We start from the raw sequence: 55,888 nt of genomic DNA, 5'->3' as shown, positions 1-55,888 counted from the left end.
CTGATGATCGAATCCGCGGCCAAGGCCAACGACCTGCCGCTCGAATTCTTTGCCCGCGTGATCTGGCAGGAGAGCCGCTTCCAGAGCGATGCGGTCGGGCCGGTGACCCGCAACGGCCAGCGTGCGCAGGGCATCGCGCAGTTCATGCCGGGTACGGCGAACGAGCGCGAGCTGCTCGATCCGTTCGATCCGGTTCAGGCGTTGCCAAAGTCGGCGCAATTCCTGGCCGAGCTGCGCGATCAGTTCGGCAATCTCGGGCTGGCGGCGGCGGCCTATAATGCGGGGCCGCGCAGGGTACAGGACTGGCTCGCGGGCAAGGGACAAATGCCCTGGGAGACCCACAACTATGTTTCGGCGATCACCGGGGCGACGATCGATGAGTGGGCGGCCGCCGGCAAGGGCGGCAAGACGCCGCCGAGCCCGCCGCCGACCTCGTGTCATCAGCTGATGGCGATGTTGAAGCGCGCGCCGAATCCGTTTGTGTCCGAGCTCGAGCACCACGTGGCGCTGTCGGCCGCCAAACCGTGGGGCGTCCAACTGGCCGCGGGCTTCGACCGCAACAAGGCGCTGGCGATGTATTCGCGGGCGATCAAGGGGCTCGGCCCCATCATCGGCGACCGCGATCCGAGCCTGCTGTCGTCGGTGATGCGCTCGCGCGGCAACCGCGCCTTTTACCAGGTGCGGATCGGCGCCGAGACACGGTCCGAGGCCGACGCGCTCTGCAGCCGGATCCGCGAGGCCGGGGGCGCCTGCTTCGTGCTGCGCAATCGCTCTGGATAGCGCTGCTGCGGCTCCACGGGCAGGGATGGCTGCGCCGGACGCAGACCCGCGCGCGCGTGCTGGCGGTTGACGTGAGCGGCCTAAGCCAGCCTTATCGCGGCTTCATTCTGCTGGGCCGCCCGCGTCGTGACACTTCCTCCGCTCGATTCGCCACAATGGGACGGCTCGCTCAAGGCGTTCGCTTTCGGCCTGCGCGCGACATCCGCGACGATCCTGTCGGTCGTGCTGTTCGTCACCTTCATCGGCATCGGCGCGCTCGCCCACGACACCCATTTCAGCATGCTGTGGGCGATCCTCAGCACCGTGCTGGTCTGGGCCGGACCGGCGCAGATCATCCTGGTCTCGACGCTGGGCTCGGGCCAGACCATCCTGCAATCGGCCATTGCCGTCACCATGAGCGCGATCCGGCTGTTTCCGATGGTGGTGGCGGTGCTGCCGCTGATCCGCGGGCCCAACACCAAGCGCCGGCATCTGGTGCTGATCGCGCATTTCACTGCGGTAACCTTGTGGGTCGAATGCTATCGCTTCCTGCCGCATGTGCCGCGCGAGCGACGCATCGCCTTTGTCCACGGGCTCGGCTCGGGATTGATGGCGGTCGCGCTGGTCGCGACCATCATCGGTTACCTCCTGGCCGCCAACCTGTCGCAGACCTTTGGCGCCGCCGTGCTGTTGCTGACCCCGCTGGCCTTCTTGTTCTCGACCCTGCGCAACGCCAAGGAACTCGCCGATGTGCTCGCGCTGGGCCTCGGCCTCGTGCTCTATCCGGTGGCCGCCCAGCTCAACAGCGGCGTGGATATCCTGATCAGCGGGGTCGTCGCCGGAACGATCGCCTTCGGCGCCCACAAATGGCGCGAGCGGCGGGAGGCGGCATGAGCGATTTCATCGGCGATTGGCATGCATTGTTTGTGCTGCTTGTTGCGGGCGTCATCCCGAACCAGATCTGGCGCCTGCTCGGGCTGTGGTTCGGCAGCGGACTCGACGAAGGCTCGGATCTGCTGATGTGGGTGAAGGCGGTGGCGACCGCGATCCTGGCCGGCGTCATTGCCCAGATCCTGGTGCAGCCGCCGGGCGCGCTGGCCAGCGTGACCTGGGGCCTGCGCTACGGGGCCGTCGTCGCCGGCCTTGCCGCCTTCCTGGCCTCGCGCCGTTCCATCTTCGCTGGCGTTGTCTGCGGCGAAATGGTCATGCTGGCCGGCAAATGGTGGCTCGGTTGACTTGCGCCACAGCAATTGCGGTGGGCCAAGGTTGGGATAATAGATGGCTCACAACCAAGGGATCCGAGATGAGCACTGATACCGATCTCCGTTCGGGTGAAGTCGCGGTGGATGCGCCGCTGCCCCGTGACGCGTCGTTGTATTTCATTGGCCGCATCCGCACGCCCTGGACCTCGCGGCTGGAGACGCCGCGGCAGGGCAGTCTGGAAGGACCGGTGTGCCGGCTCGAGATCTTCGAGCCCTGGGTGGCGGCGCTGCAGGGGATCGAGGGCTTCAGCCATCTGCAGGTGCTGTACTGGCTCAATCAGGCGCGCCGCGATCTGGTCCGCCAGAGTCCGCGCCACCATGACGGCGAGACCCGCGGTACCTTCGCATTGCGCTCGCCGGTGCGGCCCAATCCGATCGGCGTCTCCACGGTGCGTTTCGTCGCGCTGGAGGGCAGCACGGTGCTGGTGCGTGGTCTGGATTGTCTCGACCAGACGCCGCTGATCGATTTGAAGCCGGATCGCTGCGTGTTCACGCCCGAGGCGGCGTCTGACCACGATGACGGAAAATAAGAAAGACGCGATGTCCGATGTGAATGAGCGGCCGCAACAGACCGCAACGCCCCTGGATGCGATCACCGCCGATCTCGTCGCCGTGCTGGTGGCGGTGACCGACGGGTATCCCAAGATCATGACAATCGATCACGCGCAGGCATTGCCGAGCGGCCCGTTCCAGTTCGCGCACCGCTCGTTGCAGATGGGCCTGCGGGCCTGGGTCGAAGCGCAGACCGGTCATCCGCTCGGCTATGTCGAGCAGCTCTACACCTTCGCCGATCGTGGCCGCACCGGTGATCCCGACGCGCCGCACCGCATCTCGATCAGCTATCTCGGGCTGACCCGCGAGGAGGGCGGCCGCGAGGGCACGGATGCACAATGGTCGTCCTGGTACGACTACTTCCCCTGGGAGGATCATCGCGACGGTTCGCCGGACATGTTGGCGAAGATCATCATGCCGCGGCTGAAGGACTGGGCGAGAGCCGCCGAGGATCCGGCGCTGCAGAAAGCGCGGTGGCGTCGCGCCGCCATCTCGTTCGGTCTCGACGGCCGTGAGTGGAACGAGGAACTGGCTTTGCAGCGCTACGAGCTCCTGTACGAGGTGGCACTGCTCCCTGAAAGCGTGCGCGACAAGGGCGGCAGCGAGCCGACATTGCCCGGCCGCGCGATGGTGGCGGACCATCGGCGCATCCTCGCCACCGGAATCGCCCGGCTGCGGGCCAAGATCAAATATCGCCCCGTCGTGTTCGAACTGATGCCGGAGCAATTCACACTGCTGGAGCTCCAGCGGTCGGTCGAGGCGCTGGCCGGCCGGCTGGTGCATAAGCAGAACTTCCGCCGCCTCATCGAGCAGCAGGAGCTCGTCGAGGAAACTGGCACGATGGCCCCCGACACGATCGGCCGCCCGGCCAAGCTGTTTCGCTTCCGCAAGGGCGTGCTGGCCGAGCGCGCCGTGGTCGGAACCAAGCTTCCGCTATCCCGCTCTTGACAGGACTTATGCTCATGATAAGTATAAGCCATCTTATACTCACGGAGAGTATAAATGGCCGAGCTATCGTTTCCCGCGAACGGGTCAAATTCACCGCTGCCTGACCGTCTAAGGGGGGTCATCCCGCCGCCCGAATGGGCGGTCTTCGAGGAGGACATCGCGGCCATTCTGGCGCTCAAGCGCCAGCGCCATGCGGTGGTTCTCGCGCACAATTATCAGACGCCGGAGATCTTTCACGGCGTCGCTGATATCGTCGGCGACAGCCTTCTGCTCGCGCGCGAGGCCACCAAGGTCGATGCCGACGTGATCGTTCTGGCGGGCGTCCACTTCATGGCCGAGACCGCCAAGCTGCTCAATCCCGGCAAGACGGTGCTGATCCCGGATCTGCAGGCGGGCTGCTCGCTCGCGGATTCGATCACCGCCGCCGATGTCCGGCTGATGCGCGCCCGCCATCCCGGCGTGCCGGTGGTCGCCTATGTGAACACGTCGGTCGCGGTGAAAGCAGAGGCCGACGTCTGCTGCACATCGGGCAATGCACGCGCCGTCGTGGAGTCGCTCGGCGCCGAACACGTCATCATGCTGCCGGACGAATATCTGGCCCGCAATGTCGCCACCCAGACCAAGGTCCGGATCACGGCGTGGAAGGGCCACTGCGAAGTGCATGAGCGCTTCAGCGCCGACGACGTCCGGACCCTGCGTGACAATCATCCCGGCGTCACCGTGCTCGCCCATCCCGAATGTCCGCCCGAGGTGGTGGCAGAGGCCGATTTCGCCGGCTCCACGGCAGCGATGTCCGACTATGTCGGCGCCAAGCGGCCGTCGCGGGTGGTGCTGCTGACGGAGTGCTCGATGAGCGACAATGTCGCGGTGATGTATCCGGATATCGAGTTCGTGCGGCCGTGCAATCTGTGCCCGCACATGAAGCGGATCACGCTCAAGAACATCCGCCATGCGCTCGAAACCACCACGCACGAGGTCACGATCGATCCGGCGCTGGCCGATCGCGCGCGGCGCTCGGTTGAAAGGATGCTGGCGCTATGAGCAGCAATCTGTCTGAACTTGTCGGCCGTCCCGTGATCATCGGCGGCGGCGCGGCCGGGCTGATGACCGCCTTGCAGCTTGCGCCCGAACCCGTCGTGCTGCTGTCGAAGTCGCCGCTCGGCGCCGAGGCCTCCAGCATGTGGGCCCAGGGTGGGCTGGCTGCTGCCGTCGGTGCGGATGATGATCCGGCGCTGCATCTGGCGGACACCCTCGCGGCCGGCGCCGGCCTATGCGACGCCGTTGCCGCGCAGCGGATCGTGCGGGCCGCACCGGCCGCCGTTGAGCGCCTCGCCCGGCTCGGCGTCGCGTTCGACCGGGCGACGGACGGGCGCTGGCGCCTCGGTCTCGAGGCTGCGCACGGCCGCAATCGCATCGTGCACGCGACCGGCGACGGCACCGGGCGCGAGATCATGCGCGCGCTGATCGCCGCGGTCAGGCACTGCCCCTCGGTGACACTGCTGGAGCGCATCGAGGCGCGCCGCTTGATCGTCGAAGATCAGGCGATCCACGGCGTTGTCGCGGTGGGCGGTGACGAACCGCTGGTGCTCGCGACGCGGCGGGTCGTGATCGCCACCGGCGGCATCGGCGGGCTGTTTCTCGACAGCACCAATCCGGCGGGTTGCTTCGGCCAGGGCTTGGCGCTTGCGGCGCGGGCAGGGGCCGTGCTGTCCGATCTCGAATTCGTGCAGTTTCATCCGACCGCGTTCGAAGGTCCGTCGCGGCCGCTGCCGCTTCTCACCGAAGCAATTCGGGGGGATGGCGCCATCCTGATCGATGAGACCGGGGCGCGGTTCATGGCGGACGAACCGGGCGCCGAGCTTGCGCCGCGCGACGTCGTGGCCCGGGCCGTGTGGCGTCAGCGCGCACAGGGTCATCGAGTGTTCCTGGATGCCCGCGCCAAGCCGGGTAAGGATTTCGCCGCGCGGTATCCGGTGATCAGCGCGTTCTGCCGCATGGCCGGCATCGATCCGGCCGAAGATCCGATCCCGGTGCGGCCGGCCGTGCACTATCACATGGGCGGCATTGCCGTTGACGCGATGGGACGTAGCACCGTCGAGGGGCTTTGGGCCTGTGGCGAGGTCAGCCGCACCGGCCTGCACGGCGCCAACCGGCTCGCCAGCAATTCGCTGATGGAGGCTATCGTCTGCGCGCAATCGGTGGCCGAGGACGTGGCCGGCGCGGCGCAGGGCAGGGCCGTGCCGCGCGACATCGCCGCGACGCCGCCGGCGTCCGATCCGGCCGCCGTGCGGCCGCTGCTGTCGCACGGGCTCGGCGTGCTCAGGGATCGCAGCGCGATCGCGTCGGCCATTCGCGGCCTGCTGCCGCTGGCCGAAACGGCTGGCGCGTCGGCCGATCCGGCCCTGGTCGGCCTGATGATGTCGGTCGCAGCGCTTGCCCGGGAGGAGAGCCGAGGAGCGCATTTCCGCAGCGATTGTCCGGACACGCTGCCGGTCGCGCAGCCGTCGCGCTTCAGCTTGTCCCAGGCGATCGCCGCCGCACGCCATGTCGTCGAGACCGAGCTGCCATCTTTCAGGAGTGCTCTGCCATGACCCTCAATCCGCTGCCGACCTTGTTGTTCGAGCCGCTGGTGCGCATGGCCCTGGCCGAGGATCTCGGCCGTGCCGGGGACATCACCACGGATGCGATCGTTCCGGCCGAACGGCGCGCCTCGCTGCAGCTGAGGGCACGCCAGCCTGGCGTGATCGCCGGCCTTGACGTCGCGCGTTGCGCCTTCCAGACGCTCTCGCCCGAGGTCCGTATGGAGATCATCCGCGGCGATGGCGGCGCCGTCGAGCCCGGCGATGTGATCGCGACGATCAGCGGGCCTGCGCGCGCGCTGCTGACCGGCGAGCGCGTCGCGCTCAACTTCCTCTGCCATCTCAGCGGCGTTGCCAGCGCGACGGCCTCCCTGGTCGCGGCCGTGAAGGGCACGCGGGCGCAGATCGTCTGCACGCGCAAGACCACGCCGGGGCTGCGCGCGCTGGAGAAATATGCGGTGCGCGCCGGCGGCGGCGGCAATCACCGCTTCGGGCTCGATGATGCGGTGCTGATCAAGGACAATCACATCGCGATCGCCGGCGGCATCAAGCCTGCGATCACCAGCGCCAGAGCCCATGCCGGCCACCTCGTCAAGATCGAGGTGGAGGTCGATACCCTGGCGCAGCTCGAGGAGGCGCTGGCGCTCGGCGTCGACGCGGTGCTGCTCGACAATATGACGCCGCCAGAGCTGGCGCGCGCCGTCGCCATGACCGGCGGCAGCGCCATCACCGAGGCCTCAGGCCGCATCACCGTGGAGACGGCCGCCGCCATCGCCGCGGCCGGTGTCGACCTGATCTCCGTCGGCTGGATCACGCATTCGGCGGCCGCGCTCGATATCGGGCTCGACGAGAGGTGAAACGCGAGGTGATCAGCCCTTGAGCGCCGCGATCAGCTTCGCGGCGTTCTCTTCCAGCACCTTCGGGTCTTCCTTGCGGCTCGCCGGCGGGAGCAGGGAATCGCCATTGTGGCGCGGCATGATGTGGACATGCAGGTGAAACACCATCTGTCCGCCGGCATGTTCGTTGAACTGCTGCACGGTAATGCCGTCGGCGGCGAACGCCGTCTTGGCGGCGCGGGCGATGGTGCGCACGGCGCGGCCGACATGGAGATAATCCTCCTCGCTGATGTCGAGGATGTTGCGCACCGGAGCCTTCGGGATCACCAGCGTATGGCCGGGCACGCGCGGCATGATGTCGAGGAACGCCAGCACATGGTCGTTCTCATAGACCTTGGTGCAGGGGAATTCGCCGCGCAGGATCTTCGCGAACGGGTTGTTGGGATCGTAGGCGGTCATGGGCAGTCCCTCGGCAGTTCCTCGGATGTCGCGCCTTACTTTCACCGGCGCGTGCCGCGGGTCAAGACGGCTCGTCGGCCCCCTTGCGAAACGGCGCGGATTCGGCGAGTTCGCGGCCGACCTCCTCGACATAAGCGCGCTCGCGCTTGAGATAGTCGTCGACGGCGCGGCGCAGGCCGCGATCGGCAATGTAGTGCGCCGAGTACGTGGTCTGCGGAAGATAGCCGCGCGCGATCTTGTGCTCGCCCTGGGCGCCGGCCTCGACAACTCTCAGCTTGTGCGCAATGGCGAAATCGATCGCCTGATAGTAGCAGACTTCGAAATGCAGGAACGGGTGATGCTCGATGGCGCCCCAATTGCGGCCGAACAGCGTGTCTGAGCCGATGAAGTTGATGGCGCCGGCGATCCAGCGGCCCTCGCGCTTGGCCATCACCAGCAGCACGTCGTCGGCCATGCTCTCGCCGATCAGCGCGAAGAATTTGCGGGTCAGATAGGGGCGGCCCCATTTGCGCGAGCCGGTCTCCATGTAGAACTCGAAGAAGGCGTCCCAGGCGTCCTCGGTGATGTCCTTGCCGGTCAGCCAGTGGATCGTGATGCCGGCCGCGAGGGCGTCGCGCCGCTCCCGCTTCATCGCCTTGCGATGGCGCGAGTTCAAGGTCGCCAGGAAGTCGTCGAAGGTTGAAAAACCCTGGTTGTGCCAGTGGAACTGCTGGTCGGTGCGCTGCAGGAACCCCTGTGCCGCGAGCAGGTCCCATTCCGGCTTCTGGGCGAAGGTGACGTGGACCGAGGAGGCTTCGCTGATCCCACACAGCGCCTTGAGCCCCTGGGTGAGGGCGTTGCCGATCACATCGCGATCCTGATCGGCGCGGATCAGGAGCCGCGGTCCGGTGGCCGGCGTGAACGGAACCGAGACTTGCAGCTTGGGATAATAACGCCCGCCGGCGCGCTCATAGGCGTCGGCCCAGCCGCGGTCGAACACGTATTCGCCTTGCGAGTGGGACTTCAGATAGCAGGGTACGACGCCGAGGATCTCGTCGCCTCGTTTCGCGACCAGATGGCGCGGCGCCCAGCCGGTGCGCAAGGTGGCTGAGCCGGAGGCCTCCAGCGCCGAGAAAAACGCGTGCGAGACAAACGGATTATAGGCGCGGCCGCAGGGAGGAGATGAGCCGGGCGGCACGCGGCCATCGGGATTGGCGCAGGCATCCCAGGAGGCGGACAGGATCTCGTTGATCCCGGGGACGGCTTCGAGCGTAATCTCAGGTGAGGTCATAGAACCCTTGAAACAGCGCCGACGAGGGCATGATCTGAAAAAGCGGAAAACGGCTTCCCGAAAAGATCATGCTCGAACAAAGAGATAAGTTCATGATGCACTCCTGTTGAAACGCATCATGTTCCAGGGAACGCTCAGCCGAGACGCCCGGATTGCCATCCCTTCAAGATCGTGCATCGCAGCAGCGAGTTCAAGGCCGGCGTCAGCTCTCCGGCGTAAAGCCCTCGAAGATCATCTGATCCGCATAGCGGGCCGCGGTCGCGCGCTGCTCCGGCGTGCGCACCGTCCAGGTCAAAAGCGGGCAGCCGAACAGGTTCCGCGCGATCCAGGGTGGGGCGGCGGGCAGCTGTTGCACCCAATAGGCGACAAAGTGCGGCTGGGTGCTCAAGCCATGCTTGAGATGCAGCATGCTGTCGCGCTGCGCCTGGGTCAGCTTGGCCCAATAGCCGTCGTGATAGGTGCGCTGTGCGACGATGCCGCGCGTCAGGTTCGGCATGATCTCCCGCAATGCCAGCACCTGGTCGGGATCGAACGACATGCCCACGACCGGGCCGCCGTAAGAGGCGAGCACGTCGGCCATGCGCCGGACCAGCCGGCGGTCGCCCTGAAACGTGCTCTTGACCTCGACCACCAGCGGCACGCGGCCGGCGACGAGATCGCAGAGCTCGCCCAGCGTCATCATCCGCTCGTCGGTCTGCTTGAATGTGACGGCCTTGAGTTCTGACGCGGTCTTCTCGATCAGGAGCCCGGAGCCCTCGGTCAGGCGCCCGAGCTCATAATCATGATGCACCATCGCCTCGCCGTCGGCGGACAGCTGGATGTCGCATTCGATCGCGAACCGGCCGGCGACCGCTCCGCGCGCGGCGGCCGGCATGTTCTCGATGATGCCGCGGCTCGCATCGTGCAGACCGCGATGGGCGACGGGGCGGGCCGTCAGCCAGTCAGGTGCGCGCATTCGCCCCGTCCATGCCTTGCTTGTTCAATGCCTTGCTTATTCGATCTCGAACACGCCTTCGACTTCGACAGCCGCGTCCGACGGCAGTGACGATACGCCGACCGTGGTGCGGGCGTGCCGGCCCTTGTCGCCGAACACGGCGACCATCAGGTCCGAGGCGCCGTTGAGGACCTTCGGCCCGTCGACGAAGTCCGGTGCCGAATTGACGAAGCCGCCGAGACGAACCACGCGGACGACCTTGTCGAGGTCGCCGACCGCCGCCTTGACCTGCGCCAGCAGGTTGATGCCGCAGCCCTTGGCCGCCGCGTAGCCTTCCTCGATCGACAGATTGCCGCCAAGCTTGCCGGCCGCGATCAGCTTGCCGTCGGTGCCGAGGCAGACCTGCCCGGACACAAACAGCAGGTTGCCGGTGCGCACGAACGGGACGTAATTGGCCACCGGTGCCTTCGGCGCCGGCAAGGTGATGCCCTGAGCCGCCAGATTCTGTTCAACCGTACCCGCCATATCAAATCCCCGTTCTGTCGCCTGGATGCCGATCACGTACCGGACCGCGGCCCTGTTTGGCGCAGTTGCCAGGGACATGCAAGCCGCGCCCACAGGCGCGGAAGCGGCGCCCTGATCGCACGTTTCCGTGAGCCAGCCGCAGTTGCGACGTAATGCAGCGGTCTTTAATGTGACGCTTCAACGAGACATCCCGCGAGGATAACGCATGGCTCATTCGTTTCGACTGTCGCTGGGAGCGCTGGCTGTTGCAGCGATCACTTTCGGCCCGGCGCAGGCCGGGGCGGGAGTGCCGTTCCTGCCGCATCAGGCCCTCTACGAGCTGAGCCTCGTCAAGTCGCGGGGATCGAGCCCGGTCAACAGCGCCCGCGGCCGCATCCTCTACAATTTTACGGGCAATGCCTGTAACGGCTACACGTCGGACTTCCGCCAGGTCTCCGAGCTCGATCTCGGCGAAGGCAAGGTGACGCTGAGCGACCTGCGCTCCACCGCATGGGAGGATGGCGCCGGCAAGAGCTATCGCTTCAAGATCGACTCGCGCATGAACGACCAGCCGTCCAGCCCGGTCGACGGCATCGCCGAGCGCACTGGTGACCATATCACCGTTAAGCTCAAGCTGCCCGAAGCGAAGACCTTCACGCTCGACGGCGCCACCGTGTTCCCGACCGAGCAGATCAAGCGCATCATCGCCGCGGCCCGCGAAGGCAAGTCGCTGCTCGAATTGTCGGTCTATGACGGCTCCGATAATGGCGAGAAGGTCTACAACACGCTGACCGTGATCGGCGCGCCGGTGGCGGCCGACAAGGCGGCGGCCAAGCCGGATGCCTCCACGGCCAGCGACGAGCTGAAGACGATGACGCGCTGGCCGGTCACGGTCAGCTATTACGACCGCGACGCCAAGCGGACCGAGGGGGAGCAGACGCCGGTCTATGCGATGTCGTTCGAACTGTACGAGAACGGCGTCTCGCGATCGCTGGTGCTCGACTACAATGATTTCGTCATCGCCGGCGCGCTCGGCAAGTTCGACGTCAAGGACAGCAAGGACACCAAGCCTTGCAGCAACTGACGGGGCCTTAGTCCGCTGTTTCAGGGCCGCCATAGGCGATGCCGCGAATGATCGCGGCCTGGCCGAATTTCTTGCGCAGCGCGTCCATCGCGCGCTCGGCCGAGGCGGAGCGACGGTCCAGCATGTCGGTGTCCGAGGCCTCGGAGCCTGGACGCAGCGCGCTCACGCCGGCGCCCATCAGCCGGAACGCCGTGCCGTCGGTCTCGCGCGCCAGCATCTCCTTGCACACGGCAAAGATCTTGCCGGCGAGCTGCGTGGGGGCCGCGATCGACTGTGAGCGGGTGCGCTGGCGGAAGTCTGCGGTTTTCAGCTTTAGCGTGATGGTCGCGCCGGCGAGCTGGCTCGCCTTCAGGCGTGCCGACACCTTCTCCGACAGCCGCCACAGCAGTTTTTCGAGCGTTGCATAATCGCGAATGTCGGTCTCGAAGGTGGTTTCGCTCGAGATCGTCTTGGCACCGCGATCGGCCACCACCTTGCGATCGTCGATGCCGCGCGCCAGCCGCCACAGCCTGCGGCCCTCGCCGCCGAACTGCTTCATCAGCTCGATCTCGTCGGCCCGCTGCAGCTCGGCGATGCTGCGAAAACCGTGTTGCGCGAGGCGTTGCTGGGTCGCGGGCCCGACGCCGAAGATGAAGCCGACCGGCTTGTCAGCCAGCATCTGACAGGCCTGCTCCTGGTCCAGCGCGGCGAAGCCGCGGGGCTTGTCGAGGTCGGAGGCGATCTTGGCCAGGAACTTGTTGCAGGACAGTCCGACCGAGACCGTGATGCCGATCGTCTGCTCGACCTCGCGGGCGAACCGCGCCAGCACCTTGGCCGGGATCATGCCGTGGACCCGCTCGGTGCCGGCGAGGTCCAGGAAGGCTTCGTCGATCGACAGCGGCTCGACCAGCGGCGTCAGCGCCTGCATCGCCTGCCGGACCTCGCGACCGACGCGGACATATTTCGCCATGTCCGGGGGAATGACGGCCGCCGCGGGGCACAGCTCTAGCGCCTTGAACATCGGCATCGCCGAGCGCACGCCATAGGTGCGGGCGATGTAGCAGGCTGCCGACACCACCCCACGCTTGCCGCCACCGATGATCACCGGGCGGTCGGCGACGGCGGGATTGTCGCGCTTCTCGACCGTGGCGTAGAACGCGTCACAGTCGATATGCGCCAATGTCAGCGCCGGCAAAGCGTGGTGACGGACCAGGCGCGGCGAACCGCAGGCGGCGCAGCGGCGCGTGCCGAAGTCCAGGTCCGTCAGACAGTCGCGGCAGAAGCAGGTCGGACGGCTGCCCCCGCGCGACGCTCCCTCTGGCGCAGCCGCCGTCACGGCACGTCGCGCTCCCACGGCCGGTCGCCCAATACCTGCCTTGCTGCCATGATATTGGTCGGATGTAACTTGGAGCTGGCGGCAAAAGCCTTTACCGTCTCATCATCGCGCAGCACGAAATCGAGCACGCTGGCCAGGAAGTTCGGGTCGGCCGCCGAGGATCGCAGCGTCTCCGGCCCAATCCCGGTCTCGGCCAGGAACCGGCCGATCCGTTCGGGATCTCCGGCCAGGAAAGACAGCGCCTGAACTGCAACGATTTCAGCGACTTCGCGCGGATTTCGAACTGGCTTTTTCAACGGAGCATTTGCCTTTCCGTTAACTTGTCGTCTCTACTTTGGGCCCATCATGCCCGAGTCTTCGGAATGGGTTCAAGCAAGTGGAAACCATCTCGGGGAAAGATCGAATACCGACTTAACGGCTTAGAACGAATCTGGGGCTAGTTTGAATTAGATGAGTAGCGGTGGACAGGTGTCCGCCGGAGGGCATGCCGGTGTCAGTGATTCGGAGGGGCGGATGGGCAAGACCGTCCTGATCGTGGAGGACAACGAGCTCAACATGAAGCTCTTCCGCGATCTGTTGGAGGCCCACGGATACCAGACATCCGGGACCTCCAGCGGCGTGGAGGCGCTCGACATCGTGCGCCGGACCCGTCCCGATCTGATCCTGATGGACATCCAATTGCCCCAGGTCTCCGGCCTGGAGGTGACGCGCTGGATCAAGGATGATCCCGATCTGCGCGCCATCCCGGTGGTGGCGGTCACGGCTTTTGCCATGAAGGGCGACGAGGAGCGCATCCGCGAGGGTGGCTGCGAAGCCTATCTTTCCAAACCGATCTCGGTCGGAAAATTCATTGAAACGGTACGACGCTTTATCGGCTAGGGAGTTCCTGCAGTGTCCGCGCGCATTCTTGTGGTCGACGACGTCCCGGCCAACGTGAAGCTGTTGGAGGCGCGGCTGTCGGCCGAGTATTTCGACGTGCTGACCGCCTCCAATGGCGCCGAAGCGCTGCAGATCTGCCAGCGCGCCGAATGCGACATCATCCTGCTCGACGTCATGATGCCGGACATGGACGGCTTCGAGGTCTGCCGCCGGCTGAAGTCGAATCCGGCCACGCATTTCATTCCGGTGGTGATGGTGACGGCGCTCGACAGCCCGTCCGACCGCGTCCGCGGGTTGGAGGCGGGCGCCGATGATTTCCTGACCAAGCCGGTGTCCGATGTCGTGCTGATCGCGCGCGTGCGCTCGCTGACGCGGCTCAAGATGATGACCGACGAGCTGCGGATGCGGGCGCTGACCTCGCTCGAGATCGGCGTGCAGGCGCCGGAGCGCAACGCGGTGGCCGACACCGGCAAGGGCGGGCGCATTCTGCTGGTCGACGACCGGCCGTCATCCTATGAGCGGCTCGGGCCGATGCTGGCGGCCGAGCATTCCGTCGATGTCGAGCCCAATCCGTCCGAGGCCGTGTTCAACGCCGCCGAAGGCAATTACGACCTCGTCATCGTCTCGCTCGACCTCGACGATTTCGACGGGCTGAGGCTGTGCAGCCAGCTGCGCTCGCTGGAGCGCACCCGGCACGTGCCGATCCTGGCCATTGCCGAGGCCGAGAACAACACGCGCCTGCTGCGCGGTCTCGAGATCGGCGTCAACGACTATCTGCTGCGGCCGGTCGACAAGAACGAACTGATGGCACGCGCGCGCACCCAGATCCGCAAGCGCCGTTACACGGATCATCTGCGCGACAATGTGCAGAATTCGATCGAAATGGCGATCACCGATGCGCTGACCGGGCTGCACAACCGCCGCTACATGGAGACCCATCTGGCGACGCTGGCGGACCAGGCGGCGAGCCGCGGCAAGCCGCTGGCGCTGATGATGCTCGACATCGACTACTTCAAGGCCATCAACGACACCTACGGCCATGATGCCGGCGATGACGTGCTGCGCGAGTTCGCGATGCGCGTGCGCAAATCGATCCGCGGCATCGATCTCGCCTGCCGCTATGGCGGCGAGGAGTTCGTGATCGTGATGCCCGAGACCGACCTCCACGTCGCTGGCATGGTCGCCGAGCGGCTGCGCCGTTCGGTCGCCAACGAGCCATTCGCTGTGCACAAGGGCGAGAAGCGCATCGAGGTTACGACATCGATCGGCATCTCCACCCTGGAGCAGAAGGGCGAGCCGATCGCCGACGTGATGAAGCGCGCCGACACCGCGCTCTACCGCGCCAAGAACGACGGCCGCAACCGCGCGGTGGCCATCGCCCCGGTGCATCAGCCGCAATTCCTGCCGCAGGCCGCCGGCCGCGGCCGCTGAGGGGCAGGGCGGCGGCTACGGAGAATACGATTGTCGTCCAGCCCTGACCAAGTGCAGCTTCAAATCCCGGTCGGGCGTAGAGGGGATGCTAAGGGGCTTGGTGAGTGCGGCAGGGATGTCGATCTCGCAATGCTCTGGCCCGTCGCGATAGACGAGGGTGTTTCGCGAAATTCGTAATGTGATGTTCGAGCCCCGCAGCGGATCGTCGGACCACCGGTCCAGCGCCGCGATGCTCTCTGGCCCGGCAATCCCCTGGAGCACCTTGACCTCCTCAAGAAGCCACCGGGCTCGTCGCGTCCCGTAGAAAATGAACCAGTGAAGGTTCTGGGACCAAACGTCATCTTGGCCAGCCATTGACCGGATATGTGCGCGCGTGCGCTGAAGCTCGATCGTGCGGTTTCGCACATCGCGACGAACGTTCGGAAGCCATGGCGAAAACAGCAGAACGCCAGGCAGCGCGTAACGCATATTGCCGGTCTTGGTTCGCTGCCACGGCCACGGGCTGTCCCGGCCTGTGTCGGCTGACCGGACGAACAGCACGCCCTTTGTCTTGCGGATGAAGGGCCAGAAATTGCGCGCGGGCGATCTGCGAATGGCCTTGTGGAACTGTACGAGGGCAAGCGTGACCGGTGCCGCTTGAGCCAACGCCTCGATGGCCAGTTCAACGTACTCGCTGTGATCTCGGACGTAGTCCTCCACGAGGCGACGGTTCAAGCTGCGAGGATGCTCGCGATAGGTCCGCATCTGCGCATCATAGGGATCGGCTATTCGATCATGCATCGCTTTCACGTCCGAGGCATACCCATTGGATCACAACGCATATTGCACGATCGCGGACGGTGCGATCCGCCCTTGATCAAATGAAATGAGGTCCCCATTGTTTCGATGTCGGCTCAGAATGAACGAGAGTCCATCAGATCCCCGGTCGACACAGCTGACGCCGCGTTCGGTCGTCATACCGACGGTTGTTATTAGCTCAGACCAACTCGCCTTCAGGGTGCATACCTGCAACATATCGCTTGATGTAGGTTGTTCCTCGTGGTATCGACATGCCATGAGCAACTCGGTGCACATGATCAACCTCGACCACATGACCCGCTTGGGCTGGGCCGTGGGAGGATTGGTGCGCTAGGACGTCAACGACGCGCTCTGTCCACCAGGCCCCGCCGGCATCGGACGGGGCCTTTTTATTTGGCCACGCTCGCTGTCGGCACAACAGCAGGAGCAGCCAATGCCACCTTATCCGATCGACCCCACCGCCGAGAGCGTGCGTGATACTGCGCGGCTCGGCCTCAACATCCCGCCGTCGCAAACCGCGATGGGCATCGCGGTGACGTCGGCGTCCGGCGATGCCTCCACCGCCGCGCCGAACGAGGCCGCGTCGGAGAACAGCGGCGCCGGGCCACCGGGCACGCCGCTCCAGAGCCTGCTCCGCCTGCTCGCAGGAGGCTGGCGCGCGTTCCAAGACAGCCGCCGCCGCGAGCGGTTGCGCGCGAGCCTGTGCGGCCTGAGCGAACGGGAGCTGAAGGATATCGGGCTGACGCCCGGCGACATCGATCACATCGTCGCCTTCCGGGCGTTCGAGACGCGACGCAACGACGCGATGAATCCCTGGCCGTGCCGGAGCGTGATGTAGTTCGGACCGGCGCGCCACGATCGCAGGACGGACGATCTGAGGGGGACGGATGCTGCTCGCGCTCATCCGCCCCCGCAGCAGAGAATGTCTGCCATTTGCGCGCGATGGTCGGCACGAGGCCGTCGCGAGCGTCAGCGAGGCAATCCAGGGTCGCGTGCGGCTCTGGACGGCTTCGCTGCATGCGCAATGACGGCGAAGGAGCAGCGCGTCCCTTGTGCACGTGGCTGGGTCGAAGCCGGTTGTGCGCAGACGTCGGCAGCGTTCGAAACATCAGCCGATGTGCTCATCGGCGCGCGCACGAACTACATGCCTTGATTTCGCGCGATGTCCGTGCTAATTGCAAATCATGATCAACGTCGTGCGCCGCTCCAACCGTAAACATACGACCCGCTGCAGCCGGGCCGTGGGAGGAGTCGTGCGCTAGGTTTTCGACGACACGATCATTCCACCAGGCCCCGCCGGCATCGGACGGGGCCTTTTGTTTGGTCACGCTCCCTGTCGGCACCACACAGCAGGAGCGACCGATGCCACCTCAGACCCACCTCAAGATCGCGCACGACGCCACACGTCGTGGGCTCGATCGTCCCAGCGCTGCGGCGAAGGCCGGGCGCGGCGTTCTGCATGCGCCGCGTCCCGATGCGCCGATCGCTGCGCAGCGCGGGGCAGCGTCGGAGAAGGACGCGGCCGGGCCGCCGGGCGTGGCCGTGCCGGGCTTTTTCGGTTGGCTCGCGCGCCAATGGATCGCGTTTCGGGAGAGCCGCCGACGCCGGATGATGCGACTGCATCTGCGCGACCTGAGCGAGGCGCAGCTCATCGATATCGGGCTGAACCGCGGCGATATCGAGCACATCGCCGCGCACCGCGCTCTGGAGAAACTCAAGGACAGCACGGCGCGTCTGATGATATCGCGCGGCGTGATGTAGCTGCGCGCGCTGGCGCCGGCCGCGCGGGTCGTCGACAGGGTGGATCGGCTTGATCTGCCCTGGCGATGCCGCAACATGTCCCGAGGCACCGTGTATTTGGCTGGCGGGCCGTTGCGAGGCAATGATGGAGTGGAGATGGTGCGTTTCTCGACCATCAGCCGCGAGGAAGCGTAAGGAGGCTATGACGGATGACGCAACATATCGGCATTGTCGGCTGCTCGGCCGAGGGGGCGGCGCTGTGCTATCGCACGATCTGCAAGGAGGGCGCCGACATCCTCGGCCCGCACGCCCATCCCGAGGTGTCGATGCACACGCCGTCGCTGGCGGACTACGTGCTCTGCCTCGACCGCGGCGACCTCGCGGGCGTTGCCGAGCTGATGCTGGTCTCGGCGCGCAAGCTCGCGGCGGCCGGCGCGGATTTTCTCATCTGCCCGGACAATACGATTCATCAGGCGCTGCCGCTCGTGCTGCCGCGCTCACCTCTGCCATGGCTGCACATCGCGGACGAGGTCGCCCGGGAGGCCGCGAGGCGAGGTTACAAGCAGGTCGGCATCACCGGCACGAAATGGCTCGTCGACAGCAATGTCTATCCCGACAGCCTTGCTGCGCGCGGCTTGAGGTTTTCGCGACCGGACGAGGACGATCGCATCACCGCGAACCGCATCATCATGGATGAGCTCGTCTACGGCCGCTTCGCGCCGTCATCCATCGCCGCGTTTCAGGCGATCATCGCGCGGCTTCAAGCGAAAGGCTGCGACGCGGTTGCGCTCGGTTGCACCGAGATTCCGCTGATCATCGACGACACCAACTCGCCCTTGCCGACCTTGGACTCGACCCGGCTGCTCGCGCGCGCAGCGTTGGCACGGGCCGTCACGGGATCGCAATCATCGCATCCGTGATGGATTGTGGCGGTCAAATGCGCCTCGCGACCATGGGCTGATCGAGACATGCCCTGACGCGCTTCAGGTCCGACACGGCCTGGCCCCGCTCAGCCGCGAGCTCAGACAGGCGGGCATCGGCCGCTGAATCGATCTCGATGATACGGCGGAGCATCACCGGAACCGCTCGGCGCTGCAGACGTTTGTCCCGGCCCAAGGAGGAGCCCCGAGATGAAGAAGCTGATGTTTGCTGTTGCGCTGTCGCTGGTTGTTCTGCCGTCCTTTGCCCAGGCCCAGGGCCATATGGGAACGCCGCAGGAGCAAAAGGCCTGCGCGCCCGATGCCAAGCGCTTCTGCCGCAGTCAGCTCGGCGACGATTTCGCGGTCCAGAATTGCCTGACCCAGAACCGGCAGAAGCTGAGCAAGCGTTGCTCGGCCGTGTTCCAAAGCCATGGAATGTAGCGCGCCCCGCCGACTTCGGAGCAGAGCAGATCGCGTCGCGTGAGCCGCAGCGCCCGTCCTGCGCGCGGTGCGACGCTGATGACACGCGGTCTATGCCGCGCGGACCTTGCGCAGGAATTTCTCCAGCTCGTCCTTGAGATGATCGCTCTCGCGCGACAGCGAGTGCGCGGAGGCGAGCACCTGCGAGGACGCGGTCCCGGTGGCGTTGGCGCCCTTGCTGACGTCGCCGATATTGCTGGCGACGCGCGCGGTGCCGCCGGCAACCTCCTGGACGTTGCGCGAGATCTGCCCGGTCGCCGCACCTTGCTGCTCGACTGCGGCAGCGATGCCGGCGGCGATCTCCGAGATCTGCTGGATGGTGCCGCCGATCTGCTTGATCGAGGCGACGGAAGATTGCGTCGCGCTCTGGATGCCTTCGATCTGCTGGCCGATCTCCTCGGTGGCCTTGGCGGTCTGCGATGCCAGCGCCTTGACCTCGGAGGCGACCACGGCGAAGCCGCGGCCGGCGTCGCCGGCCCGCGCCGCCTCGATCGTCGCGTTGAGCGCCAGCAGGTTGGTCTGGGCTGCGATCGAGGTGATGAGCTTCAGCACGTCGCCGATGCGCTCGGCGGTGCGGGAGAGCTCGCTGATGCCGACATCGGTCTGCTCGATCTGGCGCACGGCTTCCTTGGCGATGGTGGTCGATGCCGTGACCTGGCGGCCGATCTCGTTGACGGAGGACGCCATCTGCTCGGCGGCGGAGGCGACCGACTGAACGTTGGACGAGACCTGGGTCGAGGCCGCCGCAGCGCTGGTCGACAGCTGCTGGTTCTGCTCGGCGGTCCTGGTCAGCGTGTTGGCCGAGACCTCCAGCGTTTGCGCATCGGCATGGACCCGGTTGATGATCTGGCCGACCGTGGCTTCGAATTCGTCGGCCATGCGGCGCATCGCCAGGTGTTGCTCCTTCTTGGCCGCGTCGAGATACACCGAGATCGCCAGATCCATGTCGAGCATGGCCGCGCGGGTGATGGCGGCCTGCATCGCGGCCCGCTTCTCGCGCGCCGCCAGGCCACCGAACCAGCCGTCCGACAATTCGGTCTCGATCGCCTTCTGAAGGCCGGTGACGATCAGCGAGTAGCCCGCGATGTACCAGCGCGGCTCGAGCCCCATCCGGTGGTGGGCCTCGCCGATGCGCGTCACCGATTTCACATAGGCGTCGTCGAACGCGGCGGTCGCCAGTGACATCCAGTGGTCGTGCTGGGCCTGCTTCGCATGGCGCACCGCGGCCGGGCTCGAGAACATGGTGGCCAGATGCGGAAACCTGCCGACATGGGCGTAGAACTGGTCGAGCAGGCCGGGCAGCACCTTGCCGATCAGCGGCCGCAGCTCGCGCAGCGCCTCTCGGGTCGCCTGGTCGATGCCGAGGAAGTCGAGACGGGATTGCAGGCTCTGGGAAGCGGTCATGCGAGATCTGCCGGGCGAGGGAGCGACGGGGAGGGGCTCAGCCCGCCAATCTGCATGGGTTTGGTTGATGGTTCCTTGCAACGGAACCGAAATCCCCGGCCCAATCACCAAAATAATACCGTTGCAGCCTTGGCCCGTTACAACCGGTGAGGGCGCGGCAGACAGTAAAAAGCAGACAATGGAAGGCAGGCAATAAAAAACGGGGCCGAAACGGCCCCGTTGAAGTCGCAGCTGACCGCGATCTTACTTGATCTTGGCTTCGCGGAATTCGACATGCTTGCGCGCGACCGGGTCATACTTCTTCTTGACCATCTTCTCGGTCATGGTGCGCGAGTTCTTCTTGGCAACGTAATAGAAGCCGGTGTCGGCCGACGACACGAGCTTGACCTTGATGGTGACCGCTTTGGCCATGTCTTGAACCTCTGGAAACGAATGGGGGTGGGCACCGGCCAAAGAGGGGGGCGCCGTTGGCGGGCAACCTACCCAGCCAGCCCCCAAAGTCAAGGTTGCCGGGCCAGAATCTGTCCCCTCAGGACGCGAAGAACCGGTTTTTTGGCCGTGGCAGGCCCAGATTGTCGCGCAAGGTCGGCCCCTCATACTCCCTGCGGAAGATCCCGCGACGCTGCAGCTCGGGAATCACCTTGTCGACGAAGTCGTCGAGCCCTGCGGGGAGGAACGGGAACATGATATTGAAGCCGTCGGAGCCGCGGCTTTCCAGCCACTCCTGCATCTGGTCGGCGATGGTCGTCGCGGTGCCGACGAAAGCCAGCCCGCCATAGCCGCCGACCCGCTGCGCCAGCTGCCGGACCGTGAGCTTGTCGCGGGCGGCGACGTCGACCAGGCGCTGGCGGCCGCTCTTGGAGGCGTTGGTCTCGGGAATCGGCGGCAGCGGGCCGTCGGGATCGAAACCGGAGGCGTCGGTGCCCAGGATGACCGAGAGCGAGGCGATGGCGCTCTCGTAATGCACCTTGCTGTCGAGCAGCGCGCGCTTCTCCTTGGCTTCCTCGACGCTGTCGCCGACCACGACGAAAGCGCCGGGCAGGATCTTCAGATGTTCGGGGTTGCGGCCGATCTTCTCCATTCGGCCCTTGATGTCGGCATAGAGTGTCTTGCCGTCGGTCAGGCTGCCGCCGCCGGTGAAGACGGCTTCCGCCGTCTCGGCCGCGAGCTGCTTGCCGTCCTCCGAGGCGCCGGCCTGGACGATGACGGGCCAGCCCTGGACGGGGCGGGCGATGTTCAGCGGTCCCCGTACTTTCAGATATTTGCCCTTGTGGTCGAGCACGTGCATCTTCTCGGGTTCGAAGAACAGCCCGCTCTCGACATCACGCACGAAGGCATCGTCGGCGAACGAATCCCACAGGCCGGTGACGACATCGTAGAACTCGCGGGCGCGCTTGTAGCGCTCGGCATGCTCCATGTGGTCGTCGAGACCGAAATTCAGCGCCGCGTCCGGGTTCGACGTCGTCACGATGTTCCAGCCGGCACGGCCGCCCGAGATGTGGTCGAGCGAGGCGAAGCGGCGGGCGACATGATAGGGCTCGTCGAAGGTGGTCGACCCCGTTGCGATCAGGCCGATGTTCTCGGTGACCGCCGACAATGCCGAGAGCAGCGTGAAGGGCTCGAACGAGGTCACGGTGTGGCTGCGCTTCAGCGCATTGATCGGCATGTTCAGCACGGCCAGATGATCGGCCATGAAGAAAGCGTCGAACTTGCCGGCCTCAAGCTTGCGGATCAGCTGCTTCAGATGTGCGAAATTGAAATTGGCGTCCGGCCAGGCGCCGGGATAGCGCCAGGCGCCGGTATGGATCGAGACCGGGCGCATGAAGGCGCCGAGCTTGAGTTGACGAGGGGCCATGGAGTGGGGTCCGCGATGATTGCGCTGAAGAAAATAGATGGGAACTGCGCGACCACACGCCAGTCACGATGCCCAGAACGATTTGCTGATTTGGGCCGGACTGAGAGAACAACCCCCGTCATTGCGAGCGGAAGCGAAGCAATCCAGGGCTGCACGANATTGCGAGCGGAAGCGAAGCAATCCAGGGCTGCACGAGGACTCTGGATTGCTTCGTCGCTGCGCTCCTCGCAATGACGCCAGCCAGCTCTCAGCCGCCCAGCACGTCCTTCTGCATCTTGCCGCCGTAGAAGTGGAAGAACGGTACCGGCGCGTCATGGCGCAATGGGCCGGTGGCGAGGCGGCGGTCGAGCTCGTTGAGCACGTTCTTGGTCATCGGATGCAGATCGGCGAGCGGCTTGGAGCCGAGTTCGACCCAGACCAGCTCGACAAGTTCCGCATCGGCGTGCACCACGCCCTCCACGCGGTGGGTGATGGCGGAGGCGTCGGCGGTGAAGAAGCGGGTGTCGAAGCGCTTGATGCGGCCGGGCGGGGTGATGGCGCGGGCGATCAGATAGAGGCCGGAGGGATCGGGCAGCAGGCCGGCCTCGGCGAACGGCGCCCAGGGACCTTTAAGCTGACCGTCGAGTTTCGGCGCGGAGCGGTCGATCTTGCGGCCGAGGCAGAGACCCGTTTCCTCGCAGGCCTCGCGGATCGCGGCGACGGCAAGCGATTTCGCGCGCGACGCCGTCGTCTGCGGCTTGCCCTTAAACAAATTGGCTTCGAGCTCGGCCGGCATGGGCGCGGCGACAGGGATGCGGTGATCGGTTTTGTCGACGCGGCCGCCGGGGAAGACGAACTTGCCGGGCATGAACACGACCTTGTCGTGGCGCTTGCCGACCAGCACCTTCGGCACTGCGCCGCTGCGATCGACCAGGATCAAGGTCGCCGCGTCGCGCGGCTTGGTGTAGGGATGATGATCCGCTTCCTTCTCGGCGGGCTTGCCCGCCGGTGCGTCCGTCGCCTGTGCCGTCTCGCTCATGTCCTCCCCGCGTGCTTCTTATTGGTTGATCATCTGGTCGTTCAGACCGGCGGAATGCCTTCCACCGGATTGTCGTCGAAGCCGTGCATGCGGAACGCCCATTGCAGCCCGACGACGGCGCCCTTGACCGGTTGCAGCAGCGCGAGCGAGGCGATCAAGGTCACCGGCAGATAGATCGCGAGCTGCAGCGCCACCGGCGGCGCGTAGTTGGTCTCGATCGACAGAGCCAGCGGCACGACGATGTGGCCGACGATGACGATCACGAGATAGGCGGGCAGGTCGTCGGCGCGATGGCCGGAAAAATCCTGGCCGCAGCGATCGCAGGCGTCGGCGACCTTCAGGAAGGCGCGGAACAGTCTGCCCTCGCCGCAGCGGGGGCAGCGGCCGCGCAGGCCGCGCTTCATCGCCGTCCAGACGTCACGCTTCTCGACGGCGCCGGCGTCACGCGTCCAAGTCTGTGGCAAGGCCTGTGGCAATGCGCGGGGCGTTGAACTCATGGCGTCCATGATCTGCCTTTCTTCGATGTGCCGGGCTTGCGTTTTGCGCCTGCCTTTTGGTTTTTCTTGCGGCTTTTTTCCTTGTGCCGCGGACGAGCGTCGGCTTGGGTCGCCTTGGCTTTCGTCTTGGTATTCCTCTTGGCGGTACTCTTGCGCCTGGGGCCTGCGCCACGCGGATGCCGCGACACCAGGACATCGGCCTGTGTCAGCAATTCGAAGCGCAGCGCGCCGGCCACCGGTTGAGCTTCTACCAGACGCACGTCGACGACGTCACCCAGCCGATGCATGGCACCGCTGCGCTGGCCGATCAGCGCATGCCGGGTTTCGTCATAGTCGAAATATTCCGTGCCGAGGGTGCGGATCGGAACCAGGCCGTCGGCGCCGGTGTCGTCGAGCTTGATGAAGAGACCGGCGCGGGTGACGCCGGAGATGCGGCCCTGGAAGGTGGCGCCGACGCGGTCCGCGAGGTGATGCGCGATCAGGCGGTCGGCGGTCTCGCGCTCTGCCTTCATCGCGCGCCGCTCGGTGACCGAGATCTGCGCCGCAACCTCGGCGAGATGATCCGGCGTCTCGCTGTCGGGCAGGGCGCCGTCGCCGAGATTCAGCGCGCGCAACAGGCCGCGATGTACGACGAGGTCGGCATAGCGGCGGATCGGCGAGGTGAAATGGGCGTAGCGGCGCAGATTGAGGCCGAAATGCCCGTAATTGTCCGTGGAGTATTCCGCTTGCGCCTGCGAGCGCAGCACGACCTCGTTGACGAGATGTTCATAGTCCTGGCCCGCGACGAGCGTCAGCACGCGGTTGAACAGCGACGGCCTGAGCGCTCCGCTCTTGGCGAAGGGTACGTCGAGCGTCTTGAGAAATTCCTGCAGCGCATGGATCTTCTCCACCGTCGGCTCGTCGTGCACGCGGTAGATCAAGGGGAGCGCCTTCTTCTCCAGCAGTTCGGCCGCGGCCACGTTGGCCGAGATCATGAACTCCTCGATCAGTCTGTGGGCGTCCAGCCGCTCGGGCACGACGACGCGGTCGACCGTGCCGTCCTTCTTGAGCAGGATCTTGCGCTCGGGAATGTCGAGGTCGAGCGGATCGCGCGCGTCGCGGCCGCGCTTGGCGACCTCGTAGGCCGCGTAGAGCGGCTTCAGGATCGGCTCGAGCAGGGGACCGGTGATGTCGTCCGGCTTGCCGTCGATCGCGGCCTGGGCTTGCGCGTAGGACAGTTTTGCCGCCGAGCGCATCAGCACGCGGTGGAACGAGTGCGAGCGCTTGCGGCCGTCGGCACCGATCACCATGCGCACGGCGAGCGCGCCGCGCGGCTCGCCCGGCACCAGCGAGCACAGATTGTTGGAGATGCGTTCCGGCAGCATCGGCACGACGCGGTCGGGGAAGTACACCGAATTGCCGCGGATCAGCGCGTCGCGATCGAGCGCCGAGCCCGGCCGCACATAGTAGGCGACGTCGGCGATCGCGACATGGACGATGACGCCGCCGGCATTGCTCGGATCGGCATCCGGCTCGGCATGAACCGCGTCGTCGTGATCCTTGGCGTCGGGCGGATCGATGGTGATGAGCGGCAGCTCGCGCCAGTCCTCACGGCCCTTCAGGGTCGCGGGCTGCGCGGCCTCGGCCTCGGCGATCGCCGCGGCCGAGAAGTCCATCGGGATCTCGTGGGCATGGATCGCGATCAGGCTGATCGCCTTCTCGGTCGCGACCGAGCCGAAGCGCTCCTTCACCCGACCTGCGGGCAGGCCATAGCCGCGCCCGCGCAGCAGGTCGACGCTGATGAGGTCGCCGTCCTTGGCGTCCTTGGTGTCATCGGGGGCGATCGAGAGCTCGCGTCCCGCCTGCTTCTTGTCGACCGGGATCAGGCGGCCACCGCCGCCTGGATTGCTTTTGAAGATGCCGAGCACGCGGTTGCGCGCCTGATCGAGCACCTTCAGCACGCGGCCGCGATAGGCGATGCCCTCGGCGTCGTTGATCGGCTCCACGCGAACAAGCGCGCGGTCGCCGACACCGGCCGTCGCGCCGGGCCGCGCATGGCGCGGCGTGTGGATGCGGATGCGCGGCGGCTCGGACTGCTCCGCCTCGTCCCATTCGGCGGGCTTGGCGATCAGCTCGCCATCGCTGTCGCGGCCGGTAATGTCCGCCACCAGCGTCGCCGGCAAGGTCGCAGGCTCGACGATCTTCTTGCGGCCGCTCTTCTTGACGGTGCCGTCGGCGACGAGTTCGCGCAGCAACTGCTTGAGCGCGGCGCGATCGGCGTTCTTCAGGCCGAACGCGCGGGCGATGTCCTTGGTGCCAACCTTGCCCGGATTGGCGCGGATGAAGGCGACGATGGCCTCCCGCGGAGGGAGGCCGATGTCGCTCTTTTTGCTCATTTTCTCATCCGCGGGCCTTGCCGGCGCTCTTCTTGGGCGTCGCCTTGGTCGCAGGCTTGGCCGATGTCTTGGCCGCCTTGGCAACCGGCGCGCGCGCCTTGCTGGTGGACTCTGATTTCGGCTTCGTCGCAGCCTTCTTCGCGACGGCCTTCTTTGCCGGCTTCGGCGAGTCGTCGTCGCCGCCGGCCTTCGGCTTCGCGGCCGCCTTGGCCGGCTTCGCAGCCTTTTTGGCGCCCTTGGCCTTGCCGCCGCCCTTGGCCGCGCGCTCGTCGAGCAGCGCGATCGCCTCGGCGAGCGTGATCGTATCCTTCTCCTTGTCGCCGGGAATGGTGGCGTTGACGCCGCCAGCGGTGACATAGGCGCCGTAGCGGCCGGCCTTCACGGCGACCGGGCCGAGCGAGGGATGATCACCCAGCGCCTTGCCGGGATCGGCGCCGAAGCGCTTGCTCGGGCCCTTCGCGACCTTTTCGGCGATCAGGGTGACCGCGCGGTTGAGGCCGATGTCGAACACCTCGTCGCCGGCCTCCAGGCTCGCATAGGTCTTGTCGTGTTTCACGAACGGCCCGAAGCGGCCGAGGCCCGCGGTGATGGGCAGGCCGGTCTCCGGATGCTTGCCGATCTCGCGCGGCAGCGACAGCAGCTTCAGCGCGAGATCGAGATCGACGTCCGAGGGCTGCGTGCCCTTGGGAATGCCGGCGCGCTTGGGCTTCTCGCCCTCGGCGTAGTCCTTCTGCTCGCCGAGCTGGATGTAGGGGCCAAAGCGGCCGGCCTTGACGGCGACGTCGAGGCCCGAATCCGGGTCCTGGCCGAGAATGCGATCGGCCGCGGCCTCGCTGTCGGCGGCGAGCGGGCGGGTGTAGCGGCATTCCGGATAGTTCGAGCAGCCGACGAAGGCGCCGAACTTGCCGGCCTTGAGGTTGAGCCGTCCGGTGCCGCAGGTCGGGCATTGCCGGACGTCGCCACCATCGGCGCGCGGCGGATAGATGTGCGGCCCCAGCATCTCATCGAGCGCATCGAGCACCTGCGCGACGCGCAGATCCTTGATGTCGTCGACGGCGCCGATGAAGCCGGTCCAGAAATCCTTCAGCACCTGCTGCCAGGCGATCTCGTTGTTGGAGATGCGGTCGAGCTGCTCCTCCAGATCCGCCGTGAAATCGTACTCGACATAGCGGCGGAAGAAGTTCTCCAGGAACGCGATCACAACGCGGCCCTTGTCCTCGCCATGCAGCCGCTTCTTCTCGAGCTTCACATAGCCGCGGGCTTTCAGCACATCGAGGATCGAGGCGTAGGTCGAGGGCCGGCCGATGCCGAGTTCCTCCATGCGCTTGACCAGAGAGGCTTCCGAGAAGCGCGGCGGCGGCTCGGTGAAGTGCTGAGTGACCGCGAGGTTCTGACGCTTCAGCGGCTCGTTCGGGCTCATCTGCGGCAGTCGGCGGCTATCCTCGTCCTCCTCGTCGTCGCGGCCTTCCTGATAGAGCGCGAGGAAGCCGTCGAACTTGACGACCTGGCCGGTGGCGCGCAGTTCCAGCGTGCGACCGCCTGCCTTGGCGATGATGTCGACGGTGGTGCGCTCGAGCTCGGCCGACTCCATCTGGCTGGCGATGGTGCGGGTCCAGATCAGCTCATAGAGCTTGGCCTGGTCGTCATCGAGCCGCTTGCGCAGGTCCGCGGGCTTGCGCGACAAATCGGTCGGGCGGATCGCCTCGTGCGCTTCCTGGGCGTTCTTGGCCTTGGTCTGGTACTGGCGCGGGCTGTCCGGCACATATTTGTTGCCGTAGATCTCGCCGATCACCTTGCGCGCCTGGGTGATCGCCGAGCCGTCGATCTGCACGCCGTCGGTTCGCATATAGGTGATGAGACCGGTGGTCTCGCCGCCGATGTCGATGCCTTCATAGAGACGCTGCGCAATGCGCATCGTGTGCGCCGGCGCGAAGCCGAGCTTGCGGCTCGCCTCCTGCTGCAGCGTCGAGGTGGTGAAGGGCGCCTGCGGATTGCGCCGCGCCGGCTTGGCATCGACGGTGGCGACCGTGTAGCTCGCCGCGTTCAGCGCCTGCTTGAAGTCTTCGGCTTCCGCGCCGGTGCCGATGTCGAGCCGCTGGATCTTCTTGCCGTCGGCGCCGACCAGCCGCGCTTCGAACGTGTCGCCGCGCGGCGTCGCCAGCGTGGCGATCAGCGACCAATATTCGCGCGGAACGAACTTCTCGATCTCGAGCTCGCGATCGCACACAAGGCGCAGTGCCACTGACTGCACGCGCCCGGCCGAGCGCGCGCCCGGCAGCTTGCGCCACAGCACGGGGGAGAGCGTGAAGCCGACGAGGTAATCGAGGGCGCGGCGCGCCATATAGGCGTCGACCAGCGCGCCGTCGATCTGGCGCGGATGCTTCATCGCCTCCGACACGGCCTGCTTGGTGATGGCGTTGAAGACCACGCGCTCGATCTTCTGATCCTTGAGCGCGCGCTTCTCCTTCAACACTTCGAGCACGTGCCAGGAGATCGCCTCTCCCTCACGATCGGGGTCGGTGGCGAGAATCAGTCGGTCTGCATTCTTGAGCGATTTGGCGATGTCGTTGAGTCGGCCGGCAGCCTTGGGGTCGACCTCCCAGATCATCCGGAAATTCTCGTCCGGATCGACCGAACCGTTCTTGGCCGGAAGGTCGCGGACATGACCAAAAGAGGCCAGAACCTCGTAGGAGGAGCCCAGATATTTATTGATCGTCTTGGCCTTTGCAGGCGACTCCACGATGACGATGTTCATGTATTTCCAATGACTTAGTGGAAGGATTGGAGCCGGTTTCGCGGGATTCGCGCACGCTCCCTTGACGCGAACATGGGTGGTGAGGCGGTTCCTGTCAAATCGACCAGTGCCGAAAGTCGATTGCGTTGGCGCCGCGAAGTACCTATCAGGTTGTGAGGAACGCTATTGGAACCGCACTCATTTTGTGTTCGTTTGTCTCAGACAACCCCGATGTTGGATATATTTGTTGGCCAAGGTAGCGGACAGACACGATCCCGACATTGAAGCGACGGTTGAGGATGCCGACGCGGCGGCGGCGCTCGTCGCGGAGGTGACCGCCAGCCTCGCCCAGCTTGCGCAGCGCCATCACCTCGACATGCTCGACTACCTTTTGCGCATGGCGAACCTTGAGGCAGAGGAACATCTGCGGTTGCGCAGTCGTCATAGACTCTGCTGACGCGCGTGTCTTCCTCGCAATGCGGCGGTGCTATCTTCCGGATCGTTTCTGCTGAGCGGTAATTGCGCTCATCGTGGTACCAGGGTGGTGTCCTCCGGTCGCAACGGCGTGCCGTCATTGGCACAGAGCAGCAGCTTGCGCACGGGCTGGTGGTGCGAGCGATCCACCAGCATGGTCGCAATCTCCTCGGGATGCTCGTCGAATTCCTCGCTCCACTGGCGCAGCGCGACCAGGATCGGAAACAGCCCTCGGCCTTTCGCCGTCAGCACGTAGTCGCGATAGGCACTGCCGTCAGCCGCCGGTTCAGTCGTGAGAATACCGTGATCGACGAGAGAGCGCAGCCGCACGGTCAGAATGTTCTTCGCCAGCCCAAGGCTGCGCTGGAAGGCGCTGAAGCGGCGCACGCCGAAAAACGCATCGCGGATGATGAGGAGCGACCACCAATCGCCGATCGCGTCCAGTGATCGTGCGATCGGGCAGCCGTCTCCCTCGAGGCTCGTGCGTTTGACCATCGCGCCATTCCTATCGTGTTCCCGCAGATTGGACTGCGCAGCGCATCACGCGCTTGTGTGGTTGCATTATAAAACCAGTCCGTTTATGTCGTCCATGCGGTTTAATGATGCAACCATATGGAGGCGGGCGTGAGGCTTGCAAACAAGACGGCTCTGATTACCGGCGGCAGCAGCGGCATCGGGCTCGCGACGGCGCGCCGCTTCGTTGCTGAGGGCGCCAAGGTCGCGATCACCGGACGCGATGCGGGGCGGCTGGAGGCGGCGGCACGGGATCTGGGGCCGAACGCCCAGGCGCTGGTGGCTGACGTGACCGACATCGCTGCGACGGAGGCTGCGGTTGCGCGCGCGGCGGAGCGCTTCGGCAAGCTTGACATCCTGTTCGCAAATGCCGGCATTCCCGGTGCCACGCCGGCCGGAGCAACCAAGCCGCAGGTGTTCGAGCAGGTGATCCGCACCAACCTGACCGGAGTTTTCTTCACGGTGCAGGCGGCGCTGCAATATCTCAACGATGGCGCCTCCATCATTCTCAACGGCTCGGTGATCTCGGTGCTCGGCAATCCCGGGTATTCAGCCTACGCCGCGAGCAAAGCCGGCGTGCGTGCGATGGCCCGGGTGCTGGCGTCCGAACTGTCGCCGCGCGGCATCCGCGTCAATGTGGTGTCGCCCGGGGCTACGCGGACGCCGATCTGGGGCGCCGCGCTCGCGACGCCCGATGCAGAAAGAGCGTTCGAGGCTCGGATCGCGGCGACGACACCGCTCGGCCACATCGGCGAGCCCGAGAACATCGCGAGCACCGTGCTGTTCCTGGCCTCGGACGAGGCTGCGCATATCCAGGGTCAGGAGCTGTTCGTCGATGGCGGCGTCACCAGCTCGCCGGCGGGCGCGCCGATCTATCGCTGAACCGCACCAGGAGCAGATCGAGCAGGCGCGCTCACGCCAGCGACACCATCCCGCCGCCATGGCGCTCCAGGCGGCCGGCCAGTTCGAGTTCGAGCAGCACCACGCGCAGCACGGCGGGTGAGAGGCCGCTGATCCGGATCAGGTCGTCGATCGAGACCGGCGTCGGACCAAGCAGCGCGATGATCTGATCGCGATCATGGCTCTCCGGCGCAGGCGCGAACAACTCTTCGTCGGACTCGCGCAGCGACGCTGATGGCGGGCGCTCCATGATCGGGCCGACCGCTTGGATAATGTCTGCGGCCTCTGTCACGAGCGTTGCCCCTTGCTTGATGAGATCGTTGGTACCGGCCGCGCGCGGATCGAGCGGCGAGCCCGGGACGGCGAACACCTCGCGTCCCTGTTCGCCTGCCATGCGCGCGGTGATCAGCGAGCCCGAGCGATGCGCCGCCTCGACCACCACGACGCCGAGCGAGGCGCCGGAGATCAGCCGGTTCCGCCGCGGGAAATCGCGCGCCCGCGGCTCGTGTCCGAGCGGCATTTCCGAGATCGCCGCACCGTTGCGCTCCACAATCGCGCCGAGCAGGTCGATATGTTCCGGCGGATAGATCCGGTCATGGCCGCCGGCGAGCACCGCGACCGTGCCGCTCGACAGGCTGGCGCGATGAGCGGCCTGGTCGATCCCGCGGGCGAGACCGGAAATGATCACGAAGCCGGCGCGGCCGAGCTCGTGAGCAAGCTGGCCCGCAAATTTGAGGCCCGCAGCCGATGCGTTGCGCGAGCCGACAATGGCGATCATCGGCTGCATCAAGGTCCCCCGGGCGCCGCGGACACCGAGCAGCGGCGGCGCATCCTCGCAACTGGCGAGGCGGGGCGGATAGCCGTTCTCTTCGGGCGCCAGCAGCTGCACGCCCTGCCGCAGGCAGGCGTCGAGCTCGGCTTCGGCTTCGTCGATCGTGCAGATGCGGCCGACCCTGGCCGCGCCGCCGCGGCGCGCCAGCTCCGGCAATCGATCGAGCGCGGCGCGGGCGGTGCCAAAATGGTTGAGCAGCGACCGGAATGTTCGCGGGCCGACATTGTCGGAGCGGATCAGCCGCAGGCGATCGCGCCGCTCGGTGTCGGTGAGCTCCTGCCTCGTGCTGATGGCGTCCACGTGATCCCCCTCGAAGAAGAGGCCAGAATGGAACAACCCGAGGACGCAGGGAAGAGGGCGCGCTATGTCAGAGCGACGTCGCGCACCTCATCCTGAGACGCCACCGGCTGTTCGCCGGGGATCGCCAAGGTGGTGCCGAATGGCGCATCGCGGAGCCAGCGGTCTGCGGCGTCGCGCCCGCGCTGGTGCAACAGCGCGATGAAGTCGCTGCCGAACTCGGTCGCATTGCGCTGCGCAAGGGCCTCGATCTCGTCTTCGGCCGCAAGCCGATGCACACGCGGCGGATGCAGGCCGTCGCTACGGGCCCATTCGAGCGCGGCAAGCTCGGCATGGAGCACGGCATTGGCGGCAATCTGGTCAAGGCGGCGATCGATCGCAGCGGAGGTGACGGGGACGTAGCCATCCTGCGCGGGCGTGACCTGAACCACCAGCAGATCTGCGGCGCTGGACTCGTGCGCGATCTGGACCAGCGGCGGATTGGCGGCATAGCCGCCATCCCAATAGGCCTCGTCGTCGATGTCGACCGCGCCATGCAGCTGGGCCGGGCAGGTCGAGGCCAGCAGGACGTCCGGCGTGATGGCGGCGTTGCGGAAGATCTGCGGAAGGCCATCGCGCACCCGGGTCGCCGCCACCAGGAGGCGCGGCGCATTTGCACTTCGGGCGGCGTCGAAATCGATGGTGTCCGCGAGCATCTCGCGCAGCGGGTCGAGGTCGAACGGGTCCGCACGTCCGCCGCGCAGCCCTGAGCCGAACGAGACCGCGCTGCTGGCGGGCGAATAGCCGCCGATCACCATCAGCGAGCGGAACGAGGCTTGCTCGGTCAGCCGGGTCCAGAACTGCGCGAGCCGGTTGCGGGCGTCCTCACGGCCGTGATTGGCAAGTCCGCTGGCCAGCAGAGCGGCATTGATCGCTCCGGCGCTGGCGCCGCTGATCGTATCGAAGTCGCAGCCCGGTTCCTGCAGCAGCCGATCCAGCACGCCCCAGGTGAAGGCGGAAAAAGTCCCGCCGCCTTGCAAGGCGAGCGACAGCTTGCGCGGCGGCCATGTCCGCGGCGGCGGCGGCAGCGTCGCGGTGGCGATCGTCTCCGCGAATGTGCGCTCCGGGATATCAGCAGCCTTGGTCTCGGACATCACGGCCGCATGGGTCGCCGCCATGATCATTTCGGCCACGACGGGGGCGAATTCACTCGGCTCGGACGCCGACTCCGCGACGCAGGCCTGAGCCTCTGCGACCTCCGAAGTCGCTGGCGCAGCCGACGCGATGGGCTCGGAGATGAGGGGCTCGGAAACGACTGGCTCGGAAACGAACTCCGGCTCCTGGGTGATCGTCGCCTCGTTCGACCAGATCTGCGCAGCTGAGAGCAGGAGGCTGGCGTTGGATCGGGCCGGGGCTGCATTCTGCTGCGCCGGTGCCGGATCATTGCGGTCATCGTGCGTGGCCGACGAACCGCTTGAATTGGTCTTGCGTAACCACATGCAGAAATCATGACAGGCAATCATGATTCACGCCAGAGTCTCTCGTTAACTTATTAGCTGATCACGCGGCGGTGTTGCCGCGCAGCCGCTGTTCGATACGGCGAAACACAGGTTTTGCGCATCTGCTCCGTATTTGTCCGGAGTGATTACTTCTTCGCCCCGATCTTGCCTTCGGTGCCGGCCTGCAATCGCCTGATGTTTTCGCGATGCATGTAAATCAGCAACAGTGTGAGCAGGGCGAACAACGCCGCCAGCGCGGTGTGACCGAAAGCCCACAGCACGATCGGCGTCAGCACGCTGGCGACGAGCGCGGCGACTGATGAGTAGCGGAACGCGAACGCCGTTGCGAGCCAGACGAGACAGAAGAAGATGGCGCCGGGCCAGAACAGACCAATCAAAATACCGATATAGACCGCGACGCCCTTGCCGCCGCGGAATTTCAGCCACACTGGGAACAAATGTCCGAGGAAGGCGCCCAGGCCTGCGATCATCGCCGCATTCGGGCCGCCGAGATAGCCGGAGATGATGACGGCGGCGGTGCCCTTCAGCGCGTCGCCGAGCAGGGTTCCGGCGGCGAGGCCCTTGCGCCCGGTGCGCAGCACGTTGGTGGCGCCGATATTGCCGGAGCCGATGCTGCGCAGGTCCTGCGTGCCGGCGAGCTTGGTCAGGATCAGGCCGAACGGGATCGAGCCGAACAGATAGCCGATGATGAGAGCGACAGGCAGGAAGGCTTCAGGTCCCATCACATAACTCCATCCACGCTTGGACGCGCGTCAGACATGTTCAAACACGGTGCGGCCGCCGACGATGGTGCGGACCACGCGGCCGGTGAAGCGGGCCTCGTCGAACGGCGTGTTCTTGCACAGCGATTTGAGATCGGCCGGATCGAGGATCCAGGGCACGTCCGGATCGATCACGATGATGTCCGCCGGCGCACCGGCGCGCAACGTGCCGCCGGGGAGGCCGAGCAGTTCCGCAGGCCGCGTCGACATCGCGCGGATCAAGGTGGTCCAGCTCAGCTCGTCATTGTGCACCAGTCTCAAGCCCGCGGTCAGCATCGTTTCCAGACCCACCGCGCCGCTGGCGGCTTCCGCGAACGGCAGCCGCTTCACCTCGACGTCCTGTGGATTGTGGTCGGACATGATGACGTCGACGAGGCCGGAGGCCAGCGCCTCGACCAGCGCGCGGCGATCGACCTCGGTGCGCAGCGGCGGCGTCAGCTTGAGGAAGGTGCGGTAGGGGCCGATGTCGTTCTCGTTCAAGGTGAGGTGGTTGATCGAGACCGAGGCGCTCACCGCGAGGCCGGCCTCGCGGGCGCGCCGGAGAATGTCGAGCGAGTCCACCGAGCTCAGCGCCGCGGCGTGGTAGCGGCCCTTGCTGAGCGCGACGAGGCGCATGTCGCGTTCCAGCACGACCGCTTCGGCGGCCGGCGGGATGCCGGAAAGGCCGAGACGCGAGGCGAACTCGCCCTCGTTCATGACGCCTTCGCCGACGAGGTCGGGGTCCTCGGTGTGATGCACGATCAGGGCGTCGAAGTCGCGCGCATAGGTCAGCGCGCGGCGCATCACCTGCGCGTTCATCACGCTGGTATGACCGTTGGAGAATGCCACCGCGCCGGCGGCACGCAGCAGGCCGATCTCCGTCATCTCCTCGCCGCGCAGCCCCTTGGTCAGTGCCGCCATCGGCTGGATGTTGACGATCGCGGTGTCGCGGGCGCGGCGCAGCACGAAATCGACGGTCGCCGAATTGTCGATGACAGGCTCGGTGCCGGGCTGGCAGATGATTGTGGTGATGCCGCCGGTCGCCGCGGCCTGGCTGGCGCTGGCAAAGGTCTCGCGATGGCCGAGGCCCGGCTCGCCGACGAAGGCGCACATGTCGATCAGGCCGGGCGCCACGATCTTGCCGGCGCAGTTGACGACATCGGTTCCCTCGGGAACACCGGCGGCGCCGATGCCGCGCTTGAGGTCGCGGATAACGCCGTCGGCGATCAGCACGTCGCCGGGCCCGTCGATGTCGCGGGATGGGTCGATGACGCGCGCGTTGGCGAGCAGGATCGGGCGGCGATCGGTCAGCATGTCGTTTCGTCCCGACTTCGTATCAAGCGTTGGGCAGGTTGCGGGCCAGAGCCTCGAGCACGGCCATGCGCACGGCAACCCCCATTTCGACCTGTTCCCGGATCAGCGATTGCGCGCCGTCGGCGACGATGGAGTCGATCTCGACGCCGCGGTTCATCGGCCCCGGATGCATCACCAGCGCATCGGGCTTGGCATAGGCCAGCTTCTTCTGGTCGAGCCCGAAATATTGGAAATATTCCGACGACGACGGCACGAAGGAGCCGTTCATGCGCTCGCGCTGCAGCCGCAGCATCATCACAATATCGGCGCCGTTGAGCCCCTCGCGCATGTCGCGCGCGACCTCGACGCCCATGCGCTCGATGCCCGGCGGCAGCAAAGTGGAGGGCGCGACGACGCGGACGCGGGCACCCATCGTATTGAGCAGCAGGATGTTGGAGCGTGCGACGCGCGAATGCAGCACGTCGCCACAGATCGCGATGACCAGCCCCTCGAGACGGCCCTTGTTGCGGCGGATCGTCAGCGCATCGAGCAGCGCCTGGGTCGGGTGCTCATGAGCGCCGTCGCCGGCATTGATCACGGAGCCGTCGACCTTGCGGGCCAGAAGCTCCACCGCGCCGGAGGCATGGTGGCGGACCACCAGGATGTCCGGATGCATCGCGTTGAGCGTGACCGCGGTATCCATCAGGGTCTCGCCCTTCTTGATGGACGAGGACGATACCGACATGTTCATGACGTCGGCACCGAGCCGCTTGCCGGCAAGCTCGAATGAGGATTGCGTCCTTGTCGAGGCCTCGAAGAACAGGTTGACCTGGGTGCGGCCGCGCAGCACCGTGCGCTTCTTGTCGACCTGACGATTCAGTTCGACATACTCCTCGGACAGGTCGAGGAGGCCGGTGATGTCGTGAGCGGAAAGGCCCTCGATTCCCAGCAAATGCCGGTGCCCGAGGACGAAAGTCGATTTCGGAGAGGTTGCCATTAAAGCCAGAGCTATAGGCGCGGTTTCCATGGCGGGCAAGGCCGAAAGCCGGGGTTCCGAGTTATCCCCCGTTCCGTCGGTCCGGCCGGACCGGCTTGCTGGATGGCGCGGCAATGCTTTGTGAACTATGCCAGGGGAGCGGCAGCCGTTTGGGCTGCCGGGCGCGGGCGCGACGGCTTATGATTTCGTCCATTCGGCCGCGCCGATAATGGATTTCCACAGGGCACGGCCATGACCCAGCCTTCCTTCGAGACTCATGACGTTTTCAACCAGTCGCCGCCGTTCGCGGACGTGAACCTGTTCACCGCCGACCGGCCGCTGGTCGATGCGGTCACGGCTTATGGCGCGGCTGGCACCGAACCGGAGCTGGCCGCGTTCGGGGCCTTGTGGGGTTCGGCCGAGATGGCCGAGCAGGGCCGGCTCGCCAACGAGAACACGCCGAAGCTGCGCAGCTTCGATGCCAAGGGCTTTCGGCGCGACGTCGTCGAGTTTCATCCGGCCTATCATCAGATGATGGCGCGTGCGGTCGAAGCCGGCCTGCACAATTCGACCTGGACATCCGAGGGCAGGCCACGCGGCGCTCCTTCGGAGGTCGTGCGCGCCGCGAAATTCTACATCGCCGCGCAGGTGGAGAGCGGTCATCTCTGCCCGATCACGATGACCCGCGCCTCGGTCGCGGCGCTGGCCGCGCAGCCCGATCTGCTGGCGAAAACCATGCCTGTGATCGCGACACGCCACTATGACGCGGCGTTTGCCCCGTGGTGGCAAAAGCGCGGCATGACGCTCGGCATGGGCATGACCGAGAAGCAGGGCGGGACCGACGTGCGCGCCAACATGACGACGGCGGAACGTGCTGGCGACGGCTACCGCATCACCGGGCACAAATGGTTCATGTCGGCGCCGATGTGCGACGCCTTCCTGGTGCTGGCGCAGGCCGAGAGCGGCCTGACCTGCTTCTTCATGCCGCGCTTCACGCCCGACGGCGCCGTCAATGCGCTCCGCTTCCAGCGTCTGAAGGACAAGCTCGGCAACCGCTCCAACGCCTCTTCGGAAGTGGAGTTCGCCGGCGCCTATGCCGTGCGCGTCGGCGAGGAGGGCAGGGGTATCCGAACCATCATCCAGATGGTGCAGCTGACGCGGCAGGATTGCGCGATCTCGTCCGCCGGGCTGATGCGCTCTAGCCTGGCGCATGCGCTGCATCACGCGCGCCATCGCAGCGTGTTCCAGAAGCATCTCGCCGATCAGCCCTTGATGCAGGCGGTGCTCGCCGACATGGCCCTCCATGTCGAGGCGACGGTGGCGCTGGTGATGCGGCTGTGCCGCGCGTTCGACCGCATGCCGGACGATCTCAAGGAGGCGGCCTATATGCGGCTGCTGACGCCCGCGATCAAATACTGGGTGTGCAAGAGCGCGCCGCCGTTCCTGTACGAGGCAATGGAGTGCCTCGGCGGCAATGGCTATGTCGAGGACGGCATTCTCGCGCGTCACTTCCGGGAGTCGCCGGTCAATGCGATCTGGGAAGGCTCGGGCAATGTGATGTGCCTGGACGTGCTGCGCGCACTGTCACGTGAAGCCGATGCAGCGATGGCGATCCTCAAGGACCTGGCGGCGGACACCAACGGACTTCCCGGCGCCGCCGCGGCTGTGGCCGCCATCGGCCAGGCATTCCGGCGCGGCGACAGCGAGCGCGTCGCGCGGCTGGCGGTCGAAAAGCTGGCGCTACTGGCGGCCGCCGCTGCGCTGAACAAGGTCACGCCGCGTCACGCCGAACTGTTCGCCGCCACGCGGCTCGCCGCTGTTCATCCGAGCATGTACGGCGCCGTCGATCTCGATCCTGCTGATATCCGTGACCTGCTGGAGCGCGCCCTGCCTTGACCGACAGTCCCGAAGCCGCCGTCATGGATTCGCTCGATCCCGGCAACCCGCCGCAGCAGGTCGTTCCGGCGCAACATCTGCCGCGGACGCTTGGCTTCTGGCGAACGACGCTGTGGGGCGTGCTCATCATCATCGCCTTTTTCGTCGGCCAGTTGCTGCCGATCGTCTATCTCTTCGCCCGTTTCGATGGGCCGCTCGATGATTTCGAGGCGTTTCGTCTGGCTCTGACCAAGACCGCCGCCTCGCCGCTGACGGTCGCGCTCTCGGCTATCATGGGGTTGCCTGGATTGCTGATCCCCATCTACTTCGCGGTTCGGTACACGCGCCTCTCGTTTGCCGAATACCTTGGTCTGCGCTGGACCGGATGGAAGCATCTGGGCTTCGGCGTGCTCGGCATGGTCGTCATCGTCGGCGCCTGGGAGCTGGTCTCACAGCTGACGGGACGAGAGGAGGCTGCGTCGGGCTTCATGGTCGACATGCTGAAGCATGCCAAGACCGATGGCACGGTGTGGCTCCTGGTGATCGCCTTCTGCGTCGCGGCTCCGGTCTCTGAGGAGCTGATGGCGCGCGGCTTTCTTTATCGCGGCTGGTCGGACTCTTTCCTGCGCGTTCCCGGCGCGATCATCCTGTCGTCGCTGATCTGGACGCTGCTGCATTTCCAATATGACTGGTTTGCCCTGCTCAATGTGTTCGCGCTCGGGGTCTGGTTCGGCTATCTGCGATACCGGACGCACTCCACCTATCTGACCATGGTGCTGCACGGCCTCAACAACCTTGCCGCCACGGTGCAGACGATATGGCTCGCCAGCGGCCCCTCCTGAGCGCGCGGCTCAGCTCGCCCAGGCGATCGCAAGCGGCATCGTCAGTGCGGCCAGCACGGTCTGCAGCGAGATGATCTGGGCCAGCAGCGGCGCATCGCCGCCCATCTGCTTGGCAAGCACATAGGCGCTCGAGGACGTCGGCACCGCGGCGCAGATGGCGACCACCACGAGGCTGGAGCCTGTGACCCCGAACCAGCCGGCGAGGCCGACCGCCATGATCGGCATCAGCACCAGCTTGAGCACCACGCCGAGCGCGGCAGCCGCGCCGGCGCGCCGCAAGCCCTCGAAATGCAGCCCCGCGCCGGTCACCAGCAGGCCGATCGGCAGCGATGCCTGGCCGAGCGCGTCGGCGGCATCGTGCCAGAGTTTCGGCAGCGGCAGATGCGCCACGTTCAGCGCGAGGCCGACCACGCAGGCCCAGATCAGCGGATTGCGTCCGATCGTGGCAATGATCTCGCCGATCGAGCGCCGTGTCGGCGAAGCATAATGGGCGAGCACGCTCACGCTGAGCACGTTGACCAGCGGAATGATCGCCACCATCGCAACCGACGCCAAGGCAAGGCCGGTCGGGCCGAACAGGCTGCCGGACACGCTGAGTCCGACATAGGTCTGCCAGCGCGTCGCGCCCTGGAAGATGGAGGTGAAGGCCGGGCCATCGATGCCCTGCCGCGTCAGGAACGGCCGCAGCGCGAGGCAGAGCAGGGACATCGCCAGCGCCGCGAGGAACAGCGCGCCGCCGACACCGGCGACCGGTACCTTGGCGAGATCGGCCTTGACGAGGCTTTGCACCAACAGCGCTGGAAACAACACATAATATGTCAGTCGCTCCAGCCCATGCCATTGCGTGTCGAGCCGGATGAGGCTGTGGCGCAGGCCGACGCCGACCACGATCAGCAGGAACACCGGTGCGAGCGCTGCGACGACGACGCCCATGAGGCTATTGGCCGGACCGGCGCAGCGTGGCGAGCCGGTCGAGCGCGCCCTGCAGGATGAAGATCGCGGCGTGGGTGTCGATGACCTCGGCGCGCCGGGCGCGGCTGACATCCATGCCGATCAGTTCGCGTTCGACTGCCGCCGTCGACAGCCGCTCGTCCCACAGGCCGATCGGCAAGTCCGTCAGGTTCGCGAGATTACGCGCGAATGCGCGGGTCGATTGCGCCCGAGGTCCCTCACTGCCGTCCATGTTGATCGGCAGGCCGAGCACGAAGCCGACCACCTTGCGCTCGCTTGAGATCGCAAGCAGCCGCGCCGCATCGGCCTTGAAGGCCTTGCGCTGGATGGTCTCGACGCCGGTGGCGAGCCGGCGGTCCGGATCGGACACCGCGACGCCGATCGTCTTGGTGCCCAGATCAAGGCCGACGAGCGCGCCGCGCTCGGGCCAGCGGCTGGCGGCTTCGATGAGGGGAAGAATGGGAGCAGGCATGGCGCGCCGCTTAGCACGGCCACCTACGCCGGGCCAGCAGGCGCGGACGTGGCAGCCATGGAGTTGTCGCTGCGCTGCAATGAGTCTATATCAGTCCAATACCGTGAACAGGAGTGGTGCCGTGGATCGCAGGACCAACATTGCCCGCCGCTTTGTGTCTCCTGCCATCACGGTTGCTCATGCCCTCCTTTCTCACGCTCGACGCGGTCGCCGCCGCCACACCTGACGATCATCGTCTGTTCGACAAACTCTCGTTCTCCATCGGCGCCGAACGGGTCGGGCTGGTCGGCCGTAATGGTTGCGGCAAATCAACCTTGCTGCGGATCATCGCCGGCACGTTGGATCCTGCAGCGGGAAAGGTGACGCGCGGCGGGACGCTCGGGCTGCTGGCGCAGCAATGGAATCCCGGACTGCGCATCGACGAGGCGCTCGGCGTCGTGACCGGACTTGCGATCATCGACCGGATCGTTGCCGGGAACGGTCATGACGATGACCTCGCGCGCGTCGACTGGAGCCTGCCCCGGCGGGTCGATGATGCGCTGACGGAAGCCGGGCTGGGGCGCATCGGACTGCATCGTTCGATCGAGTCCCTCAGCGGCGGCGAGCGGACACGCATCGGCATCGCGCGGCTGCTGATCGAAGCGCCGGATCTGCTGCTGCTCGACGAGCCGACCAACAATCTCGATGCGGACGGCCGCGTCGCCATCGGCCGGCTCGTGCAGAATTGGCGCGGTGGCGTGCTGGTCGCCAGTCATGATCGCGCGTTGCTGGGGATAATGGACCGGATCGTCGAACTTACTCCGGTCGGGGTACATATCGTCGGCGGCGGCTGGTCGATGTTCGCGCAGGCGCGGGATGAGGCGCGGGCGCGGGCGTCCGCTGCGCTGGACCGCGCCGATGCCCATTTGCGCGAGGTGGGCCGCGCCGTGCAGCGCCAGCGCGAAGCCAAGGTGCGCAGGGACAAGGCCGGGCGCGCCTTCGCCGCGCGTGGCTCGGCGCCCAGAATCCTGCTTGGCGCGCGCGCCGAACGGGCTGAGAACACCGGCGGCCGGGCGCAGCGGCTGGCGGAGCGAGTGACGGCCGAGGCCACCGCGCAGGCCGAGGAGGCGCGGCAGGGAGTGGAAGTCCTGACGCCTCTCTCCATGGTGCTGCCGGCAACGGGGCTCGGCACCGGCACCGAACTGCTCGCCATGGAGGATGCGGTCGTGACCGACGGCGACAGGAAATTCGGTCCATGGGCGTTGCACATCAGGGGCCGTCAGCGCATCGCGATCGTGGGGCGTAACGGCGCTGGCAAGACCACGCTGCTCCGGACTGCGATCGGCACGATGTCCCTGGCCGACGGAATGGTCCGACGCGCCGAGGGACGGGTCGCGATGCTGGATCAGCACGTCGCGCTGCTCGATGGCAGCGACAGCATCATCGGCAATTTCCGCCGCCTGCATCCGGCGCTCGGGACGGAGGCGGCGTACGCCGCCTGCGCGCGCTTCGCGTTCCGCAACCGCGACGCCGAGCAGACGGTAGCGACGCTGTCCGGCGGCGAGCGGCTGCGCGCAGGCCTCGCCTGCACGTTCGGTGGCGAGCAGCCGCCCTGGCTGCTGCTGCTGGACGAGCCCACCAACCATCTCGACATCGCTTCCATCGAGATCTTGGAGCAGGCGCTGCGCGACTTCGACGGCGCGCTGCTCGTCGTCAGTCATGATCCGTCGTTTCTCGCCGCGATCGGCATCACCCAGGAGTTTGCGGTCGGTTGAGGACCGATCGGCACGTCAAGAGACGACGATCTGCTGATCGTCGTCTCTTGGCCGGCTCATCGGTTGACGAAACGCTGTTGCGCAGCGGCGTAGCGGTCGCCATGCACCGCGACCGAGGCGAGGGCTTGCGCGATGCGGGCGAGATCATCGGCCGTCAGCTCGACATCGGCGGCGCCGAGATTTTCCTCGAGCCGGTGCAGTTTGGTGGTGCCGGGGATCGGTACGATCCAGGGCTTGCGGGCGAGCAGCCAGGCCAGCGCGATCTGCGCCGGCGTCACGCCCTTGGCGTCGGCGAGGCTGCGGACCAGATCGGCGATCGCCTGGTTCGCTTTGATTGCTTCCGGTGCGAAGCGGGGAACCGTGCTGCGGAAGTCGGCCTTGTCGAACGTCGCATCGGCGCCGAACCGGCCGGTGAGGAAGCCCTTGCCGAGCGGGCTGAACGGCACGAAGCCGATGCCGAGCTCCTCGAGCGCCGGCAGCACCTCCGTCTCGGGCTCGCGCCACCACATCGAATATTCGCTCTGCAGCGCCGTCACGGGCTGCACGGCATGGGCCCTGCGGATCGACTCCACGCCGGCTTCGGACAGGCCGAAATGCCGGACCTTGCCCGCCGCGATCAGCTCCTTCACGGTGCCGGCGACGTCCTCGATCGGCACGTCCGGATCGACGCGGTGCTGGTAGAACAGATCGATCCGATCGGTGCGCAGCCGCATCAGGGATTCGTCGGCGACCTCGCGGATGCGCGCCGGCCGGCTGTCGAGCCCGTCCTGCGGCTTGCCGTTCAGGAAGCCGAATTTGGTCGCGATGACGACGTCGTCGCGGAACGGCGCGAGCGCCTCGCCGACGACCTCCTCATTGAGTCCCGGGCCATAGGCTTCGGCGGTGTCAAAGAAGGTCACTCCGCGTTCGACGGCCGCGCGGATCAATGCGACGGCTTCGGACCTGTCGGTCGCCGGCCCATAGCCGAAGCTCAGTCCCATGCAGCCCAGGCCCAAGGCCGAGACCTCGAGGCCGCCACGTCCCAGAATTCGCTTTTTCATGATCCGTCCTCACGATGCGGGCGCGGGCGCCCAGGCTCTGCCGGACGATCTAGGATGTATTTCTCATTGCGATTAGGCGGCTAATGTTGGATGGGCTTATGACAATTTGTCATTAATCCAGGAGGCGCGGCCGTGCGGCGGATGGATATGGGCGGTCTGGCGATGTTCCTCGCCGTGGCTGAGGAGCGCAGTTTCACCCGCGCGGCAGCCAAGCTCGGCGTATCACCGTCGGCGCTGAGCCATGCCATCCGCCGGCTCGAGCAGCGCATGGACGTCCGGCTGCTGACGCGGACGACGCGCAGCGTCGCGCCCACGGAGGCGGGCGAACGCCTGATGGAAACGGTGGCCCCGGCGTTCGACGAGATCGACGCCCGGATCGCCGCACTGACCGAGTTGCGCAGCCGGCCAGCCGGCACTGTGCGGATCACGACGTCGGAGCACGCCGCCCGCACCCTGTTATGGCCCGCGATCGACCGGATCGTCGCAGACTATCCGGACATCAAGGTCGAGCTGAACGTCCAGTCCGGGCTCACCGACATCGTCGCCGAACGTTTCGACGCGGGCGTGCGGCTCGGCGAGCGGCTCGAGCAGGACATGGTGGCGGTGCGGATCGGCCCGAGGCTCCGCATGGCCACGGTCGGCTCGCCCGCATATCTCGCCAAATGCGGCGCCCCGAAATCGCCGGACGATCTGACGCGTCACGCCTGCATCAATCTGCGCATGGTGAACGGCAGCATCTATCAGTGGGAATATGGCCGGGGCGGCCGCGAATTGAAGGTCAAGGTCGATGGTCCGGTCGTGTTGAACGACGTCGATCTGATCGTCGCTGCGGCCTCGGCCGGTCACGGCCTGGCCCATCTCGTCGATGATCGCGTCGCGCCGCTGCTGGCAAAGGGCGCGCTGGTGCGCGTTCTCGACGACTGGTGCGAGCCGTTCGACGGCTACTACCTGTATTATCCGAGCCGGCGGCAGCCGTCGGCCGCATTCAGCCTCATCCTCGAAGCCTTGCGCTATCGCGACTAGCGGTGTGTTCCGCGTCATGGTCGTGGCGGAAGGGGCGAGGGGCACGGCGCTGCGAACGCCGTGCCGCCCGGATCAGCGGATCGCGATCGGGTTGATGTTGCCCTGGACGCCGCCGCGCCAGCGCGGCTGGCCCAGCACGAACAGGAACTCGTAGCCTTTGTCCCTGGCGAGATCGGCGGTGTTCATGTTCTCGAGGATGTAGGTCCCGTTCATCGCGAGCAGGATCTGGTGTACCTCGAACAGGTTCGACGACTCGAACGGAATCGCCTCCACCGCCCAATTGTCGGCCCCGATGGCCACCACGCCCTTCGAGGTCAGGTATTTGGCGCCTTCGACGCCCAGACCGGGCTCGCCGGCGCTGTAGCGCTTGTCGTCCTTGCCGATCAGGCCGAGCCAGCCGGTATGGAAGATGACGATGTCGCCCTGGCGGATCTCGACGCCCTGTTTCTTGGCGGCCTCCTCGATCTCCTTGACGTTGAAGGCGGTGCCTTCCTTGACGACGTCGGTGTTGTAGTAGGCGGCCATGTCGAGCAGGACGCCGCGCGCCACCAGCGGCGGTACCTTCTCGATGCCCAGCTTCTTCAGGCCGGTCGGATCAGCGAAGTCGAGCAGTTTGTTGCCGTTGTAATAGACGTGCTCGATGCCGAGATGGCCGAGGCCGTCGAGCTGGCTGCCGACGCCGACCCAGCCTTCGATGATGTCGTCATTATAAGTCGCCTTGTTGGGGCCGAGCCCTGGGATGCCGGCCTGTCCCGGCTGCACCACCGTGATCTTGAAGGAACGCGGTGGATAGGCCGGCGTCTTGGAGTCGATGATCATGCCGAGCGGGTAGGTCTTGCCGGTCTTCACCAGCGAGGCCGCTTTGACCACGAGTTCCGGCGTGATGTAGTTGGCGGCGCCGATCTCGTCCTGCGGTCCCCATTTCGATTTGGTCCAGTCTTGGGGCTTGTCCTGGGTCTTCTCTTGGGCATTGGCCGTCCCGATCACACCCATCAAGGCAATCGAGCAGCACAACACGAACGCGTTGCGCATCGCATTTCCTCCGACATGTTGACGTTTATTGTGTTTCGCGCTGGCCAGCGCCGCATCCTAACGTAGTAGGAGACGGTCGCGCGAAGTTTTTCCGGCGCGTGCAGAGCCCTGCGCCCTAAAGTCGCATCGGCCGAATTTGCTGCTTCTGCAACGGGTGACTGTCATTCTCCGCAATGGAATTCGCGTCGGCGATTGCGGCGCGGCATGCATCGGGGGCGCATCACGCTCTGGGACGCATCACGCCGCGATGTCGTGACCCCGGCCCGCCAGCCCCGCCATGAACGCCGAGAGTGCGCTGCTGCGATGCGCCGCGCGGCGATGGATGAAAAGCGTATCGACCCGCGCATGAGATGGCGTGAGCGTGTGCAGGCCGACGCTGCCGATCATCTCATGCCGCGTCACCACCGCGCGGGGTAGCAGTGCGACGCCCATGCCGGCGGCCACGCAGCCGATCATGCCGTCGAGCGTGCCGAGTTCGATGCGGGCTGCGGCGGGCCAGCCGAACTCGTTGAAGACCTGCTCCAGACGTTGCCGGTAGGTGCAGCCGGCCCGGAACACCAGCGCGGTCGGACCCGACGCGGCGGTCGCGGCACGCAACGCCGCCAGCGTCTCGAAGCGCCGGGCTGTCACCAGCACGAGTTCTTCCTCGAAGGCGACCACGCCGGTGAGGTCGGGATGCTCGATCGGGCCGGCCACGAATGCGCCGTCGAGCGTTCCGTCCAGAACGCCAGCCACCAGATCCGCTGTCGGCGCCGTGCGCAGGCTCAAGGCCACGGAAGGGAAGCGCCGGTGAAAATCCGCAAGGCGTGTCGGCAGGCGCACTGCCGCGGTCGTCTCCATCGAGCCGATCAGCAGCGGCCCCATCGGCTCGCCGTCGTCGCGCGCGGCGAGCAGGGCTTCGCGCGATAGCGCGGCGATCCGGTCGGCATAGGGCAACAGGCGCAGTCCGGCGCCGGTGAGAGTCATGCCGCGGCTGTGGCGTTCGAACAATGCGGTGCCGATCTCGGCCTCCAAGGCCTTGATCCGCTGCGTGACGTTGGACTGCACCGTGTTGAGAGCTTCGGCGGCGCGCGTGATGCCGCCCGTGCGCGCGACGGCCGCGAAAGTCTGCAGGTCGCTTAGTTCCACGGTCGATCTCCGTTTTGAATCTGCGATGGCAGAGTTCTCAAGTATTCATTTTGAGAGAATGCTAGCCCCGCCTAGAGTCCGCGTCCAGAGGCGAGGAGACCTGCATGGCGCTGAGGACACTGCTGACGGAGAGGCTTGGGGTCTGCCATCCCATCCTGCTGGCCCCGATGGATGGTGTTGCCGACGCCAATCTGGTGCGCGCCGTCAGCCGCGCCGGCGGCCTCGGCATTCTCGGCGGCGGATACGGCAATCGCGCGTGGCTCGTGCAGGAGAGCGCCAAGCTCGGCGGCCTGCAGATGCCGTTCGGCATCGGCTTCATCACCTGGTCGCTGGCGAAGCAGCCCGACCTGCTCGACATCGCGCTGGCGGCGAAGCCCACGGCCGTGATGCTGTCATTCGGTGATCCCCGGCGCTTTGCGTCCGCGATCAAGCAGGCCGGCGCGCTGCTGATCTGCCAGGTGCAGGATGAAGCGATGGCAGAGCAGGCGCTTGCCGCCGGCGCCGACATCCTGATCGCGCAGGGAACTGAAGCCGGCGGCCATGGCGCCTCGCGCACCACGCTCGACATCGTGCCTGCGATCGTCGATCTCGGCGCCGGCCGCGTGCCGGTGGTGGCTGCGGGCGGACTTGCCGACGGCCGCGGACTTGCGGCCATGCTGTCGCTCGGCGCGGATGGCGTGCTGCTCGGCACGCGCTTCTACGCCAGTCAGGAAGCCGCCGGTGCCGATGAAGCCAAGCGGCGCATCTGCGCAGCGCGCGCTGGCGAGACCGTGCGCGGCATCATCTTCGACCTGTCGCGCAACAATGTCTGGCCGGCGCCGTTTACCGGCCGCTGCCTGATCAACGATCACGCGCGACGCTGGCTCGGCCGCGAGGTCGAGCTGCTGCAGCAGGTCGAACGCGTGTCCGCCGACTACGTCAAGGCTCGGACCGATGGCAATTTCGATGTCGCAGCCGTCATCGCCGGCGAGGCGGTCGGCCTGATCCATGATATTCCGGCGGCCGGCGAGATCGTTCAGCGCATCGTCAGCGAGGCCGAGCGGATCCTGCAAGGGCAGCGCAACTCATCCTGGCGGCCGGCGGAACTCAACGAAACTGCGAGGTGAACCATGTGGCCCGATCGTCGCTTTCTCGATGTCGTCAAGACCGAACATCCGATCGTCCTGGCGCCGATGGCCGGCGTGATGGATGCCGATCTCGTCATCGCGGTCGCGGAAGGTGGCGGACTGGGTTCGCTGCCCTGCGCGATGCTCTCCGCCGAAAAGGCGCGGGAGCAGGTGAACATCATCCGTCAGCGCGTATCGGCGCCGATCAATGTGAACTTCTTCTGCCATACCCCCGTGGAGGCGGATGCTGCGCGCGAGGCTGGCTGGAAACAACGTCTCGGCTCCTATTATCAGGAGTACGGCGTCGATCCGGCGGCGCCGGTCACGGCGGCCAACCGTGCGCCGTTCGACGCGGCGATGTGCGCCGTCGTCGAGGAGCTGAAGCCGGAGATCGTCAGTTTCCATTTCGGCCTGCCGGAGCCGACGCTGCTGGCGCGGGTGAAGGCGACCGGGGCGGTCGTGATGGCCTCGGCGACAGTGGTCCGCGAGGCGGTGTGGCTGGAGCGGAACGGCGCCGACATCATCATCGCGCAGGGGGCGGAGGCCGGCGGCCATCGCGGTATGTTCCTGACCGACAAATTGGCTGAGCAGGTTGGCACGCTCGCGCTGGTGCCGCAGGTGGTCGATGCGGTGAAGGTCCCGGTGATCGCGGCGGGCGGCATTGCCGATGCGCGCGGCATTGCTGCCGCCTTTGCGCTCGGCGCGTCCGGCGTCCAGATCGGCAGCGCCTATCTGCGCTGTCCGGAGTCCAAGGTCAGCGGTCCCGCGCGCGCCGCGCTCGCGGCCGCCAGCGACGAATCCACGGTCATCACCAATGTGATGACCGGCCGGCTTGCGCGCGGCGTCGCCAACCGGGTGATGCGCGAGGTCGGGCCGATCGCGCCGGAGGCGCCGGCCTTTCCGCATGCGGCGACCGCGCTCGGCCCGCTCAAGGCGGCGGCCGAGAAGCAGGGCAAAGTGGATTTCACAAATCTCTGGGCCGGGCAGGCGCTGCCGCTAGGCCGCGAGATACCGGCGGCTGACCTGACGCGAACGCTGGCCGAACAGGCGCTGGCGCGCCTTGCGACGATCGCGGGCTGAGGCTTCGGGCGGGGCCGCCGTCCCCGGAAAGTCCAGCGGCTGCCGGTTGCGGCGCGAAAGCGGCCTCTGCTATAGGGCGGGTTCATCCTGTCCCGTGAGGCCCTATATAATGTCGGTCGATGCCGCCACCGTCCGCCGGATCGCGCAATTGGCGCGGATCGCTGTCACTGACGCCGAGGTCCCGCATCTGCAGGGCGAGCTCAACGCGATGCTGAACTTCGTCGAGCAGCTCTCCGAGGTCAATGTCGAGGGCGTCGAGCCGATGACCTCGGTCACGCCGATGGCGATGAAGAAGCGCCAGGACGTGGTCAATGACGGCGAGATCGCCGACGACATCGTCAAGAACGCGCCGGCAACCGAGAACCATTTCTTCCTGGTGCCGAAGGTGGTGGAATAGCCAAGGGGTCGCTGGATGGCGCGCATTCGCCGCGTGATCCGCTCCTCCAACCGATGAAGCGAGCCAACGCCATGTGCCTGCTCTGCGACGATGAAGCGGCCTACAAGGCCTATATGGATTATCTCGACGCGATGGAGCGGCAGGGCAAGGCCGCCGATCCCGACAAGACCGTGAACGAGATCCTCGACCAGCTCGAGGCGGCCAATGCGACCAAGGCCAATGCCGACAACGCGAAGGCGAAGATGAATAAATTCTTTGCCGACGACGCGGCCGACGACAAGACACTTTCCCCCTTCTTCTGCAGCCCGATCAATAAATGACCGATTTGACTTCCCTGACGCTCGCCGAGGCCCGTAAGGGCCTTGCGAGCAAGACCTTCACGTCGCTCGAGCTGACCGACGCCCATCTCAAGGCGATGGAGGAGGCGCGCGCCCTCAACGCCTTCGTGATGGAAACGCCGGACCAGGCGCGCGCGATGGCGCGCGAGGCCGATGCCAGGATCGGCAAGGGCGAGGCCGGGCCGCTGGCCGGCATTCCCTTGGGGATCAAGGACCTGTTCGCGACCAAGGACGTTCGCACCACGGCCTGTTCGAAGATCCTCGGCAATTTCGTGCCGACCTACGAGTCCACCGTGACCTCGCAGCTCTGGCGCGATGGCGCGGTCATGCTCGGCAAGCTCAACAATGACGAGTTCGCGATGGGCTCGTCCAACGAGACCTCGTGCTTCGGCCCCGTGGGCAACCCGTGGCGTCGCGAAGGCTCCAACACGACCCTGGTGCCGGGCGGCTCGTCCGGCGGCTCGGCCTCTGCAGTGGCGGCGCTGCTGTGCATGGGCGCGACCGCGACCGACACCGGCGGCTCGATCCGTCAACCCGCGGCGTTCACCGCCACCGTCGGAATCAAGCCGACCTATGGCCGCTGCTCGCGCTGGGGCATCGTTGCCTTCGCCTCGTCGCTCGACCAGGCCGGTCCGATCGCGCGCTCGACCCGCGACGCCGCGATCCTGCTGCGCTCGATGGCCGGCCACGATCCGAAGGATACGACCTCCGTCGACATCCCCGTGCCGGACTATGAGGCCGCGATCGGCCGGTCCGTGAAGGGGATGAAGATCGGCATTCCCCGGGAATATCGGCTCGATGGCATGCCGGCCGAGATCGAGAAGCTGTGGAGCGATGGCGCGGACTGGCTCAAGGCGGCCGGCGCCGAGCTGGTCGAAGTGTCGCTGCCGCACACCAAATACGCGCTGCCGGCCTATTACATCGTGGCGCCGGCCGAGGCGTCGTCGAACCTCGCGCGCTACGATGGGGTCCGTTACGGCCTGCGGGTGTCGGGCAAGTCCATCGGCGAGTTGTACGAGAACACCCGCGCCGAAGGGTTCGGGCCCGAGGTGCGGCGCCGCGTCATGATCGGCACCTATGTGCTCTCGGCCGGCTATTACGACGCCTATTATATCCGGGCGCAGAAGGTCCGTACCCTCATCAAGAGGGATTTCGAGGACTGCTTCGCCAAGGGCGTGAACGCGATCCTCACCCCCGCGACGCCGTCCGCCGCCTTCGGCATCGGCGAGAAGGGCGGCGCCGATCCGGTCGAGATGTATCTCAACGACATCTTCACGGTCACGGTGAACATGGCGGGTCTGCCGGGTATCGCGGTGCCCGCCGGCAAGGATAGCCAGGGCCTGCCGCTCGGGCTGCAACTGATCGGCCGTCCGTTCGACGAGGAGACGTTGTTCTCGCTCGGCGAGGTGATCGAGCAGGCGGCGGGCCGCTTCACGCCGGTCCGGTGGTGGTGAGCGTCACCGACTTCAAGCACAGCCTCGCGGGCGACGCGCCCGCGGCCGGTCTCTCGCCGGTGCTCGCTGGCCTGTGGTGGCTGGCGAAAGGCGATTGGGATCGGGCGCACAGGATCATTCAGGACGAGCCCGGCCGCGAAGCGGCCTGGGCGCACGCGCATCTGCACCGCGTCGAGGGCGATCTCGGCAATGCCGGCTACTGGTACCGCCAGGCCGGACAGAAGGTCGCCACCGATGCGCTGGATATCGAATTTGAGCGGATCATCTCCGCGCTGATGGGGAGTTCAGGGCCATGACGGCAACCAGCGGCAAGCTGATGAAGGGCGCCACCGGCGACTGGGAAGTCGTGATCGGGATGGAGATCCATGCCCAGGTCACGTCGAAGTCGAAACTGTTCTCCGGCGCCTCCACCGCCTTCGGCGGCGATCCCAACAGCCACGTCTCGCTGGTCGACGTGGCCATGCCCGGCATGCTGCCGGTCATCAACGAGGAGTGCGTGCGCCAGGCCGTGCGCACCGGGCTCGGGCTCAATGCCAAGATCAACCTGCGCTCGGTGTTCGACCGTAAGAACTATTTCTACCCCGACCTGCCGCAAGGCTACCAGATCAGCCAGTACAAGGACCCGATCGTGGGCGAGGGCGAGGTCACGGTCGAGCTCGACGGCGGCAAGACCGCGACGATCGGCATCGAGCGCCTGCACCTCGAGCAGGATCCCGGGAAGATGCTGCACGACCAGTCGCCGTCGCTGTCCTATATCGACTATAACCGCTGCGGCGTGGCGCTGATGGAGATCGTCTCCAAGCCCGACATCCGCGACGCCGAGCAGGCCAAGGCCTACGTCACCAAGCTGCGCTCGATCCTGCGCTATCTCGGCACCTGCGACGGCGACATGGAGAAGGGAAGCTTGCGCGCCGACGTCAACGTCTCCGTGCGCAAGCCGGGCGGGCCGCTCGGCACCCGCTGCGAGATCAAGAACATCAACTCGATCAGCTTCATCGGCCAGGCGGTCGAGGCCGAGGCGCGGCGCCAGATCGAGATCATCGAGGACGGCGGCACGATCGAGCAGGAAACCCGGCGGTTCGATCCCGACAAGGGCGAGACACGGTCGATGCGCTCGAAAGAAGAGGCGCATGATTACCGCTACTTCCCCGATCCTGACCTGTTGCCGCTCGAGTTCGACCAGGCCTTCGTCGACGCGCTGAAGGCCGCGCTGCCGGAGCTGCCGGACCAGAAGAAGGCGCGTTTCATCGCCGATTTCGGTCTCTCGCCCTACGACGCCTCCGTGCTGGTGGCCGAGCGCGAGAGCGCGGCGTTCTATGAGAGCGTGCTGGAGGCGCTGTCCGACCGCGGCCGTGACGGCAAGCTGGCGGCCAATTGGGTCATCAACGAGCTGTTCGGGCGCCTCAACAAGGAAGGGCGCGACATCGCGTCGTCGCCGGTGTCGTCGGCGCAGCTCGCCGCCATCGTCGCGCTGATCGGCGAGGGGACGATCTCCGGAAAGATCGCCAAGGATCTGTTCGAGATCGTCTGGAGCGAGGGCGGCGATCCGCGCGAGCTGGTCGAAAGCCGCGGCATGAAGCAGGTCACCGATCTCGGCGCGATCGAGAAGGTGGTCGATGAGATCATTGCCGCCAATCCGGACAAGGTCGCGCAGGCGAAGGCGAAGCCGCAACTCGCCGGCTGGTTCGTTGGCCAGGTGATGAAGTCGTCGGGCGGCAAGGCCAACCCGCAGGCGGTCAATGATCTCCTGAAGAGCAAGCTCGGTATCTGAAACCGCGAGCGCTCATCTTCGTTCCGACGGCGCGCACATGGTGCGCGCCGTTTTTGTTTGGCGCTCGCGTCCCGCGAATCGCCGCGCGCGATTCGCAAAAAAGCCACCTTTGGCGAGCGCTCGAACGCACACGAGGGCGTGTGCAATGAAAATTTTTTCGTTGCCAAAATTTACGACTCAGAGTCCGCGAGCGGCTCTCATCGCGCGAGTCTGCGCGCTGCTCCGCGCATCGCGCTGCTTTCATCGCATCATGCAGTAGTTCAGGAAATGGCTTGCAGTGCAGGCTTTTCGTGCGATCGCTATTAGTAGCAGGCGCGCCGCTGCGGACGCGCGCGTCGGCATTTTCGATGTCGCCCGACGCGCTGCTTCGCGCGTTGCGTCAGCCGCGTGCGCGCGCGCGTGTCAACACTTCCTTAAGCCGGAAGCTGTTTTTTTTCACTCGTTGGTGTATCGATGAGGAGTGCAGCTCGATTCCCGAGTGCACGCATCGACTAAGCCATCTCACATCGGAGGGCAACATGGCCAAGAAAGCGAAGAAGGCGAAGAAGGCAGTGAAGAAGGTCGCGAAGACCGCGGCGAAGAAGACTGCCAAGAAGACCAAGAAGGTCGCCAAGAAGAAGTAAGTCTCGCAGTCCGTGCGAGATGAGCCCGGCAGACTGATGCCGGCACGTCATTGGAACGCAGGTCGGCGCAGCTCTTCGAGAGCGAGGCAGATCTCCTGAAGCTCCAATCGACGATAGAGGGTGTCGGCGAGACATCAGGTCAACGGTCGGATCGAACTTGCGAGCGGTCTCGCTCCCGGTGCGGTCCGGCAGAAGAAACAGGATTTCTTCGTTCGGTGCAGATCGCGTTTCCGGTCTGCAATCTCACCGGCGGTTCTTGAACCAATGTGGGATCTGATCCTGACGTGTTCGCCGACGCCCTCGATCTTGGCACCCGCCCGAGCGCCGCGTGCCTGACGACCTCCTTCCCAGTCCATCATACGATCTCCCGCCGGAGCATTGGCGCATCGCTTGAGCGGTGCCGCCACCGGACGGCGTCGTCTTGTACGCGCATCCTGCTGCGCGCCGGCGATCTGCCTCGTGTCACCGGATCATCCACGCCGTGTTGCGTGGCTACGCCGGTGTTGGCCGGATGGTTAGAGGTTTGCCAAACAGAACGGTAAACCGCTCTTTGCCAGTTCAGAAAATCTGATCTCTTTCAAATATTTGCTGGCCGGCTCCAAAGATCGGGCGGTTTCCGTTCAGGCTTCCTTCAGCACGATGTTTAAACTGCCTTTCAAACTTGATCGGTCATCCTTCGCGCATAAGCCGACAAACGGCATGGGGACTAATCAGGCGTTGAACAGTTGGACGGGGGCTGGGCTCAGTGAGCGACCCGCCTCCTTGCGAAGGAAGGAGTGCGACAATGTTTCAGGGGCAACTCAATTTCGATGACGTGACGACCGCGGAGCAGGGGGGCAGTGCGGACGTGCTGTTCGAGCTCGGCATGCTCTATGCGAGTGGTCGCGACGGGATCGTGGATCTCATCGCCGCGCACAAATGGTTCAATCTTGCGGCTCTGAAAGGACGCGTCGATGCGGTGGCGATGCGACGCGAGGTCGCCGAGCAGATGTCGGATGCCGACATCGCTGCCGCGCAGCGCGAGGCCCGGGCCTGGATGGCCACGCATTGAACGGACATCATTGGCGCGGCGCGCATGATGCCGGATCGGATGAGCCGCTAGGCGACACGCCTGGCGGCTTTCGACATTCAGCCGTCGTGCGCGCGTCCTGCCGTCTTTGATTGGGCGCGATCGCCCCTCGGCCGCAGGACCTGCGGCTATTTTTCCCCACGACACACATTCTATCGCGGCACCGCCGCCTGCGACATCGCCGCACTTGTCATATTGGCTACCTATCGGTAGGTAGGTATCGCCTCACGAAGGCTTGGGCCCCCGGCGACGGCGGTCCTCACAGCTGACCGACATTCACCAATCATGACGCAATCCGTACCGTTCTCCGTCGCTGTTGCGCTGGGCCTGATCACGCTGCTCGCCCCGGTGTCGGTCGACATGTATCTGCCCTCGCTCCCGGTGATGGCCGAGGAGATGAACACGACCTATCCCGCGATGCAGCTGACATTGATGGTGTTCCTGCTGGCCATGGGGGCAGGGCAGATCGTCTTCGGTCCGGTCATCGACGCCTATGGTCGTCGCCGGCCCTTGCTTGTCGCCCTCGCGATCTTCGTGGTGGTGTCGCTCTGCGCGGCGGTGGCGCACTCGGTCGAGGCGTTGCTGCTCGCGCGGTTGCTGCAAGGCTTGGCGGCGTCACTTGCGATCGTGACGGCGATGAGCACCGTGCGCGACATCGCCTCGGGTGTCGCGGCCGTGCAGATTTTCGCGTTGCTGATGACGATCCAAGGGCTCGGCCCGGTGATGGCGCCGGTGCTGGGCGGAATGATCGGCGCCGGGCTCGGCTGGCGCGCGGTCTTCTACTTTCTTGCCGCTCTCGGCGCGATCGTGCTCGCGAATACGTTCACGAGGCTGCCTGAGAGCTTGCCGCCGAACAAGCGATCGTCACTCCATCCCGTTCAGGTGTGGCGGACCTATGTTAGCATTGTCATGGATCGACGCTTCTTGGTGCCGGGCCTCGCGCTCTCCGGCGTCTTCTTTATTCTGTTCGGCTATATCGGCGGCGCGTCCTATGTGTATCAGTCGTTCTATGGCCTGCCGTCGCGCGAGTTCGGCTTCATCTTCGGCGCGACCGGGATCGCCGTTCTGATCGGCGCGATCATCTGCGCGAGGCTGGTCAAGACGTTCGATGTCGAGAGGCTTGCCTTGGCCGGGGTGCTGGCGATGCTGGGCGGCGCGCTGATCGGATGGGTGTCGGTGCTGGTCGGTATCGGTCTCCCCGGAATCGTCGCCGGCATGATCCTGACGCTCGCCGGTCTCGGCACTGCAGAGGCCACGCTGACATCGATTGCGCTCGCCTCGCGCGCGTCAGCGCTTGGCGCAAGCACGGCGCTGCTTGGGGCGGTTCCGCTGGTGCTTGGGGCGGCGGCGACGCCGTTGGCTGCGCTGCTGGCCGAGATCGGCCCCGCATGGTGGCTGGCCTTTCTTGCGCTGGCCGGGGTCGTGACGGCCGGCCTGACCCTTGCCTCCCTGCGCATGGTGGCTGGCCAGGGTGTTCGGGTCGTGCAGCACTGAGACTGGCAGGGGACGCTTCGATGAAATCCAGATCTCCATCGCTTGCCCGGATTTGCGATGCCGCCGTTCAGCATTTTGCCGTGGTGGGGTATGACGCGGCCTCACTGAACGAGATTGCCGGCATGGTCGGCATCAGAAAGGCCTCGCTCTATTCCCACGTTGCCAGCAAGGACGAGCTTTTCCTGCTGGTGCTGGAGGACGCGGCAGAGATCGAGCGTGATTTCGTGACGGCGACGCTGGCCGCGCCGCCCTCCGCAGGCGAGCCGGGAGGCGCCTATATCG

At 66.0% G+C, this 55,888-nt stretch carries 56 protein-coding genes (1 of these 56 cut by a window edge); 31 read left to right on the top strand and 25 right to left on the bottom strand.

Annotation, left to right across the window (positions count from 1 at the left end; translation table 11 throughout):
- The 8 genes from HL671_RS32160 to nadC form a co-directional block, all read left to right on the top strand.
- Window positions 1-780, top strand: the 3' portion of a protein-coding gene (locus HL671_RS32160) for a lytic transglycosylase domain-containing protein (protein WP_172242089.1). It extends 246 nt beyond the left edge of the window; only the last 780 of its 1,026 coding nucleotides appear in the window; the start codon falls outside the window, past its left edge; its stop codon occupies window positions 778-780.
- 126 nt (window positions 781-906) lie between these two features.
- Window positions 907-1,653 (top strand): AzlC family ABC transporter permease, encoded by a 747-nt coding sequence (locus HL671_RS32155; RefSeq protein WP_172242086.1) that lies wholly within the window; start codon window positions 907-909, stop codon window positions 1,651-1,653.
- Window positions 1,650-1,994 carry an AzlD domain-containing protein gene (locus HL671_RS32150; protein WP_012044771.1) on the top strand — a complete coding sequence of 115 codons (345 nt, stop codon included), beginning with the start codon at window positions 1,650-1,652 and terminating at the stop codon, window positions 1,992-1,994. Before HL671_RS32155 ends, HL671_RS32150 begins: the two co-directional genes overlap by 4 nt.
- A 68-nt stretch (window positions 1,995-2,062) precedes the next feature.
- On the top strand, window positions 2,063-2,551 hold the full coding sequence (gene tsaA, locus HL671_RS32145; protein WP_172242083.1) for a tRNA (N6-threonylcarbamoyladenosine(37)-N6)-methyltransferase TrmO: 489 nt from the start codon (window positions 2,063-2,065) through the stop codon (window positions 2,549-2,551).
- Window positions 2,552-2,561: 10 nt separating this feature from the next.
- Window positions 2,562-3,521 (top strand): NUDIX hydrolase, encoded by a 960-nt coding sequence (locus HL671_RS32140; protein ID WP_012044769.1) that lies wholly within the window; start codon window positions 2,562-2,564, stop codon window positions 3,519-3,521.
- Between the two features lie 54 nt (window positions 3,522-3,575).
- Window positions 3,576-4,562 (top strand): quinolinate synthase NadA, encoded by a 987-nt coding sequence (nadA, locus tag HL671_RS32135; RefSeq protein WP_172242080.1) that lies wholly within the window; start codon window positions 3,576-3,578, stop codon window positions 4,560-4,562.
- Window positions 4,559-6,112, top strand: a complete 1,554-nt coding sequence (locus HL671_RS32130) for an L-aspartate oxidase (RefSeq protein WP_172242077.1) — start codon at window positions 4,559-4,561, stop codon at window positions 6,110-6,112. The genes nadA and HL671_RS32130 overlap by 4 nt, the downstream gene beginning before the upstream one ends.
- The gene (gene nadC, locus HL671_RS32125; protein WP_172242074.1) at window positions 6,109-6,957 is read left to right on the top strand and encodes a carboxylating nicotinate-nucleotide diphosphorylase; all 849 of its coding nucleotides are present in this window, start codon (window positions 6,109-6,111) and stop codon (window positions 6,955-6,957) included. Before HL671_RS32130 ends, nadC begins: the two co-directional genes overlap by 4 nt.
- 12 nt (window positions 6,958-6,969) lie before the next feature.
- On the opposite strand, the gene HL671_RS32120 is transcribed toward nadC, so the two are convergent.
- The 4 genes from HL671_RS32120 to HL671_RS32105 all read right to left on the bottom strand — a co-directional run bounded on the left by HL671_RS32120 (window position 6,970) and on the right by HL671_RS32105 (window position 10,124).
- A complete protein-coding gene (locus HL671_RS32120; protein ID WP_172242071.1) occupies window positions 6,970-7,395 on the bottom strand; it encodes an HIT family protein in 426 nt (141 codons plus the stop codon).
- A 61-nt stretch (window positions 7,396-7,456) separates the two neighbouring features.
- Window positions 7,457-8,665: a GNAT family N-acetyltransferase gene (locus HL671_RS32115; protein WP_172242068.1), complete on the bottom strand. Its 1,209-nt coding sequence runs from the start codon at window positions 8,663-8,665 to the stop codon at window positions 7,457-7,459.
- Between the two features lie 202 nt (window positions 8,666-8,867).
- On the bottom strand, window positions 8,868-9,620 hold the full coding sequence (locus HL671_RS32110; RefSeq protein ID WP_172242065.1) for a glycerophosphodiester phosphodiesterase family protein: 753 nt from the start codon (window positions 9,618-9,620) through the stop codon (window positions 8,868-8,870).
- Between the two features lie 36 nt (window positions 9,621-9,656).
- Window positions 9,657-10,124 (bottom strand): RidA family protein, encoded by a 468-nt coding sequence (locus HL671_RS32105; RefSeq protein WP_012044762.1) that lies wholly within the window; start codon window positions 10,122-10,124, stop codon window positions 9,657-9,659.
- 205 nt (window positions 10,125-10,329) lie between these two features.
- Here HL671_RS32105 and HL671_RS32100 point away from each other — a divergent pair, with 205 nt between their 5' ends.
- Window positions 10,330-11,187, top strand: coding sequence for a cell envelope integrity EipB family protein (locus tag HL671_RS32100; RefSeq protein ID WP_012044761.1), 858 nt, complete (start codon window positions 10,330-10,332; stop codon window positions 11,185-11,187).
- Window positions 11,188-11,194: 7 nt separating this feature from the next.
- Here HL671_RS32100 and HL671_RS32095 read toward each other — a convergent pair whose 3' ends face one another.
- Both HL671_RS32095 and HL671_RS32090 read right to left on the bottom strand, forming a co-directional pair.
- The gene (locus HL671_RS32095) at window positions 11,195-12,502 is read right to left on the bottom strand and encodes a DNA polymerase IV (protein ID WP_012044760.1); all 1,308 of its coding nucleotides are present in this window, start codon (window positions 12,500-12,502) and stop codon (window positions 11,195-11,197) included.
- Window positions 12,499-12,798 carry a DUF3572 domain-containing protein gene (locus HL671_RS32090; protein ID WP_012044759.1) on the bottom strand — a complete coding sequence of 100 codons (300 nt, stop codon included), beginning with the start codon at window positions 12,796-12,798 and terminating at the stop codon, window positions 12,499-12,501. The genes HL671_RS32095 and HL671_RS32090 overlap by 4 nt, the downstream gene beginning before the upstream one ends.
- A 217-nt stretch (window positions 12,799-13,015) precedes the next feature.
- Between HL671_RS32090 and HL671_RS32085 the strand changes: the two genes are divergently transcribed.
- Together HL671_RS32085 and HL671_RS32080 are read left to right on the top strand one after the other, a co-directional pair.
- Window positions 13,016-13,381: a response regulator gene (locus HL671_RS32085; RefSeq protein ID WP_012044758.1), complete on the top strand. Its 366-nt coding sequence runs from the start codon at window positions 13,016-13,018 to the stop codon at window positions 13,379-13,381.
- Window positions 13,382-13,393: 12 nt separating this feature from the next.
- Window positions 13,394-14,812 carry a PleD family two-component system response regulator gene (locus HL671_RS32080; protein ID WP_041750821.1) on the top strand — a complete coding sequence of 473 codons (1,419 nt, stop codon included), beginning with the start codon at window positions 13,394-13,396 and terminating at the stop codon, window positions 14,810-14,812.
- Window positions 14,813-14,827: 15 nt separating this feature from the next.
- Here the strand turns inward: HL671_RS32080 and HL671_RS32075 are convergent, their stop codons facing one another.
- Window positions 14,828-15,556, bottom strand: a complete 729-nt coding sequence (locus HL671_RS32075) for a hypothetical protein (protein ID WP_172242062.1) — start codon at window positions 15,554-15,556, stop codon at window positions 14,828-14,830.
- Between the two features lie 487 nt (window positions 15,557-16,043).
- On the opposite strand from HL671_RS32075, the gene HL671_RS32070 reads away from it, so the two are divergent.
- From HL671_RS32070 to HL671_RS32055, 4 genes are all read left to right on the top strand, one after another.
- Complete coding sequence (locus HL671_RS32070; protein WP_172242059.1) at window positions 16,044-16,448, top strand: DUF1127 domain-containing protein; 405 nt, start codon at window positions 16,044-16,046, stop codon at window positions 16,446-16,448.
- A 524-nt stretch (window positions 16,449-16,972) separates the two neighbouring features.
- Window positions 16,973-17,371, top strand: a complete 399-nt coding sequence (locus HL671_RS32065; protein WP_012044753.1) for a YjiS-like domain-containing protein — start codon at window positions 16,973-16,975, stop codon at window positions 17,369-17,371.
- A gap of 188 nt (window positions 17,372-17,559) precedes the next feature.
- Window positions 17,560-18,270 carry an aspartate/glutamate racemase family protein gene (locus HL671_RS32060; RefSeq protein WP_012044752.1) on the top strand — a complete coding sequence of 237 codons (711 nt, stop codon included), beginning with the start codon at window positions 17,560-17,562 and terminating at the stop codon, window positions 18,268-18,270.
- A gap of 210 nt (window positions 18,271-18,480) precedes the next feature.
- Entirely contained in the window at window positions 18,481-18,711 is a 231-nt protein-coding gene (locus HL671_RS32055; protein ID WP_012044751.1) for a hypothetical protein, read from the top strand.
- A 90-nt stretch (window positions 18,712-18,801) separates the two neighbouring features.
- On the opposite strand, the gene HL671_RS32050 is transcribed toward HL671_RS32055, so the two are convergent.
- The 7 genes from HL671_RS32050 to topA form a co-directional block, all read right to left on the bottom strand.
- Entirely contained in the window at window positions 18,802-20,154 is a 1,353-nt protein-coding gene (locus HL671_RS32050; RefSeq protein WP_012044750.1) for a globin-coupled sensor protein, read from the bottom strand.
- 243 nt (window positions 20,155-20,397) lie between these two features.
- Window positions 20,398-20,565, bottom strand: coding sequence for a 50S ribosomal protein L33 (gene rpmG / locus HL671_RS32045; RefSeq protein ID WP_008960778.1), 168 nt, complete (start codon window positions 20,563-20,565; stop codon window positions 20,398-20,400).
- A 118-nt stretch (window positions 20,566-20,683) separates the two neighbouring features.
- A complete protein-coding gene (locus tag HL671_RS32040; protein WP_012044749.1) occupies window positions 20,684-22,009 on the bottom strand; it encodes an LLM class flavin-dependent oxidoreductase in 1,326 nt (441 codons plus the stop codon).
- Between the two features lie 247 nt (window positions 22,010-22,256).
- Window positions 22,257-23,027 (bottom strand): NUDIX hydrolase, encoded by a 771-nt coding sequence (locus tag HL671_RS32035; protein WP_012044748.1) that lies wholly within the window; start codon window positions 23,025-23,027, stop codon window positions 22,257-22,259.
- A gap of 41 nt (window positions 23,028-23,068) precedes the next feature.
- The gene (locus HL671_RS32030) at window positions 23,069-23,524 is read right to left on the bottom strand and encodes a DUF983 domain-containing protein (RefSeq protein ID WP_012044747.1); all 456 of its coding nucleotides are present in this window, start codon (window positions 23,522-23,524) and stop codon (window positions 23,069-23,071) included.
- The gene (gene rnr, locus HL671_RS32025) at window positions 23,521-25,899 is read right to left on the bottom strand and encodes a ribonuclease R (protein WP_172242056.1); all 2,379 of its coding nucleotides are present in this window, start codon (window positions 25,897-25,899) and stop codon (window positions 23,521-23,523) included. The genes HL671_RS32030 and rnr overlap by 4 nt, the downstream gene beginning before the upstream one ends.
- Before the next feature lie 4 nt (window positions 25,900-25,903).
- Complete coding sequence (gene topA, locus HL671_RS32020; protein WP_012044745.1) at window positions 25,904-28,654, bottom strand: type I DNA topoisomerase; 2,751 nt, start codon at window positions 28,652-28,654, stop codon at window positions 25,904-25,906.
- Between the two features lie 226 nt (window positions 28,655-28,880).
- Here topA and HL671_RS32015 point away from each other — a divergent pair, with 226 nt between their 5' ends.
- The gene (locus HL671_RS32015) at window positions 28,881-29,090 is read left to right on the top strand and encodes a hypothetical protein (protein WP_049795504.1); all 210 of its coding nucleotides are present in this window, start codon (window positions 28,881-28,883) and stop codon (window positions 29,088-29,090) included.
- Between the two features lie 68 nt (window positions 29,091-29,158).
- Here HL671_RS32015 and HL671_RS32010 read toward each other — a convergent pair whose 3' ends face one another.
- A complete protein-coding gene (locus HL671_RS32010) occupies window positions 29,159-29,602 on the bottom strand; it encodes a winged helix-turn-helix transcriptional regulator (protein ID WP_172242053.1) in 444 nt (147 codons plus the stop codon).
- Between the two features lie 129 nt (window positions 29,603-29,731).
- On the opposite strand from HL671_RS32010, the gene HL671_RS32005 reads away from it, so the two are divergent.
- Window positions 29,732-30,502 (top strand): glucose 1-dehydrogenase, encoded by a 771-nt coding sequence (locus tag HL671_RS32005; protein ID WP_172242050.1) that lies wholly within the window; start codon window positions 29,732-29,734, stop codon window positions 30,500-30,502.
- A gap of 31 nt (window positions 30,503-30,533) precedes the next feature.
- On the opposite strand, the gene dprA is transcribed toward HL671_RS32005, so the two are convergent.
- The 5 genes from dprA to HL671_RS31980 form a co-directional block, all read right to left on the bottom strand.
- Entirely contained in the window at window positions 30,534-31,652 is a 1,119-nt protein-coding gene (gene dprA / locus HL671_RS32000) for a DNA-processing protein DprA (protein ID WP_172242048.1), read from the bottom strand.
- Between the two features lie 62 nt (window positions 31,653-31,714).
- Entirely contained in the window at window positions 31,715-33,127 is a 1,413-nt protein-coding gene (locus HL671_RS31995; RefSeq protein WP_172242045.1) for a patatin-like phospholipase family protein, read from the bottom strand.
- 146 nt (window positions 33,128-33,273) lie between these two features.
- A complete protein-coding gene (gene plsY / locus HL671_RS31990; RefSeq protein ID WP_012044740.1) occupies window positions 33,274-33,870 on the bottom strand; it encodes a glycerol-3-phosphate 1-O-acyltransferase PlsY in 597 nt (198 codons plus the stop codon).
- A 30-nt stretch (window positions 33,871-33,900) separates the two neighbouring features.
- Window positions 33,901-35,202, bottom strand: coding sequence for a dihydroorotase (locus HL671_RS31985; RefSeq protein ID WP_012044739.1), 1,302 nt, complete (start codon window positions 35,200-35,202; stop codon window positions 33,901-33,903).
- 22 nt (window positions 35,203-35,224) lie between these two features.
- Window positions 35,225-36,178 (bottom strand): aspartate carbamoyltransferase catalytic subunit, encoded by a 954-nt coding sequence (locus tag HL671_RS31980; RefSeq protein WP_012044738.1) that lies wholly within the window; start codon window positions 36,176-36,178, stop codon window positions 35,225-35,227.
- A gap of 231 nt (window positions 36,179-36,409) precedes the next feature.
- Here HL671_RS31980 and HL671_RS31975 point away from each other — a divergent pair, with 231 nt between their 5' ends.
- Both HL671_RS31975 and HL671_RS31970 read left to right on the top strand, forming a co-directional pair.
- Complete coding sequence (locus HL671_RS31975) at window positions 36,410-38,053, top strand: acyl-CoA dehydrogenase family protein (protein ID WP_172242042.1); 1,644 nt, start codon at window positions 36,410-36,412, stop codon at window positions 38,051-38,053.
- Window positions 38,050-38,874 (top strand): CPBP family intramembrane glutamic endopeptidase, encoded by an 825-nt coding sequence (locus tag HL671_RS31970; RefSeq protein WP_012044736.1) that lies wholly within the window; start codon window positions 38,050-38,052, stop codon window positions 38,872-38,874. The genes HL671_RS31975 and HL671_RS31970 overlap by 4 nt, the downstream gene beginning before the upstream one ends.
- A gap of 9 nt (window positions 38,875-38,883) precedes the next feature.
- On the opposite strand, the gene HL671_RS31965 is transcribed toward HL671_RS31970, so the two are convergent.
- Both HL671_RS31965 and ruvX read right to left on the bottom strand, forming a co-directional pair.
- Complete coding sequence (locus HL671_RS31965; RefSeq protein ID WP_012044735.1) at window positions 38,884-39,807, bottom strand: AEC family transporter; 924 nt, start codon at window positions 39,805-39,807, stop codon at window positions 38,884-38,886.
- Between the two features lie 4 nt (window positions 39,808-39,811).
- A complete protein-coding gene (ruvX, locus tag HL671_RS31960) occupies window positions 39,812-40,297 on the bottom strand; it encodes a Holliday junction resolvase RuvX (protein WP_012044734.1) in 486 nt (161 codons plus the stop codon).
- A gap of 179 nt (window positions 40,298-40,476) precedes the next feature.
- Between ruvX and HL671_RS31955 the strand changes: the two genes are divergently transcribed.
- Window positions 40,477-42,051, top strand: coding sequence for an ABC-F family ATP-binding cassette domain-containing protein (locus tag HL671_RS31955; RefSeq protein WP_172242039.1), 1,575 nt, complete (start codon window positions 40,477-40,479; stop codon window positions 42,049-42,051).
- Between the two features lie 56 nt (window positions 42,052-42,107).
- On the opposite strand, the gene HL671_RS31950 is transcribed toward HL671_RS31955, so the two are convergent.
- The gene (locus HL671_RS31950) at window positions 42,108-43,091 is read right to left on the bottom strand and encodes an aldo/keto reductase (RefSeq protein ID WP_012044732.1); all 984 of its coding nucleotides are present in this window, start codon (window positions 43,089-43,091) and stop codon (window positions 42,108-42,110) included.
- Between the two features lie 132 nt (window positions 43,092-43,223).
- Here HL671_RS31950 and HL671_RS31945 point away from each other — a divergent pair, with 132 nt between their 5' ends.
- A complete protein-coding gene (locus HL671_RS31945; protein ID WP_374050121.1) occupies window positions 43,224-44,114 on the top strand; it encodes a LysR family transcriptional regulator in 891 nt (296 codons plus the stop codon).
- 72 nt (window positions 44,115-44,186) lie between these two features.
- Here HL671_RS31945 and HL671_RS31940 read toward each other — a convergent pair whose 3' ends face one another.
- Together HL671_RS31940 and HL671_RS31935 are read right to left on the bottom strand one after the other, a co-directional pair.
- Window positions 44,187-45,146 (bottom strand): cyclase family protein, encoded by a 960-nt coding sequence (locus tag HL671_RS31940; protein WP_012044730.1) that lies wholly within the window; start codon window positions 45,144-45,146, stop codon window positions 44,187-44,189.
- Between the two features lie 237 nt (window positions 45,147-45,383).
- Window positions 45,384-46,274 (bottom strand): LysR family transcriptional regulator, encoded by an 891-nt coding sequence (locus HL671_RS31935; RefSeq protein ID WP_012044729.1) that lies wholly within the window; start codon window positions 46,272-46,274, stop codon window positions 45,384-45,386.
- Window positions 46,275-46,378: 104 nt separating this feature from the next.
- Between HL671_RS31935 and HL671_RS31930 the strand changes: the two genes are divergently transcribed.
- The 10 genes from HL671_RS31930 to HL671_RS31885 all read left to right on the top strand — a co-directional run.
- On the top strand, window positions 46,379-47,380 hold the full coding sequence (locus HL671_RS31930; protein WP_172242036.1) for an NAD(P)H-dependent flavin oxidoreductase: 1,002 nt from the start codon (window positions 46,379-46,381) through the stop codon (window positions 47,378-47,380).
- Window positions 47,381-47,383: 3 nt separating this feature from the next.
- On the top strand, window positions 47,384-48,460 hold the full coding sequence (locus tag HL671_RS31925) for an NAD(P)H-dependent flavin oxidoreductase (RefSeq protein WP_172242033.1): 1,077 nt from the start codon (window positions 47,384-47,386) through the stop codon (window positions 48,458-48,460).
- Window positions 48,461-48,569: 109 nt separating this feature from the next.
- The gene (gene gatC / locus HL671_RS31920) at window positions 48,570-48,857 is read left to right on the top strand and encodes an Asp-tRNA(Asn)/Glu-tRNA(Gln) amidotransferase subunit GatC (protein WP_012044726.1); all 288 of its coding nucleotides are present in this window, start codon (window positions 48,570-48,572) and stop codon (window positions 48,855-48,857) included.
- Window positions 48,858-48,928: 71 nt separating this feature from the next.
- Entirely contained in the window at window positions 48,929-49,177 is a 249-nt protein-coding gene (locus HL671_RS31915; protein WP_012044725.1) for a hypothetical protein, read from the top strand.
- Window positions 49,174-50,649, top strand: a complete 1,476-nt coding sequence (gatA, locus tag HL671_RS31910) for an Asp-tRNA(Asn)/Glu-tRNA(Gln) amidotransferase subunit GatA (protein ID WP_012044724.1) — start codon at window positions 49,174-49,176, stop codon at window positions 50,647-50,649. Before HL671_RS31915 ends, gatA begins: the two co-directional genes overlap by 4 nt.
- On the top strand, window positions 50,640-50,945 hold the full coding sequence (locus HL671_RS31905; RefSeq protein WP_041750817.1) for a hypothetical protein: 306 nt from the start codon (window positions 50,640-50,642) through the stop codon (window positions 50,943-50,945). Before gatA ends, HL671_RS31905 begins: the two co-directional genes overlap by 10 nt.
- Window positions 50,942-52,420, top strand: a complete 1,479-nt coding sequence (gene gatB, locus HL671_RS31900) for an Asp-tRNA(Asn)/Glu-tRNA(Gln) amidotransferase subunit GatB (protein ID WP_012044722.1) — start codon at window positions 50,942-50,944, stop codon at window positions 52,418-52,420. Before HL671_RS31905 ends, gatB begins: the two co-directional genes overlap by 4 nt.
- Before the next feature lie 1,407 nt (window positions 52,421-53,827).
- A complete protein-coding gene (locus HL671_RS31895) occupies window positions 53,828-54,094 on the top strand; it encodes a hypothetical protein (RefSeq protein WP_012044719.1) in 267 nt (88 codons plus the stop codon).
- A gap of 303 nt (window positions 54,095-54,397) precedes the next feature.
- Entirely contained in the window at window positions 54,398-55,606 is a 1,209-nt protein-coding gene (locus HL671_RS31890) for a Bcr/CflA family efflux MFS transporter (RefSeq protein WP_172242030.1), read from the top strand.
- A 20-nt stretch (window positions 55,607-55,626) separates the two neighbouring features.
- On the top strand, window positions 55,627-55,888 hold a 262-nt coding region (locus HL671_RS31885), incomplete at its 3' end, for a TetR/AcrR family transcriptional regulator (RefSeq protein ID WP_172242027.1).

Origin of the sequence: Bradyrhizobium denitrificans, assembly GCF_013179005.1 — a bacterium.
Classification (GTDB): Bacteria; Pseudomonadota; Alphaproteobacteria; order Rhizobiales; family Xanthobacteraceae; genus Bradyrhizobium; species Bradyrhizobium denitrificans.
The sequence above is the reverse complement of the archived record's forward strand: the minus strand, read 5'-3'. Positions and strand labels throughout refer to the sequence as shown.

Excerpts from the sequence above, each read along its gene's own strand:
- HL671_RS32150 (WP_012044771.1), top strand. The coding sequence starts at position 1,650 with ATGAGCGATTTCATCGGCGATTGGCATGCATTGTTTGTGCTGCTTGTT.
- tsaA (WP_172242083.1), top strand. The coding sequence starts at position 2,063 with ATGAGCACTGATACCGATCTCCGTTCGGGTGAAGTCGCGGTGGATGCG.
- HL671_RS32140 (WP_012044769.1), top strand. The coding sequence starts at position 2,562 with ATGTCCGATGTGAATGAGCGGCCGCAACAGACCGCAACGCCCCTGGAT.
- nadA (WP_172242080.1), top strand. The coding sequence starts at position 3,576 with ATGGCCGAGCTATCGTTTCCCGCGAACGGGTCAAATTCACCGCTGCCT.
- HL671_RS32130 (WP_172242077.1), top strand. The coding sequence starts at position 4,559 with ATGAGCAGCAATCTGTCTGAACTTGTCGGCCGTCCCGTGATCATCGGC.
- nadC (WP_172242074.1), top strand. The coding sequence starts at position 6,109 with ATGACCCTCAATCCGCTGCCGACCTTGTTGTTCGAGCCGCTGGTGCGC.
- HL671_RS32120 (WP_172242071.1), bottom strand. The coding sequence starts at position 7,395 with ATGACCGCCTACGATCCCAACAACCCGTTCGCGAAGATCCTGCGCGGC.
- HL671_RS32115 (WP_172242068.1), bottom strand. The coding sequence starts at position 8,665 with ATGACCTCACCTGAGATTACGCTCGAAGCCGTCCCCGGGATCAACGAG.
- HL671_RS32110 (WP_172242065.1), bottom strand. The coding sequence starts at position 9,620 with ATGCGCGCACCTGACTGGCTGACGGCCCGCCCCGTCGCCCATCGCGGT.
- HL671_RS32105 (WP_012044762.1), bottom strand. The coding sequence starts at position 10,124 with ATGGCGGGTACGGTTGAACAGAATCTGGCGGCTCAGGGCATCACCTTG.
- HL671_RS32100 (WP_012044761.1), top strand. The coding sequence starts at position 10,330 with ATGGCTCATTCGTTTCGACTGTCGCTGGGAGCGCTGGCTGTTGCAGCG.
- HL671_RS32085 (WP_012044758.1), top strand. The coding sequence starts at position 13,016 with ATGGGCAAGACCGTCCTGATCGTGGAGGACAACGAGCTCAACATGAAG.
- HL671_RS32075 (WP_172242062.1), bottom strand. The coding sequence starts at position 15,556 with ATGCGGACCTATCGCGAGCATCCTCGCAGCTTGAACCGTCGCCTCGTG.
- HL671_RS32070 (WP_172242059.1), top strand. The coding sequence starts at position 16,044 with ATGCCACCTTATCCGATCGACCCCACCGCCGAGAGCGTGCGTGATACT.
- HL671_RS32065 (WP_012044753.1), top strand. The coding sequence starts at position 16,973 with ATGCCACCTCAGACCCACCTCAAGATCGCGCACGACGCCACACGTCGT.
- HL671_RS32060 (WP_012044752.1), top strand. The coding sequence starts at position 17,560 with ATGACGCAACATATCGGCATTGTCGGCTGCTCGGCCGAGGGGGCGGCG.
- HL671_RS32055 (WP_012044751.1), top strand. The coding sequence starts at position 18,481 with ATGAAGAAGCTGATGTTTGCTGTTGCGCTGTCGCTGGTTGTTCTGCCG.
- HL671_RS32050 (WP_012044750.1), bottom strand. The coding sequence starts at position 20,154 with ATGACCGCTTCCCAGAGCCTGCAATCCCGTCTCGACTTCCTCGGCATC.
- rpmG (WP_008960778.1), bottom strand. The coding sequence starts at position 20,565 with ATGGCCAAAGCGGTCACCATCAAGGTCAAGCTCGTGTCGTCGGCCGAC.
- HL671_RS32040 (WP_012044749.1), bottom strand. The coding sequence starts at position 22,009 with ATGGCCCCTCGTCAACTCAAGCTCGGCGCCTTCATGCGCCCGGTCTCG.
- HL671_RS32035 (WP_012044748.1), bottom strand. The coding sequence starts at position 23,027 with ATGAGCGAGACGGCACAGGCGACGGACGCACCGGCGGGCAAGCCCGCC.
- HL671_RS32030 (WP_012044747.1), bottom strand. The coding sequence starts at position 23,524 with ATGAGTTCAACGCCCCGCGCATTGCCACAGGCCTTGCCACAGACTTGG.
- rnr (WP_172242056.1), bottom strand. The coding sequence starts at position 25,899 with ATGAGCAAAAAGAGCGACATCGGCCTCCCTCCGCGGGAGGCCATCGTC.
- topA (WP_012044745.1), bottom strand. The coding sequence starts at position 28,654 with ATGAACATCGTCATCGTGGAGTCGCCTGCAAAGGCCAAGACGATCAAT.
- HL671_RS32010 (WP_172242053.1), bottom strand. The coding sequence starts at position 29,602 with ATGGTCAAACGCACGAGCCTCGAGGGAGACGGCTGCCCGATCGCACGA.
- HL671_RS31995 (WP_172242045.1), bottom strand. The coding sequence starts at position 33,127 with ATGTGGTTACGCAAGACCAATTCAAGCGGTTCGTCGGCCACGCACGAT.
- plsY (WP_012044740.1), bottom strand. The coding sequence starts at position 33,870 with ATGGGACCTGAAGCCTTCCTGCCTGTCGCTCTCATCATCGGCTATCTG.
- HL671_RS31985 (WP_012044739.1), bottom strand. The coding sequence starts at position 35,202 with ATGCTGACCGATCGCCGCCCGATCCTGCTCGCCAACGCGCGCGTCATC.
- HL671_RS31980 (WP_012044738.1), bottom strand. The coding sequence starts at position 36,178 with ATGGCAACCTCTCCGAAATCGACTTTCGTCCTCGGGCACCGGCATTTG.
- HL671_RS31975 (WP_172242042.1), top strand. The coding sequence starts at position 36,410 with ATGACCCAGCCTTCCTTCGAGACTCATGACGTTTTCAACCAGTCGCCG.
- HL671_RS31965 (WP_012044735.1), bottom strand. The coding sequence starts at position 39,807 with ATGGGCGTCGTCGTCGCAGCGCTCGCACCGGTGTTCCTGCTGATCGTG.
- ruvX (WP_012044734.1), bottom strand. The coding sequence starts at position 40,297 with ATGCCTGCTCCCATTCTTCCCCTCATCGAAGCCGCCAGCCGCTGGCCC.
- HL671_RS31955 (WP_172242039.1), top strand. The coding sequence starts at position 40,477 with ATGCCCTCCTTTCTCACGCTCGACGCGGTCGCCGCCGCCACACCTGAC.
- HL671_RS31950 (WP_012044732.1), bottom strand. The coding sequence starts at position 43,091 with ATGAAAAAGCGAATTCTGGGACGTGGCGGCCTCGAGGTCTCGGCCTTG.
- HL671_RS31940 (WP_012044730.1), bottom strand. The coding sequence starts at position 45,146 with ATGCGCAACGCGTTCGTGTTGTGCTGCTCGATTGCCTTGATGGGTGTG.
- HL671_RS31930 (WP_172242036.1), top strand. The coding sequence starts at position 46,379 with ATGGCGCTGAGGACACTGCTGACGGAGAGGCTTGGGGTCTGCCATCCC.
- HL671_RS31925 (WP_172242033.1), top strand. The coding sequence starts at position 47,384 with ATGTGGCCCGATCGTCGCTTTCTCGATGTCGTCAAGACCGAACATCCG.
- gatC (WP_012044726.1), top strand. The coding sequence starts at position 48,570 with ATGTCGGTCGATGCCGCCACCGTCCGCCGGATCGCGCAATTGGCGCGG.
- HL671_RS31915 (WP_012044725.1), top strand. The coding sequence starts at position 48,929 with ATGTGCCTGCTCTGCGACGATGAAGCGGCCTACAAGGCCTATATGGAT.
- gatA (WP_012044724.1), top strand. The coding sequence starts at position 49,174 with ATGACCGATTTGACTTCCCTGACGCTCGCCGAGGCCCGTAAGGGCCTT.
- gatB (WP_012044722.1), top strand. The coding sequence starts at position 50,942 with ATGACGGCAACCAGCGGCAAGCTGATGAAGGGCGCCACCGGCGACTGG.
- HL671_RS31895 (WP_012044719.1), top strand. The coding sequence starts at position 53,828 with ATGTTTCAGGGGCAACTCAATTTCGATGACGTGACGACCGCGGAGCAG.
- HL671_RS31890 (WP_172242030.1), top strand. The coding sequence starts at position 54,398 with ATGACGCAATCCGTACCGTTCTCCGTCGCTGTTGCGCTGGGCCTGATC.